Raw genomic sequence first — 56,699 nt, forward strand, 5'->3', positions numbered from 1 at the left:
CGATTTCCTCGGTGCTTTCCAGGTTTCCGCTTTCGCGTTTCCCTTTCCGGCGAGTCCGACTCTATCAGATCCTTTCGGGCCTGATTCCCAGTCAGTGGGACTTGTCTTCCCGGCTGTTGGGCCGTTCCGACGTCTCAAACCTTAGCCGATCCTCTCGGCGATTCCCAATCGGGCCGCTGAGCTCCATCGAGCCTCATTCGAATTGAATTCGGGCACGCCGAAATCACCCCGGATGGGAGATCGTTCTGATGGTTTGATTTGCCGCTGCTGCGGCGGAGGTGCTGCCGCAGAACCGTTACGGCCCCGTGGCAACCCGAAGAACTCTACGGATCGGGGAGGGGGATGTCAAGCATCCCCTGTCTCGCCCTGTCAAGATCTTTAGTCGAGGTCGCTGAGGCGTCCGCCGGCGTCCGGCTGAGCGTGCTCCACCCGGCGCAGGAGACGGGTGAGGACGTCGCCGAGACTCGCGCGTTCCTCCCGGGAGAGGTCCTGAAGGAGGTCCTCCTCGAAGACGGTGGCCAGACGCATGGCCTCCAGCCACTTCTCGCGGCCCTCGTTCGTCAGTCCCACGATCACGCGGACCCGGTTGGACTCGTCGCGCTCCCTGGTGACCAGACCCTCCGCCACCATCCGGTCGATCCGGTGGGTCATCGCGGCCGGCGTCAGGCCCAGCCGCTTCGCCAGGTCGCTCGGGCCCAGGCGGTACGGGGCACCGGAGAGCACCAGCGCCTTGAGGACCTCCCACTCGGCGTTGCTCATGCCGAGCGTCGCGGTCTGGCGTCCGTACGCGACGTTCATACGGCGGTTCAGTCGCCCGAGGGCCGCGACGATCTTCTCGACCTGGGGGTCCAGGTCTCTGAACTCGCGCTGGTAGGCGGCGATCTGCTCATCGAGCGTCGGCTCGCCGACGGCGGTGGTGTCACCCATGGACGCAGTGTCCCACGCGACCGCTTGGTGTCGAAGTACTTCGAGGTGTATTGTTCAAATCTCAATTTTAGCTTCGAAGTCTTCATGTCTAACCCCTTCGGTTTGCGTAGGACTTCTCGATCAAGGCAGGTGAAAGTGACCAGGGCGATGGGCGCGGAGATGCGCCGGATCCATGTGGGCAACGCACTCAGCGCGTTCGGGCTCGGCTTCACCGTCCCCTACCTGTACGTCTATGTGGCGCAGGTACGGGGACTGGGGGCCATGACGGCGGGTCTCGTACTCGCCGTCTTCGCCGTGGCGGCGCTGATCGTGCTGCCGTTCGCCGGGCGGGCCATCGTCCGGCGCGGCCCGCTGCCGGTGCTGCTCGTCGCCCTGGTCACAGCGGCTGTCGGCGCGCTGGGCCTCGGGCTCGCCGCCAACGCGACCGCCGTACTCCTGGCCTCTGCGGCGCTGGGGGCCGGGCAGGCCGTGATGCAGCCGGCGCTCGCGACGATGATCGTGGACCTGTCGTCGGCGGAGACCCGGTCTCGGGCGTTCGCCACCCAGTTCTTTCTGCAGAATCTGGGGCTCGGCGTCGGGGGGCTCATCGGTGGGCATCTCGTGGACGCGAGCCGGGTCGGCTCGTTCACTCTTCTGTTCGCCATCGAGGCGGCGATGTTCCTGCTGCTCGCCGTGATCATGGCGACGGTGCGGATGCCTCGTTCGCCGAGGATCGACGGTGCTCCGGCTCAGGCCAGGGGCAGCTGGAAGCAGCTGCTCGAGAACCGGGCGATGGTGCAACTGCTGGTGCTGGGCTTCGTTCTTTTCTTCGCCTGTTACGGGCAGTTCGAGTCCGGGCTGAGTGCGTACGGGGTCGAGGCGGCCGGGATTTCGACGTCCGCGCTCGGTTCGGCGCTGGCGGCGAACACCGCGGTGATCGTGGTCGCGCAGTTCGCGGTGCTCAGGTTCGTCGAGCGGCAGAAGCGGTCCCGGGTGATCGCGGCCGTGGGGATTCTGTGGGCCGTGGCGTGGGGCGTGGCCGGGTATGCGGGGCTCGGGCACGGCAGCCAGGCCATGGCGACCGCCGCGTTCGTGTCGACGTACGCGCTGTTCGGGCTCGGGGAGGCGATGCTGTCGCCGACCGTCGCGCCACTGGTTGCCGATCTGGCGCCGGCCGGGCTGGCAGGGCAGTACAACTCGGCGTTCGCCCTGGTGAAGCAGCTCGCGCTGGCGGTTGGTCCGGCGGTGGGCGGGCCGCTCGGGGCCTCGCTGCACGGGCCGTACATCGTGATGTTCCTGCTGTTCTCGCTGGGGATCAGCGTCCTCGCCGTACGGCTGGGACGGCAGCTGACCCCCGTACAGAATCAGCCGTATCTGATGCGGCGGAGTCGGGTGGTCGCGCAGGGTGGGGCTCCGGTGGAGTCCGCGGTGCCTACTACGTAGTAGTAGGCACGGGCGGCGGCCTCTGCTTGTCAGCGGGTGGCTGTGGCCAGGGTCGAGGTGAAGGGGAGGGTGGCCGAGCCGTCGGGGTTCGTGTGGGGGGACAGTGCCTCGCGGATCGTTTCTGCGGCCTCGGTGAAACGGGTCGGGCCGCCCGCCTCCTCGATCGACTGGCCCCACGGGACGGCCGCCAGGTGGCCCGTGACGAAGTCCGCGATGTCCGGGAAGGCGATCGCGAAGGTCACCTCGCGGGTCGTGACGTCGTGGAAGCCGGCGCTCGTCAGGGCGGTGGTCAGGCGTTCGGCGGGGCAGGAGAGGGACGTGGCGAAGCGTGCCTGTGCCTCCGGGTCGCCGTGTTCGGTGACCGCCTTGAGCTGGGCGGCGAAGTACGGGGTGCGGTCCGCGGGCGGGGTCCAGGACGTGACGGCGAGACGGCCGCCCGTACGGGTGACGCGGGCCGCTTCGGTGAATGCGGCTTCCAGGTCGGGGAAGAACTGGACGCCCTGTTGGCACAGGACCACGTCGAACGAGTCGTCCGGGTACGGGAGTTTGTCGGCCGGGGCTTGGGTGAACTCGATGTCCGGGTACATCCGGGGTGCGTTGCGCGCGGCGGTTCTGAGCATGTCCTCCAGGAGGTCGGCGGCGGCCACGTGGCCGGTGGGGCCGACCTGGGCGGCGGCCGCGCGGGCGACGAAGCCGGTGCCGCAGGCCAGGTCGAGGACCTGGGCGCCCGGGAAGAGGTCGGCGGCCTCGACGACCTCGGTGACGAAGGGCGCCATCATCAGGGCGCTGTAGCGCTCGTAGTGCTCCGTGGCGGTGTGGGTGGCGTTGTCTTTGAGGGGGAAACCTGTGAGATCTGCCATGCAGGAGCTACTAGCAGGCGGTTGAGGGTTCGCCTAGGGGACGCGCGGCTGGGGTTCCGTCATTTGGCGCCCGGCAGTACGAACTCGCACCACACCGCCTTTCCGCCGCCCGGGGTCCGGCGGGCGCCCCAGCTTGTGGCGACCGTCGCGACGATGGCGATGCCCCGGCCCGATTCGTCACCGGGTTCCGCTGTGCGGCGCAGGGGGAGGTGGTCGTCGCCGTCCGTCACCTCGACGATGAGGCGGCGGTCGGTGCGGCGCAGGCGCAGGCGCATCGGGGGTGTGCCGTGCTGGAGGGAGTTCGCGACGAGTTCGCTGGCCGCCAGGACGCCGACGTCGTGCAGTTCGGTGGGGAAGCGCCAGCTCGTCAGGACGCCGGAGGCGAACGCACGCGCGCGTGGGGCCGCTTCGATGCCGCCGAGGAGTTCCAGGGCGGCGTTGCGGAACAGGTCGCTGTCGGGGCCGGTGCGGGCCGGGTGCTGGAGGACCAGGACCGCCACGTCGTCGTCGTGGTCCGCGGTGACGCCGGCCGAGCGGACCAGACGGTCGCAGACGACCTGGGGGCTGCCCGTGGCGCCGGAGAGGGCCCGCTCCAGGGAGGCGATGCCCTCGTCCAGGTCCTCGTTGCGGCGTTCCACCAGGCCGTCGGTGTAGAGGACCGCTGTGGAGCCCGGGGTCAGCGGGATCGAGCCCGAGGCGTGCATCCAGTCGCCCGTGCCCAGGGGTGGGCCGGTGGGTTCGTCGGCCCGTTGAACGACCCCGCTCTCGTCGCGGACGAGGATCGGGAGGTGGCCCGCGGAGGCGTACACCAGTTTGCCCTCGTTGGGGTCGTGGACGGCGTACACGCAGGTGGCGATCTGGTTGGCGTCGATCTCCGCGGCGAGGCCGTCGAGGAGTTGGAGGACCTCGTGCGGGGGGAGGTCGAGGCGGGCGTACGCGCGGACCGCCGTACGGAGCTGGCCCATGACCGCTGCCGCGCGCACTCCTCGGCCCATGACATCGCCGATGACGAGCGCTGTGCGGCCTCCGCCGAGGGTGATGACGTCGTACCAGTCGCCGCCCACCGCCGCTTCCGTGCCGCCGGGGTGGTAGACGGCGGCCACGCGGAGGTCGTCCGGTTCCTCGAGTTCCTGGGGGAGCAGGGAGCGCTGGAGGGTGACCGCGGTCTCGCGCTGGCTGCGTTCGCTGGCGCGCAGGCGTTCGGCGGCCTCGGCGTGGTCGGTGACGTCGGCGGCGAAGATGAGGACCCCGCCACTCCCTTCGGGAGTGGCCGTCACCTCGATCGGGGTGCAGGTGATGGTGTACGAGCGCCCGCTGTGTGCCTTGCGGGACTTGACCGTGCGGGGCTTGGAGCTGCGCAGGACCTGGTCCAGGAGTGGCAGCAGGCCCAGTTCGTCGAGTTCGGGGGCCGCGTCGCGCGCGGGGGCGCCCTCGGGGCGTACGCCGAAGGCCGCCGTGTAGGCGTCGTTGACGTACGCGATGCGGTGGTCGGCGCCGTGGACGAGGGCGACCAGGGCCGGGATGCGGTCGAGGACCTCGCGGGTGGGCAGGTCGTCGACCGCGGGGGCGCAAAACGTCCCGTCGGTGAGCTGCTCGGCGCGGGCGGCCGGGACGGAGCCGGGGCCCGAGCCGGAGCTCTCGCCGAGCCGGTCCGGCAGCCGGTCCGGAGTGATCGGGTGATCGGTCCGCGCTGCGGCGCGGCGCTGCGTTCCGGGAAGTCGGGCGCTCCAGCGCGTGAAGTTCACGAATCCTTGCCTCGTGTTTGTCGGCACAGGCCGGCAGCGGGTCGGCCGGAGGTACGGGGGGTGTCCCCCGGGAGATAGAGCACTTACGGAAAGCCTCGTGGGTAGAGAAGGTAGCTGGAGAAGGGATGTGCGGCGAGGACGTGGAACCAGTCTGGCAGGGTGGCCGAGCGGGCCGACATCCTTCAGACGTCGGCCGCGTCGGCGGAGTTCCTGAATCGGGTCAGGACGACCCCTTCGGGTCCTGGTTCGGTTTCTGGTTCGGGTTCTGAGAAGGCTTTCCACCGGCCGCGAGTTCGAACTCCGCACGGGGGTGTTCGAGTGATCCCAGGGAAACGATCTCCCTCTTGAAGAGGCCCGACAGGGTCCACTCCGCGAGCACCCGGGCCTTGCGGTTGAAGGTGGGCACCCGGCTCAGGTGGTAGACGCGGTGCATGAACCAGGCGGGGTAGCCCTTCAGCTTGCGCCCGTAGACGTGTGCGACGCCCTTGTGGAGTCCCAGGGAGGCTACTGAACCGACGTATTTGTGGGAGTACGTTTCGAGCGGTTCGCCCCGCAGGGAGTGGGCGACGTTGTCGCCGAGGACCTTGGCCTGGCGGACCGCGTGCTGGGCGTTGGGGGCCGTCTCCTTGCCGGGTTCCGCGGCCGTGACGTCGGGGACGGCCGCGGCGTCTCCCGCCGCCCACGCGTGCGTGGTGCCCTCGATCCGCAGCTCGGCGGTGCACTTGAGGCGTCCGCGCTCGTTCAGCGGAAGGTCGGTCGCGGCGAGCAGGGGGTGGGGTTTGACGCCGGCGGTCCACACGACCGTACGGGTGGGGAAGCGGGCGCCGTCGCTGAGGACGGCGACGCGGTCCGCGCAGGAGTCGAGGCGGGTCTCCAGGCGTACGTCGATGTTGCGGCGGCGCAGCTGCGTGACCGTGTACTTGCCCATCTCCTCGCCGACCTCGGGCAGGATGCGGCCCGAGGCTTCGACGAGGATCCACTTCATGTCCTCGGCCTTGACGTTGTGGTAGTACCGCGCGGCGTAGCGGGCCATGTCCTCGAGCTCGCCGAGTGCCTCGACGCCCGCGTAGCCGCCGCCCACGAAGACGAAGGTCAGGGCGGCGTCTCGGATCGCGGGATCGCGGGTGGAGGAGGCGATGTCCATCTGTTCGATGACGTGGTTGCGCAGGCCGATGGCCTCTTCGACCGTCTTGAAACCGATGGCGTGTTCGGCGAGGCCGGGGATCGGCAGGGTGCGGGAGACCGAGCCGGGGGCCAGGACGAGTTCGTCGTACGTCAGTTGCTGGGCGCCCGTTCCCTCTTCCGTGGTGGCGAGGGTGGTGACGGTCGCGGTGCGTTTGGCGTGGTCGATCGCCATGACCTCGCCGACGACGATCCGGCACTTGTCGAGGACCCGGCGCAGCGGTACGACGACATGGCGGGGTGAGATGGAGCCCGCGGCCGCCTCCGGGAGGAACGGTTGATAGGTCATGTACGGGTCCGGAGTGACGACTGTGATGTCGACCTGGCCCCGTTTCAGCTCCTGCTGGAGCTTCCGCTGGAGGCGCAGGGCCGTGTACATCCCGACGTAACCGCCGCCGACAACGAGAATGCGCGCACGTTCCTTCACCATCCCATGACGCACCCAGCGCTCGCGTTTGTCCACAGGCCCGACAATTTGTGTGACCGGCGGGCGGTGGGCCGCAACGTTGCCCGAATCGTCGCCGCTCGGGGCAGGACCGCAGGTCAGCGGGTGTGAGACGGGTAACAGGAGGGGGTGCATCCGGGACGTAACCGACACCTACTCCGATCGGGCGGCCCCCCGTGCGGAACGCGCCCCTTCTGAATTGACCCTCGCTCAACTATGTTCGTAGGCCGACGGGGTGTAGGGGGATGCGCTCTTTCGGGTCCGCTCCGCGACGGGTGGGCCCGTGGCTCAGTGCTGGTTCCGTACGCTCCGGCTGCCAATGGCGGGGAGTCTCCGGGGGGAGACGTCATTACCGGGGGAACATTATGCACATTCAGGATTCTCGTTGGTCATCCGCGTCAGCCATCGCACCAGGCGGACCGGTCGGAGCGGCGGCGGGCAACGGACGCGGTGACTCATCGCGTACGGCGCCGCTGCGGGTGGACGCACAGCGCAATCTGGAACACGTACTGCGCGCGGCACGTGAGGTCTTCGGCGAGCTGGGGTACGGCGCGCCGATGGAGGACGTGGCACGGCGTGCGCGGGTGGGTGTCGGCACGGTGTACCGGCGCTTCCCGAGCAAGGACGTGCTGGTCCGGCGGATAGCCGAGGAGGAGACCTCCCGGCTGACCGACCAGGCCCGTGCGGCGCTCGGGCAGGAGGACGAGCCGTGGTCGGCGCTGTCGCGCTTCCTGCGGACGTCGGTGGCCTCGGGCGCCGGGCGGCTGCTGCCGCCGCAGATACTGCGGGTCGGCGTCAGCGACGACGACGCTTCCGACGGCTCGGGCGACATCGGGCTCGACGAGGCGCGGGTGCCGCAGCAGCGGACGCAGCCGGCGGGTGCCGGTTTCACCACCGGGGAGCTGCGGCTGGTGTCCGACGACGCCACGGCGGCCGCGGTGGCGGACAACCCGGGTGCGGCGGCGCTGCTCGACGTGGTGGGCCGGCTCGTGGAGCGGGCGCGCGAGGCGGGTGCGCTGCGGCCGGACGTGTCGGTGTCGGACGTACTGCTGGTGATCGCGACGGCGGCACCCTCGCTGCCGGACGCCGCTCAGCAGGCGGCGGCCTCTTCGCGGCTGCTGGACATCCTGCTGGAGGGACTGCGGTCGCGACCCGTCTGACGTTCCCCGTTCGGGTGAACGCTGGTACCTCGTTGCGGGAAGCCCCACGGACGAGTGGTTGGTTCGTTCGGGGCTCCCTGAACAAAAGCCGATATGGCACTCTGACCCGGTGTTCGGGACTCGATGTGCTGGCAGCTGTGCAGGCGGCAGGGGCTTTCCGCGATGAGCGTTGACGGGCGGGACGAGTCACTCGGTGACGCCGACGCGGAGGCCGGCCGCGGGCCGGCCTCGCCGCAGGTGCCGAACCAGGGCGGACCGGGCGGCTCACAGGGCGGCGTTCATGGAGGCGTCCAGTATCTGGGCGGCTCGCTGGACGGTTCGGAGTACCGGGAGTACCTCGGCGACCCGATGGAGAGCACCGTCCCGGCACAGCGTGAGGGCGGTGTGCTGCCGCCGCCCATTGAGCTGCCGCCGTCCGACACCGACCTGATCGGGCGGATGCGCTCGGGCGACGACACGGCGTACGAGGAGCTGTATCGGCGCCACGCCGACGCCGTACGCAGGTACGCGCGCACGTGCTGCCGTGACGGCCACACCGCCGACGACCTCACCGCCGAGGTCTTCGCCCGCATGCTCCAGGCGGTACGCGGCGGCTCCGGCCCGGAGTACGCCGTACGCGCCTATCTGCTCACCACCGTCCGCCGGGTCGCCGCGAACTGGACGACGTCGGCGAAGCGTGAGCAACTGGTCGACGACTTCGCGGTGTTCGCGACGCAGGCCGCGCGCGGCTCGGAAATGTCCGCGCTGTCCGCCGACAACGGCACCCTGGACCTCGGCGCCGACGTACGCGCGATGCACGAGGCCGAGCGGTCCATGGCCATGCAGGCGTTCCGGTCGCTGCCCGAGCGGTGGCAGGCCGTGCTGTGGCACACCGAGGTCGAGGACGAGTCGCCGAGCGAGGTCGCCACCCTGTTCGGGCTCGACGCCAACGGCACGCGCGTGCTCGCCAGCCGGGCCCGGGAAGGGCTCAAGCAGGCCTATCTCCAGGCCCATGTCAGCGCGACGCTCGTCACCGACGAGGAGTGCTCCCGGTACGCCGACCGGCTCGGCGCGTACGCGCGCGGGGGGCTGCGCACCCGGGCCGAACGGGGGCTGCGCAAGCACCTGGAGGAGTGCGCCAAGTGCCGGCTGGCCGCAGGCCAGATCAAGGAAGTGGCGAGCGGTATCCCCGCCGTCGTACCGATCGCGGTCATCGGCTGGTTCGGCGCCGCCGGGTACGCCAAGGTGGCCGCGCTGGTCGCCGGGGGCGCCGGAGCGGGTGCGGTGGGTGTCGGCGGGGCAGCGGCGAGCGGTTCGTCGTCGTCCGGCGGGGGTGGTGGTGGCGCGGCGGTCTCGGAGGGGCTGGGGGCGCCGGTGAAGGCGGGGATCGCGGCGGGGGTTGTCGCCGTGGGGATCGCGGCGGTGGTGTTCGCTCTGGCGGGCGACGAGGTTCCGAAGGAGTCGGTTGCGCGGCCGTCGGGGCCGCCGTCCGCGCCCGCGGGTCGGCCGGAGGCGCCTACGCCTACGCCGCGGCCGACTCCGCCCGAGCAGGGGCCCGAAGCGGCGCCTCCTGCGGTGGTGCCGGCTCTGGCGACCAAGCCGGGTTCCAGTCCCAGGGCCTCCCCAAGGTCGACTCCGGCTCCCTCCCCGGCGCCGACCTTGGCGCCCGCTCCGAAGGTGTCCCCGAGCTCAACGCCGACCCCGTCTCCGCCTCCGCCGCCGGCGCCCGTCCCCAGTCCCACACCGACTCCGCCGCCTCCACCGCCGCCGCCCGCCCCTGCCGACTTTCAGTGGACCGAGCTGCGGTACGGCGTTCTCGGGGACGGCACCGAGCCTGAGATGCGGCTTGGCGAGAGCAGTTGGGTGTGGCAGCGGTGGTGGGTGTCTGTCGCGGACAAGCAGTACGAGCACGGGGTGACCGTTCACGGGGAGTCGTCGGTCACCATCGATCTCAACCGTGTGTGTGTCGTACGACGCGCTGGTGGGTGTTGACGACAGGGTGGTCAGGGTGCCGTGCCCGTTCATGTCGACCTGACCGGGCGGCGGACTGTTCGTCTGGTCGTGGAACCTCACTCGGGGTTCGATTCGGTGGCGCACGCGGACTGGGCGGAGTCCAGGTTCATGTGCCGGTGAGGGGGGTTACTTGGGTGTTTTCGCCCCCGCCGCCCCTACCCGTCCCATCCCTGGGGGCTGCGCCCCCAGACCCCCCTTTCGGCCCTGAAGGGGCCTCGTCCTCAAACGCCGGACAGGCTGGGGGTGTCGGCCGGCGCTCCAAAGGCAGACGGGCTGAAGGGGCCGGCCGGGGTCTCAGCCTCGCGGAGCGCCCGCGCCCGCTCCCAGGGCGCCCCTCTGTGGGGTGATTCCCGCCGGTACTGCTCGTTGGCGGGCCGGGGTGCCTGTCCAGCAGGTGCCTCTGCGGGAGAGTAGGCGGCGTAGCCAGACCTCCAGGGAGACCAGGTCCGCCAGGCCGTCCAGGGGGAGTGGTTCGCCTTCCGCCGCCGCTCTGATCGCCTTGCGGACGACTCGGGCCTCGACCAGGCCCGCCTCCGCCAGCAGTGGGGTGTCGAACAGGGTCATCAGGGACTGCGCCGACACCCGCAGGCCGGTCCGGGACGCCGCGTCCGCCGACGCCTGGGACGGGGTGCCCCAGCCGGGGGGCAGGTCCGCGACGCCGGCGCCTTCCAGGACCGTACGGAGGATGGACGCCCGGGCGCCGGGCTGGACGCGCAGGGCTTCCGGGAGGGCCCTGCACGCGCGGACGACCTGGTTGTCCAGGAACGGTGTGTGGAGGCGCTGGAAGCGGATCTCGGCGGCCTGTTCCAGGACGCGTACGTCCGCCGCCTGGCGGGCCAGCGCCGCACGCGCGCGGAAGTCGCCGGGGCGTTGGCCGGGGCCCACGCCGGCGCCCGCGCGGTCCGTCGCCCAGTTGAGGCGAACCGATACTTCAGCGAGCGCCTCGCCTGTCAGCCAGCGTGCCGCCGGGCCGGGTCTCGCCCAGGTGAGCGCGGCCAGCGAGGCCCCCACCGCGCCGCCGGGCTCGTCGAACCTGCGCTGCATCAGGCGGTCGGACAGGTGCTCTATACCGGCGCGGTAGGGCGTACGGGCGAGCTTGCGGGCGGCGCCGTACACGCGCGCGGGGACCATCACCGAGCCGTCGGCCTTCGCGAGGGCCGCCACCGGGCGGACCAGGTGCCGTCGCTTGCGGTCCATCAGGAGGTCGGCGAGGCGGGCCGGGTGTGCGTCCAGCACCTGCCGGGCGCCGTAGCCGGTGAAGTGGTCCGCGCTGCCCGAGGCCAGGCGGGCGCGGTGCCGTGCCGCCGTCACCAGGGACGGGCCCGGCTCGTCGGTCAGCGGGCCCTCCAGGTCGGCGTACGGCAGGACGTCCTCGCCGCCCGGTACCACCACGTGGTGCAGGCGCGGGTTGGCCGCCAGGGCGCCCGCCCGTTCGAGTTCCGCCTCGCGCCCGCCCACCACCAGGTCGTTGAACGTCACCGCCACGAGCCGCTCCCCCGCGCCCGTGCCGTGGCCCAGAACCGTCCCCGGCATGCCTGGCAGACCGGCCGCCAGGAGTGCGAGCGTCCCGGAGGCAGGGCCGCCGGACAGGTCTGCCCCTATCCCCGGTACGGGCATTCCGCGCGCCGCCCGTCGTTCCGCTGGGCCCATCCCGGGCACCGGGCCGGGGTCCATGTTGGCGTCGGGTACGTGGCGAGGGGCGGACAGCCGGGCGCGTACCGCCTCGACGAGCGCGTCCCGTACGCCGTCCACCGCGCTGTCGGGGTCCACGGAGGCCGCCGCGACCGCGAGGGAGGCGACCGGTTCGTACCCGGCGATCTCGCGCGCCCCGGCGCGCAGGATCAGCGCGTGCCCGGGCGGAATGCGCCGTACGCCGTCGTAGGGCGTCGAGTCGTGCAGCGCGGCCGGTACGTCGGGGGCCGCGAGAAGAGCGGCGAGGTGGCCGAAGTCGAGGTTGGCCTCGATGAGGTCGGCGAGCGGGAGGGCCGCCGTCGCGTAGGCCGTGCCGCCCGACCACGGGGTGTAGAACACCGGGCGCGCGCCCGCCAGATCGCCGCAGACCATGAGCCGGCGGCCCACCTGGACGATCGCCGTGTAGCTGCCCGGCCAGGCCGTCAGATGGCGAAGGGCTCCTCCGCGGGCGGCGAACAGGGCGACCCGCAGCTGTTCGTCGGTGGCTCCGCAGGTGCCCAGGACCGCTATGCGCGTCTGTTCGTCGGCCCGTACGACGCGGACCTCGTCGGGTCGCCAGTCGCCGACCGCCCAGAGGGGATCGGGGTCTCCCCAGATGAGCTGGGAACCGACCGGGTGGACCGTCTCGCCCTCATGGCCGGTCGCCCCCGCCGCATAACCGGCCCCGGTCGCGTAACCGCCCCCGGCACCGTTCCCGTTGCCGATTCCGACATCGTCGGACGCGTAACTGCCAAGCCCTGTCCTGTACTTGGCGGCCACAGCTGCGGTGCTGCTCCATCCCACCAACCACCGCATCGACGCCTCCACAGGCTGTGGACAACCAGTGCACCGTACGAACTCGGCACCATGCTGCCATGAAGGACGCGTCCAGGAGGGACGGCGGAGCCGCTCGCGCTCCCCGAAATGCGCCCCTGCGAACTCCTGTGCACCCCCTGGAACATGCCCAGGCGGTGTCGAAGGCACGCGCGGATCAAGGGTGTTGGATCGGAGAAGGGGCCACCCGACGAGCCCATCAGGGAGTTCACGCCAAGACCGCGACCTGAATGCGCCCCCGTTACGCTCCCCAAAGACGCCCCGTGCGCCCTCAATTTCCATGGTCGGAGCGGTAATCGCCCCGGAAGAACGGGGTCTGTTTTCGGCCAAGTTGGCGAAGCACGGGCAGCCTTGCGCACGCTCCGTACAGGCTCTGCGGAGCGCAGCGCCGACGCACAGTCCGGGAGGCGGAGCTCGCCTCCCGGACCGGTCCGCCGCCCGCGGGGATGTAGGCGGCGGTGTCCCCCAGCCCACTGGATCCAGTACAGCGGGCCGACCCACGCAGGATCCATGGAAGCGCTCCCGCCATGGCCGGAGAAGAGCGCACGGCCGGGCGCACGGCCACACAGCGGGGGCACGCCGCGACGGTGCGTACATCCCCAGAACTTCCGTACGGACCACAATCCCGCCATCCGGAACAATGCCCCTTAACGCTTGGGATGCGGCGAACTACGCTGGGTTTACGAATGCCGCATGGTTATGCCAGCGCGGCAGCCGTCTGTGTCGAGGGGTGGCGCATGTCCAGGGAGCAACGCGGGCCGAACGAGAAACTCGGCACCGTTCTCGCCCTCGCGGGAATCAGCAACGCAGGACTCGCGCGTCGCGTCAACGACCTCGGCGCCCAACGCGGGTTGACCCTTCGCTACGACAAGACGTCGGTGGCGCGCTGGGTCTCGAAGGGCATGGTGCCGCAGGGCGCCGCGCCGCATCTCATCGCGGCCGCCATCGGCCAGAAGCTCGGCCGCCCGGTGCCGCTCCACGAGATCGGTCTGGCGGACGCGGATCCCGCACCCGAAGTGGGCCTGGCCTTCCCCCGGGACGTCGGACAGGCCGTCCGCTCGGCCACCGACCTCTACCGTCTCGACCTCGCGGGCCGCCGCGCCGGCTCCGGCGGCATCTGGCAGTCGCTCGCCGGATCGTTCGCAGTGAGCGCATACGCAACGCCCGCCTCACGATGGCTGATAACCCCGGCCGACAGCTCGGTGGCACGTGACGCGAGCCCCGCCGAGGGCTCCGGGGCACCGTTGAAAGTCGGCCACAGCGATGTGCAGAAGCTGCGGGAGGCCGCGGAGGACGCCAGGCGCTGGGACTCCAAGTACGGCGGCGGCGACTGGCGTTCGTCCATGGTGCCCGAGTGCTTAAGGGTGGAGGCGGCGCCGCTCCTGCTGGGTTCGTACTCGGACGAGGTGGGACGCGCGCTGTTCGGGGCGTCCGCCGAACTCACCCGCCTCGCCGGGTGGATGGCCTTCGACACGGGCCAACAGGAGGCCGCGCAGCGGTACTACATCCAGGCGCTGCGCCTCGCGCGCGCGGCGGCCGATGTGCCGCTGGGGGGATACGTACTGGCGTCGATGTCCCTGCAGGCCACCTACCGGGGCTTCGGTGACGAGGGCGTCGACCTCGCCCAGGCGGCCCTGGAGCGCAACAGGGGCCTGGCGACGGCCCGCACGATGAGTTTCTTCCGGCTGGTCGAGGCGCGGGCCCACGCGCGCGCGAACGACGCGCACGCGGCCGGCGCGGCGCTGCGCTCCTCGGAGAGCTGGCTCGAGCGGGCCCGCGACGGCGACGGCGACCCCTCCTGGCTCGGCTTCTACGGGTACGACCGCTTCGCCGCCGACGCCGCCGAGTGCTACCGCGACCTGAAGGCACCGCGCCAGGTCCGTCGTTTCACGGAGCAGGCGCTGTCGAAGCCGACGGAGGAGTTCGTGCGTTCGCACGGACTGCGACTCGTCGTCTCGGCGGTCGCCGAGCTCGAGTCGGGCAACCTCGACGCGGCATGCGAGCAGGGCGTACGGGCGGTGGAGGTCGCAGGGCGCATCTCCTCGGCGCGCACCACCGAGTACGTGAAGGATCTTCTGCACCGGCTGGAGCCGTACGGGGACGAGCCGCGGGTGGTAGAGCTGCGCGAGCGTGCCCGGCCGCTGCTGATGACTCCGGCGTGAGCGACGAAGAGTAGGGGAAGTACCGCGTCCGAAGCGTGTTCGAAGCGTGCCCGCTTCCTGCGTTTGAAGTGACTGTCAGTGGCGCAGTGCACTATGAAAGCAGGAGGTGGGGCGCGGTGGAGCTGTCGCGTGGGTTCGCTTACGACTGTGACGTGCTGGTGATCGGTGGGGGGATCGTCGGCCTGTCGACGGCGTACGCGATCACGCGTGCCGCACCGGGCACGCGCGTGACCGTGCTGGAGAAGGAGCCGGGTCCGGCCCGCCACCAGACGGGCCGCAACAGCGGGGTGATCCACAGCGGGATCTACTACCGGCCCGGCTCGCTCAAGGCGCGCTACGCGGTGCGGGGCGCCGCCGAGATGGTCAAGTTCTGCGCGGAGTACGACATCCCGCACGCCGTCACCGGCAAGCTGATCGTCGCCACGGAGCGGGAGGAGCTGCCCCGGCTGCACGCCCTGGTGCAGAGAGGGCGGGAGAACGGCATTCCCGTGCGGGAGCTCGGCCCCGCCCAGATCGAGGAGTACGAGCCGGAGGTGCGGGGCCTCGCCGGCATACACGTGGGGACGACGGGGATCTGCGACTACGTGGCGGTCGCCCGGCAGCTCGCCGAGTCCTCCGGGGCGGAGATCCGGTACGGGGCCGAGGTCGTCCGGATCGACCGGCGCCCGGAGCTCGGGGTGGCCGTGCGGACGGCGGGACCGGGGGGCGGCGAGGTCGTCCGGGGGCGGGTGCTGGTCAACTGCGCCGGGCTGTACTGCGACGAGGTGGCACGGCTGACCGGCGACGATCCCGGGATGCGGATCGTGCCGTTCCGGGGCGAGTACTTCACGCTGGCTCGGCCCGAGCTGGTGCGGGGGCTGGTGTATCCGGTGCCGGATCCGGCGTTCCCGTTCCTCGGGGTGCATCTCACCCGGGGGATCGACGGGAGTGTCCACATCGGGCCCAATGCCGTGCCGGCGCTGGCCCGCGAGGGGTACGGGTGGGGGACCGTGCGGATGCGGGAGCTGGGGGCGACGGTGGCGTGGCCCGGGTCGTGGCGGATCGCGGCGCGGCACTGGCGCTACGGGGGTGGGGAGCTGCGGCGGTCGGTGTCCAAGCGGGCGTTCGCGCGGGCGGTGCGGAGGTTGCTGCCCGTGGTGGCCGAGGGGGATCTGGTGCCGGCGGCGGCGGGGGTGCGGGCGCAGGCGGTGCTGCGGGACGGGACGCTGGTGGACGACTTCCTGATTCGGGAGGGGGCGCGGGCGGTGCATGTACTGAATGCGCCGTCGCCGGCGGCGACGGCTTCGTTGCCGATCGGGCGGGAGGTGGCTCGGCGGGCGTTGGCTGTGCTGGGTGGGTGAGCGGAGCGTTTCTCGCCCCCGCCGCCCCTACCCGTCCCATCCTGAACCTGGGGGCTGCGCCCCCAGACCCCCCTACGGCCCTGAACGGGCCTTGTCCTCAATCGCCGGACGGGCTGGGAATGCGGGCCTGAGCTGGATAGAGGCAGGCGGTAAAATCGGCGGCATCATGTCTGACTTCCCCGACTCCCCCGCCCCCGTCCGGGCCACGCGTGCCCCCCGGTTTCCCGGTGGGCCGCAGGCCGATCCCGCCGGGTCGCATTTCGAGCGGCGGATCCGGAGCTTTCAGCCCCGGCGCAGCCGGGTCACCACCGGGCAGGGTGACGCCTTGCGGCGGCTGTGGCCCACGTGGGGGCTCGACATCGACGGGCACGCCCTCAGCCTCGGCGAGCTGTTCGGGGACGATCAGCCCGTCGTACTCGAGATCGGGTTCGGGATGGGGGAGGCCACCGCGAGGATGGCCGCCGACGATCCCCGTACGAACGTTCTCGCCGCCGACGTGCACACCCCGGGCCAGGGCAACCTGCTCAACCTCGCCGACCAGTACGGGCTGACCAACCTCCGTGTCGCCAACGGTGACGCCATCATCCTGCTCCGCGAGATGCTCGCCCCCGACTCGCTCGACGGTCTGCGCGTGTACTTCCCGGACCCCTGGCCCAAGAAGCGGCACCACAAGCGACGGCTGATCCAGGCCGAGTTCCTCGACCTCGTCGCCGGTCGGCTGCGCCCCGGCGCGCTCGTGCACTGCGCGACCGACTGGGAGCCGTACGCCGAGCAGATGCTCGAGGTGCTCGAGGCGCACCCGGAGTTCGAGAACGCCCAGGCCGGGGGCGGTTACGCGCCACGTCCGGAGTTCCGGCCGCTGACCCGTTTCGAGGGCCAGGGACTGGAGAAGGGACATGTCGTGAACGACCTGCTCTTCCGCCGCGTAGAGCACTCGTAGGGCCTTCGTGGAGCACTCGTAGAAGAGCACTGGTTAGGGTCGATGCCGTGGCCATCTTTCCGCCGTACCCGACGCAGCCCAGCAGCCCCACTGACGGCCTCGTCGGCGGGGCGCTGCGGCACGCTCACTGGTGGCAGCGGAGCTGGGTGCGTTACGGCGCCCTCATCAGCCTGCTCGCGCTCTCCGGGCTCGTCATCCTCGCCCTGGTCCGCGAACAGACCGGCACCGAGGGGTTCCTGGTCGGGCTCGGGCTCGCCGTACTGCCCGTGCCGTTGCTCGTCGCCGCGTTCCGGTGGCTGGACCGGGTCGAGCCGGGGCCCTGGCGCAACCTGCTCTTCGCGTTCGCCTGGGGCGCCTGCGCGGCGGCCCTGATAGCGATCGTCGCCAACAGCTTCGCGACGCGATGGATAGCGACCGCCACGGCCGACCCGTCCGGCGCGGACACCCTCGGGGCGACCGTCATAGCGCCCATAGTCGAGGAGTCGGCGAAGGCAGCCGCCGTCCTGCTCATCTATCTCTTCCGGCGGCGTGACTTCACCGGGATCGTCGACGGTGTCGTGATCGCCGGAATCACCGCCACCGGCTTCGCCTTCACCGAGAACATCCTCTACCTCGGCACCGCGTTCGGCACCGACCAGCTCACCGGGGACACCGGTATCGCCTCGGTCACCGCGGCGACCTTCTTCGTGCGCGTCGTGATGTCGCCGTTCGCGCACCCCCTGTTCACGGTCCTCACCGGCATCGGTTTCGGGATCTCCGCGCGGTCGGGGGAGCGCCGGCGCGTCCGCCGGGTGCTGCTGCCGCTGACCGGGCTGTTGCTCGCGATGAGCATGCACGCCCTGTGGAACGGCTCGTCGACGTTCGGGGAGTTCGGGTTCATCGCGGTGTACGCCGCGTTCATGCTGCCCGCGTTCGGCCTGCTGACCTGGCTGGTCATCTGGACCCGCCAGCGCGAACTGCGTACCGTGCGCGCCGAGTTGCCGGCGTACGCGCTGGCCGGCTGGCTGACCCCGGGCGAGCCGTACGCCCTCGGCTCGATGCGCGCCCGCCGCCTGGCCCGCGAGTACGCCCGCCATCACCTGGGCAGACCGGCGGGGCGCGCGGTGGCGCAGTACGAGGCGTACGCCACCTCGCTCGCGTTCCTGCGTCACCGGGGGCGCCTCGGCCGCGCGGGCGCCGACTTCGTCGTACGGGAGCAGGAGCTGCTGGGCGAGCTGTGGCAGCGCAGGGCGGTGGCCCGCCCGGCCCTGGACCACGCGGCGCGCGCCATCGCACCGGCGCCGGTGCACGTACCGCCGCAGGCCGCCTGGCCGGCGTACGGCCAACAACCGTACGCACAGCAGCAGCCGTACGGGCCCCAGGGGTACGGGCAGCAGCCGTACGGGCCGGCGAGTCCGTACCCGGCCTACAACCCGTACCGCTCCTAGCCCGTCACAGCGTCAGGCACAGGCCCTGGCTACGCCGAAGCCGCCGTCAGGGTCGCGAGTTCCGCCTCCGTCAGTTCCAGTTCCGCGACCGCGAGCAGCGGCGGGAGCTGGTCGGCCGTGCGGGCGGACGCGATCGGGGCCGCCACCGTGGGCTGGGCGGCGAGCCAGGCCAGGGCGACCGTGGCGACCTCCGCGCCGTGTGCCTCGGCGACGGAGTCCAGCGCGGCCAGGACCTTCCTGCCGCGCTCCGACTCCAGGTGCTGGGCGGCGCCCTGGGCGCGCCGGCTGTCGACCGTCGTACCGGCGCGGTACTTGCCCGTGAGGAAGCCGGAGGCCAGCGCGTAGTAGGGGACGGCGGCGAGGCCCGTACGGGAGGCGATGTCGAGTCGCGGGCCCTCGTAGGTGTCGCGCGAGACCAGGTTGTAGTGGGGCTGGATGGCCACGTACTTGGCCAGGCCCTCACGGTCGGAGAAGTCGAGGGAGGCCTGGAGCCGCTCGGGCGAGATGTTGGAGACGGCGATGTGCCGCACCTTGCCCGCGGTCACCAGTTCGTCGAGGGCGCCGATGATCTCCTCGACGGGCACCTCGGGTTGGTCGAAGTGCGTGAAGTACAGGTCGATGTGGTCGGTGTCGAGGCGGCGCAGGGAGGCGTCGGCGGCGGCCTTGATGTTGGTGCCCGAGAGACCGGGGAAGTCGGGGTGCTGGCTGACCTTCGTGGCGACCACGATGTCCTCGCGGTTGCCGCGCTTATTCAGCCACTTGCCGATGAGGGTCTCGGACTCGCCGCCCTTGTTGCCGTCGGCCCACGCCGAGTAGACGTCGGCGGTGTCCAGGAAGTTGCCGCCGGCCGCCGCGTAGGCGTCGAGCACCTCGAAGGAGCCCGCCTCGTCGGCGGTCCAGCCGAAGACGTTGCCGCCGAGGGCGAGCGGGAAGACCTCTAGGTCCGATGATCCGAGCTTGCGAAGAACAGTCATGCTCATCGTCAACGCCCGCGGCGGAGACCGTGATTCCGATCCGTTCACGAAGGTCGTGTGAACAGTCGTGTGAACAACGGAACGCCGGTAGTCCTGACGTCGGGTGGCGAACGTCAGGACTACCGGCGGAAAACCGGGGAACGCGTCCCTTACGGGTTGAGGCCCATGCTGCGCAGCCAGGCCATCGGGTCGATGCCCGCGCTGTCCGTGCTGCTGGTGTGCACCTCCAGGTGGAGGTGGGCCCCGGTGACGTTGCCGGTGGCACCGACGCGGCCGATGACGTCACCCGTGGCGACCTTCTGGCCGACGGTGACGTTGATCGAGGACTGGTGGGCGTACCACAGCTCGGTGCCGTCATCGAGGGTGAGGATGGTGCGGTAGCCGTACGAGCCGCTCCAGCCCGCCTCGGTGATCGTGCCGCTGTGGATGGCCTTGAGCGGCGTGCCGGTGGGCGCGGCGAAGTCGAGGCCGGTGTGGTAGCCGGAGGACCACAGCGCGCCGGCCTGGCCGAACGTCGAGGTGATCGTGTACGAGGAGGTCGGCAGCGTGTACTGCTTGGCGAGCTCGGCGAGGCGCGCGGCCTCCCGCTTCGCCTCGGCGGCTTCCGCGGCCGCCTTCTTCGCGGCGGCGGCCTTCTCGGCGGCCTCGCGCTTCACCTTGGCCGCCTCGGCGGCGGCCTTCTTCGCGGCGGCGTCCTCGGCTGCCTGCTGGACCTTGGCCTCGGCCTGGTCCTTCTGCTGCTCGGCCTGGAGGATGATGCGGGCCCGCAGGGCCTCGCCGGCGTCGCTGGTGCCCTGCTCGGTCTCCTCGGTGGTCACGCCGACGCTGCTGAGCGCGGTGGCGGAGCCCTGGGGCTCGTCGTCCGAGTCGTCGTTCGTGAAGGGCGAGCCGACGGAGGGCAGGTCGGGGATCGAGATGGAGACCGGCGGCTTGCCGGTCTGCGCGGTGGCCATGCCGGCCCCGCCGACAGCGGCTATGACGCCGACGCCGAGAACGGTGGAGCTGCGGGCGAGCCCTCCGCGCTGCTTGCCGACGCGGTGCCGGCCGCGAACAGGTCGGGTGGAGTCCGCGGTGGGATTCCACTCCTCCCAGGGGCCCTCGTCGATACGGCGACCGCCGAAGCCGAAGGTCGGGATCTTGCCGTCCTCGGTCTCGGTGCTGCGCTGGCTCGGCATGAACGGGGCCTCTGGGGCAGCCGGGTTTGACGCCACGTGGGCGTGCTCCTTTCCTTCCTTCTCGCCTACCGGGTTAGCTGACGGGTTCGGAGCAGGAAGGTCTCCTACGCGCGTATACCTGCCGTGTTGCCACGGAGGCGGACGAGCGATTCACCCCAAGTTGGTGGTTCCCCGGTTCCCTTGCGGGATTCGGCGCGTGCGCACGGAGCCGTCTCTTGTGACGGCTGGGACAACCGCGCTGCGTTATCGAACGTTAATAGACCCGGACGTCTGATTCCAAGCTGTTCCGGTTGATCGTTAACCCTTTTCTCGAGGACTTTCCGGGTCACCACCGGTGAAAATCGGGCGAGTTGACCCGGCCGATGTGACCAGTCAGTAGGCCGTCGCCCGCGCGCGGGGTGACCTGCCGGGACGAGCCGGGAGCGGTCGGGCCGGAAAACGACTCAGGGCCGGAAACCAGAAGAACTGGTTTCCGGCCCTGGGCCTTCAGTAGCGGGGACAGGATTTGAACCTGCGACCTCTGGGTTATGAGCCCAGCGAGCTACCGAGCTGCTCCACCCCGCGTCGGTGAACACAACTATACGCCATCCGCGGGACGCCGATCACCACGTTTGTCGTCAGCCCGGCAGATGGGCGTTGGGAGCCTTGGCCCGCTCCTCGTACTCGGGCAGTACGACGACGTCGACGCCCTTCCCCGTGAGCAGCCCGGTCCCGTCCGCCGCGACCACGAAGGTGTCCGGTTCACGCCAGGCGGTCACCACCCGGCGTACGCCCGCCTCGAGGATCAGCCGGGCGCAGGGCGCGGGCCGGGAGGCCCTGCGCGCGCAGGGTTCGAGGCTGCTGTAGACGGTGGCCGTCCGAAGGCGGGCGTCGGCCGGGTCGAGCTTCGCGAGGGCCGCCTCCTCCGCGTGCACGACCGGGTCGCCGCCCTCGCGGGAGTGGCCGCGCGCCAGTTCCGTACCGTCGGCGGCGACCACGACCGCCCCCACGCTGAACGCCGTGTCCGACGGCGGACACCGCTCCGCCAGTTCGCACGCCAGTGCCAGCCAGTGCCGGTCGGCGGCGGAGGCGACCGGGCCGGCGCCGGGAGCGGTGGGCTCGTACCGCATGAGGACGACGTCCTCGATCCGGCGCGTCTCGGTCAGCCGGAGTCGGCCGCCCTGGTAGGCGCCAGGGCCGAAGAGGCGGGGGGCGTCGGGGTCGCCGACGAAGAGGGGCGCGAGGACGAGCTGGAGTTCATCGGCGAGGCCCTGCTGGAGGAGCTGGGTGTGGATGGTGCCGCCACCCTCGACCATCAGGCGCCGCACACCTCGTACGTCGTGCAGGTGTTCGAGCAAGGCCCGCCAGTCGAGCGGGCCGGGGCCCAGGGCGACGATGTCGACGTCGGCACCGAGGTTCGCGCGCCGGGCCTGTTCGGTGCCCTTGTCCGTCGTGTAGACGACTTTCTCGCCGCCCGTGTGCCAGAAGTTGGCGGCCGGGTCCAGTTCGCCCGATCCGCTCACCGTCACCTTGAGCGGGTACGCGGGCTTTCCGGCCGCCAGCCGCGCGGCCCGCCGCTCGGGCGAGTTGACCAGGAGGCGCGGGTTGTCGGCGCGGATGGTGCCGGCGCCGATGAGGATCGCGTCGCTGGACGCCCGTACCTCGTCGACCCGGTCGAAGTCGGCGGGGCTGGAGAGCAGCAGCCGTTCGGGGCCGGTGTCGTCCAGGTGGCCGTCGAGGGAGACGGCGGCGGACAACAGGACGTGGGGGAAGGGCATGGGGGCACTCTCTTCCGGTTTTTCCGGCTCTTCCGACTCTCGTGGCCGGCTCTCGCGGCGGCCCTTCCGGCGCTTGCAGGACCGCAGCTTGGTTCAAGTTTTAAACAAACCTACACTGGTCGCATGACGACCCGCTGGCTCACCCCCGAGGAGCAGCGCGCGTGGCGCGCGTACATCTCGGCCTCCCTGCTCCTGGAGGACGTGCTCGACCGGCAGCTTCAGCAGGACGCCGGGATGCCGCACCTCTACTACTCGATCCTGGCCTACCTCTCCGAGACGCCCGAGCGGCGGCTGCGGATGACCGATCTCGCCGCGCAGCTGAAGATCACGCGCAGTCGTCTGACGTACGCGGTGGCACGGCTGGAGAAGGACGGGCACGTACGCCGCGAGGCCTGCAAGTGGGACAAGCGGGGTACCGTCGCCGTCCTGACCGACGAGGGGATGGCGGTGCTGGAGCGAACGGCTCCGGGGCATGTCGCCACGGTCCGCGCGGCCCTGTTCGACCATCTGACGCCGGAGCAGGTGGGCCAGCTGGAGGAGATCGGCACGCGGATCGGTCAGGCGCTCCAGGGTGACGGGGCGGAGGCGGTACCGGAGGGTCTGCCGTGGCTGCGCCGGTCCTCCTCGTCATGCGGGTCCGACGGCTCGGGCGGCTCGGGCGGGTCCGACGACTCGGGCGGCTCTTGCGACTCGCGCGCATGAGCCGCGCCACAAACCCGTTGCTTTAACTTTGAAACATGGGGTAGGGTCACCACTCGAGTGAAGATCTGCTTCAAATCTGAAGCAAGCAGTGCCCGCCGCAGGGCGGAACCCGAAGCAGATCCGAGGATCGATCGTCGAGACCAACGGGAGACCCGCATGCCCGACTTCCCCGCCGCCACCCAGCGCTCCCGTGTCCGTGTGCCGCTGCGCTTCCACGACGGCTACAGCGTCGACACCGAACTGGTCACCTTCCACGGTCTGACCGACGGCCAGGAGCACGTGGCGGTGGTCATCGGAGACCCGGCTCCGGGCACCACCCCGCTGGTCCGTCTGCACTCCGAGTGCCTCACGGGCGACGTCTTCGGCTCGGCCCGCTGCGACTGCGGCCCGCAGCTGCGCGAGGCCGTCGAACGCATCGCCGAGCGCGGCGGCGTCCTGCTCTACCTCCGCCAGGAGGGCCGGGGCATCGGCCTCTACAACAAGCTCGACGCGTACGCCCTCCAGGACGAGGGCCTCGACACCTACGCCGCGAACGCCGCCCTGGGCCTCCCGGAGGACGCCCGCGACTACACGGCGGCGGCCCAGATGCTCCAGGCCCTGGGCATCGACTCGCTGGACCTCCTCTCCAACAACCCGGACAAGGCGAACCAGCTGCGGGGCCTGGGCATGGACGTCCACGACCGCGTCCCGACCGGTGTGTTCTCGACCCCGGCGAACGTCCGCTACCTGCGCGCGAAGGTGCTGCAGACCCACCACACCCTGCCGCTGGGCGAGCTGGGCGGCGTCGGCGGGCTCGGCGGCCTCACGGAGCTGAGCGTCGGCTGAACCATCCGGCGGGGCGTCGCTCACGCACACGGCACGAGCGAGCCCACAGGCCGAAGCCCCCTCCATGGAGGGGGCTTCCTCGTCTCGGTTCCGAGTACCGGTTCCGAGTACCGGTTTCGAGTACCGGTTCTGAGTACCGGTTCGACGGTTGGACCGCTGCCCAACCGGTTACTCGTGCGCAATGCAACGGAACCTGAGACGGCATGTGCGCCATGCCGAACAAGACGAGTACGACGAGCACAACGGTTACGGCGAGCACGACGGCCGCAGGGGGTACGGCGAACCCAGCGGACGCGGCGCGCACGGAACGGCCGACGACGAGTCGGCCAAAACCGCGCGGGCGCCCGTGGTCGGCCCGGACGAGCAGGTCGAGCGGCGGGCGCCCGACACCCCGACCGACCTGCCCAGGTCCTCCTGGTGGGCGGTGCTGAAGGGGACCGTCAAGGAGTTCAAGCGGGACGAGCTGGTCGACCGGGCCGCCGCCCTGACCTACTACGGAATCCTGGCCCTCTTCCCGGCGCTGCTGGTGCTGGTCTCCCTCCTCGGGATCATGGGGAAGTCGACGTCGCAGCGGGTGCTGGACAACATCCAGGACCTGGCCCCGGGCGCGGTGCAGGACGTCCTGCGCAACGCGGTGACGCAGATGCAGGGCACCGCCGGCATCGGCTCGGTCATGGCGATCGTGGGGCTGGTGCTCGCGGTGTGGTCCGCCTCCGGCTATGTCGCCGCGTTCATCAGGAGCGCCAACCGTGTGTACGACATCCCGGAGGGCCGCCCGGTGTGGAAGGTGCTGCCCGTCCGCGTCGGCATGACGGTGGTCCTGATGATCCTGGCCGTGGCCAGCGCGGTGATCGTCGTGTTCACCGGCGGGCTGGCCCGTCAGGTCGGCGGCGTGCTGGGCATCGGCGACACGGCACTCACGGTGTGGTCGATCGCGAAGTGGCCGGTACTGGTGGTCCTGGTCACGATCATGATCGCGCTCCTGTACTGGGCGTCCCCGAACGCGAAGGTCCGCGGCTTCCGGTGGATCACGCCGGGCAGTTTCCTGGCGCTGGTGATCTGGATGATCGCGTCGGGCGGGTTCGCGGTGTACCTGGCGAACTTCGCCTCGTACAACAAGACGTACGGCACCTTCGCCGGCGTGATCATCTTTCTGGTGTGGCTGTGGATCACGAATCTGGCGATCCTGCTCGGCCTCGAGTGCGATGCGGAACTGGCCCGACAGCGGGCCGTCGCGGGCGGCCATCCGATCCGCGAGGAGCCCTACGTACAGCCGCGGGACACCCGGAAGTGGGACGCGGAGGACCGTCGCCGCCTCGAATCCTGAACCGGCGGAGCGGTGTGCCGCCGACGGGGTGACGCGGGCCTGCGTGGGTACTCGCACAGCCGACAGGCCCGGCCGATCCGACTGACGCGACTGATCCGACCCAATGCGATCAATCCGATCAATCCGATCAATCCGACTGATGACACTGATGACAAGGACAGGTGAGCACCCATGACAGCTACAACGGGCTCCCACCGCACAGGCAGCGAAACGCAGGAGCCGGTGGGCGAGCTGGTCCAGCGTGCCTCGCAGCAGTTGTCACAGCTGGTCCGCGACGAGATGCGGCTGGCCCAGGCGGAGATGACCGAGAAGGGCAAACGGTTCGGCAAGGGCGGCGGTCTGTTCGGCGGCGCCGGCCTGGGGGGTGTGCTCACCCTGCAGGCACTGGTGGCCACCGTGATCGCCGCGCTGTCGCTCGCCCTGGACGTGTGGGCGGCGGCGCTGATCGTCACCGGCGTCCTGGCCGCCGTCACCGCGCTGATGGCGGCGCTCGGAAAAAAGCAGTTCAGCAAGGGAGCACCGCCGAAGCCCGAACGAACGATGGACAGCGTCAAGGCCGATGTAGCCGCGATCAAGGAGGGTGCACACCGATGACCGAGAACACGGCGCAGCCGGGCGACGACGCGACACCGTCCCCCGAGGAACTGCGTATGCGGGTCGAGGCGACCCGGGAGGAACTCGGCGAGACCGTCGAGGCGCTCGCGGCGAAGGCCGACGTCAAGGCACGGGCCCAGGAGAAGACGGCCGACGTCAAGGCGCGCGCCCACGAGAAGACGGCCGACGTCAAGGCGCGCGCCCACGAGAAGACGGCCGACGTCAAGGCGCGCGCCCACGAGAAGACGGCCGACGTCAAGGCACGGGCCCACGAGAAGACGGCCGACGTCAAGGCACGGGCCCACGAGAAGACGGCCGACGTCAAGCAGCAGGTCACCGAAAGGACCGCGCACGCCGGGACCCAGCTGCGGGACAAGGCCACGCACGCGGCCCACGCCGTACAGGACAGGGCCACGCACGCCGCTCACGCCGTACAGGACCAGGCCACACACGCGGCGCATGCCGTACAGGACAAGACCCCCGAGCCGGTGCGTGCCAAGGCCGTGGCGGCCGGCGAGCAGGTGCGCGGCACCGCCGTGCACGTCGCGGAGCTGGCCCGGGACAAGGCCCCGGAGCCCGTACGTGAGAAGGCGGGCCAGGGCATGCGGGCGGCGCGCGCCAACCGCGCCCCGCTGCTCGCCGTGGGCGCGCTCGTCGCGGCGCTGCTGCTGGTCCGCCGGGCGAGGAGGCACCGATGAAAGCTTCGAAGATCGCCTACAAGCCGGTCGGGATGGCCGTGGGGGCCCTCGGTGGCGTCCTGTCCGGCGCGATTTTCAAGCAGGCCTGGAAACGGATCGCGCACGAGGAGGACGCCCCTGACGCCACGGACGAGTTCCGCAGTTGGCGCGAGGTGCTGACGGCAGCCCTCGTACAGGGCGCGATCTTCGCCGTCGTCAAGGCGGCCGTGGACCGCGGCGGCGCCACCGCCGTCCGGCGCGTGACGGGCACCTGGCCGGGCTGAGCCGCGCCGCGCAGCCTGTCGGAAAAACAACCGGGAAAACGACTGGGAAAACGACTGGGCCGCGCGGTGTGACGCCGCGCGGCCCAGGACGTTCAAGCGATTCGAGCGATGATCAGGCGGTGTTGATGTTCTCCGCCTGCGGGCCCTTCTGGCCCTGGACGACGTCGAACGTCACGCTCTGGCCCTCCTGGAGCTCACGGAAGCCCGAGGAGTTGATCGCGGAGTAGTGCGCGAAGACGTCCGGGCCGCCGCCGTCCTGGGCGATGAAGCCGAAGCCCTTCTCCGCGTTGAACCACTTCACAGTTCCAGTTGCCACAGTCTTGCCTTCCAGTCGATGAGACGCCTGCTCCCCCATGGGGCAGACGGAGGTGATCGCCCTGGTCCCTGCGGCACAGCACAGCAAAGCGCCCACACCAAGGGCGTGGGCAAGGGGAAATCCGAACCACGACAGCTCACACAGACGCTACCCGTCCGCACCCGCTATCACCACTGAAAACTCCGCTCAGTATTCCGGCCATTCTCGTGGGTGATGGCCCGTCGCCGACGGGCCCGCTCACTTCAGGAGGCGTTCGACGGCTTGGACACCCCGTTTGCGCGGCGGTATTCGGCGTTGATGCGCTGCGCTTCCTCGAGCTGGTCCTCGAGGATGATGATCCGGCAGGCGGCCTCGATCGGGGTCCCCCGGTCCACGAGTTCACGCGCGCGTGCCGCGATACGCAGCTGGTAGCGCGAGTAGCGGCGGTGCCCGCCCTCGGAGCGCAGCGGTGTGATCAGGCGCGCTTCGCCGAGGGCCCGGAGGAAGCCGGGAGTGGTGCCGAGCATCTCGGCGGCCCGGCCCATCGTGAAGGCGGGGTAGTCGTCGTCGTCGAGACGGCCCAGCGACTCGTCTGCTGTCATCTCACCTCTCTGTGGAACGCGTCGAGGGGCCTTGGTGCCGTACGGCACCAAGGCCCCGAAGGAACAGCAAACACCATCTGCCGGTACTACTGCTGCACCGGCCTTCGTTTTCCGCACGGCCGTCCGACAGGCGGACGGGGATGCGGGGATCGCGGATTTATGACCGGAGACCACCTGCCTATCGATGTCCTGCGGTACCCGGGGTCGACTTCCTCCCGGGCGATCCTGATGGCGCTCGACTCCTCCGTTCTTTCCTCTGGAGCAACAACTCGTTTCGAAAATTCGTCGAACAGGAACTGCGGGGTACTGCACCGCGTCAACCGCGGTCCTGCTTCGGCGGCCCCTGATCACCGCAGGCCACCCGGTCCGGTCGTCAGTCCCGTCACCGTCTTGCGACTACCTGGCTCCGGGCACTCCACAACCGCACCGTCACGCGTGTACTACTGCCCGCCAGTTCATGTCTGCCGGGCTTCATCAGATCTCGACTACGAGAGAAACAATAACGACCCGGCTCTCCAATGTCTACCGTGACAAGCACAGATTTTACGGTGCCGGGTGATGAGGTATCTGCCGGAGGCGGCCTGCGGGAGTCCGGGGCCGTCTGCGGCGCGCGTCCTGGCCGGTGCATAGAATCCGGTCCCATGTCGAAGCCTGACGAGCTGATCGTTGCCGTCGCCGCCCTTGTGGAGTCCGGGCGGAGCAACCAGATGTCCCTGACCGTGGTCACCAACGGGGCCGTCATCACCGGAAGACTGGCTCCCGAAGCCGTGTGGAGGCAGAGAGTGTCGGAGGTGCTGACGGACTCCGCCCGACTGGGCGAGTTCTCCGCCGTGTTCGAAGCCCCGGCCAAGGCGGAAGGGCCGCCCACACACCTGCACTTCCATGTCGCCCGCATCCTGCAGGGCACGGTCGGCATCCCGGAGACGGGCGGGATGTACCGCATCGCGATCGAGGACGTCAGCGCCTGGACCGTGGGCGACTTCAGTTACTCCGACCACTGAGCGCACTGAGGGCCCGACCGGCATGTGCCGGTCGGGCCCTCAGTGATGTCTCGCCCCGTCTGTGGAGTACTGCGGGTGCGCGGAGGTGCTAGGCCGCCGTGCTGCCCGCGCCGGGCTGTCGGTTCGGCGTGCGGGGCGCTGCCGAAGCGGGGCGGCGGCGGCCTCGGGAGGTGGCGCCGCCGCGCCTGGAGGTGCCGCCGCGCTTCTTGGGGCGCTCGGTCACCGGTGCGGTGATGACGACCGGGATCCCCGAGGGCGCCTGAGCTCCGGTGATGGCGTGCAGGGCTTCCTCGCCCACGCGGACCCGGGTGGTCTGCGGGACGATGCCGGCCGCCGCCATGAGCCGGGTCATGTCGCGGCGCTGGTTCGGGGTGACCAGGGTGACGACCCGGCCGGACTCACCGGCGCGGGCGGTCCTGCCGCCGCGGTGGAGGTAGTCCTTGTGGTCGGTCGGCGGGTCGACGTTGACGACGAGGTCGAGGTTGTCGACATGGATGCCACGCGCGGCCACATTGGTCGCCACCAGCACGTTGACGTGCCCGCTCTTGAACTGCGTCAGGGTGCGGGTGCGCTGCGGCTGGGACTTCCCGCCGTGCAGGGCGGCGGCCCGTACCCCGCTGTTCAGGAGGTGCTCGGTGAGCCGGTCGACGGCGTGCTTGGTGTCGAGGAACATGATCACGCGGCCGTCACGGGCGGCGATCTCGGTGGTGGCCGAGTGCTTGTCGGCACCGTGGACGTGCAGCACGTGGTGCTCCATCGTGGTGACCGCGCCGGCCGACGGGTCGACGGAGTGCACGACCGGGTCGCTGAGATAGCGGCGCACGAGCAGGTCGACGTTGCGGTCGAGCGTCGCGGAGAACAGCATGCGCTGGCCGTCCGCGCGTACCTGGTCGAGCAGGGCGGTGACCTGGGGCATGAAGCCCATGTCGGCCATCTGGTCGGCCTCGTCGAGGACGGTGACGGAGACCTGGTCGAGCCGGCAGTCGCCGCGGTCGATGAGGTCCTTGAGGCGTCCCGGGGTCGCCACGACGATCTCGGCACCACCCCGCAGCGCGCTCGCCTGCCTGCCGATCGGCATCCCGCCGACCACCGTGGCCAGCCGCAGCCGTACGGCGCGTGCGTACGGGGTGAGCGCGTCGGTGACCTGCTGCGCCAACTCCCGCGTGGGTACGAGGACCAGCCCCAGCGGCTGCCTGGGCTCGGCGCGCTTTCCTGCCGTACGGGCCAGCAGCGCCAGCCCGAAGGCGAGGGTCTTGCCGGAGCCGGTGCGCCCACGGCCCAGTACGTCCCGGCCGGCGAGGGAATTCGGCAAAGTCGCGGCCTGGATCGGGAAGGGCACGGTCACGCCCTGGGCGCTGAGCGCGGCCAGGAGTTCCTTGGACATCTCGAGTTCGGCGAAGCCCTCCACGGCGGGAAGGGCGGGGGTGATCGTCTCGGGAAGGGCGAACTCCCCCTGGACGGCGGCGGATCGACGACCCGAGCCGCCGTGACCGCCGGAGCGGCTCGGCCCACCGGACCGACCCGAGGCCGACGAGCCGAACCGGCCCCGGCCGCCCCTTCCGGTTCCGGCCCCGGAGGCGGCACCACCATTGCGGGTGCGGGTGGAGCGGTCGTTCGTACGTACGCGGTTCATGCGGAACCTTTCCTCGATGCGGTGCGGCTCACGTCGAGGAATTTCCGCAGCAAACAGGCGGCGCGGAGAATTGCAAGAATGGGCCGATGAAATACGAAAGCGAAGCCGACCCGCAGTGATGTGAATTCACGCGGGCGCTGTCACGGCAACCGGCAACGCGATGCGGCCGCGAGTTCTCCGTGACGATGTGACAATACGGGAGTGAAAAAACACATGCAGCTGGGGCCCGTACCCCGAGGGATGCGGGCCCCAGCTGAAGAGTACGCGTCAGCGTCAGGCAACAACGATGTTCTCGGCCGTCGGGCCCTTCTGGCCCTGCGCGATGTCGAAGGTCACCTTCTGGCCCTCGAGCAGCTCACGGAAGCCCTGGGCGGCGATGTTCGAGTAGTGGGCGAACACGTCCGGGCCGCCACCGTCCTGCTCGATGAAGCCGAAGCCCTTTTCCGCGTTGAACCACTTCACGGTGCCAGCAGCCATGTCATTTCTCCTTCAGGGGGCAGTGCATACGCAATCCGCACTGTACGGACTCCGCGTCGCTGCGATGATCACCCCGCCGGAAAAGACCGGAAATCCAAATTTCGGGAACCACACCTGCAACTCTGATCGACAGTAGCACACCGCAACGCCATAGGCGGGGTGACTAATCCCGCACTATTCATTGCGGCAAATAACCTGCCCGCACGTTCCGCCAATATCTCAGCTCACGGCCACAGATAATCGACCACGCTCCGACCGACTACGACCGGGAACCGACCAGTCCCCTCTCGCCCCGGCGACAACCGCCCGGTCCCAGGAGACGAGACCGACGAAAACGCCGCAGCACCCGACCCGACGTCGTCGACGTCTCCCCGGACTTCCGTGACCGCATGGCCCGGATCCCGGCGCCACCCGGATGGCGCCGCGGTCGCCGGAGTCGGACGCGCAGGCGGCCATCCGGCCGGCGCAGTCCTCTCGTAAGTAGAGAGGTATAGGAGTATCTTCTGGTACCAGAGAGGGTGTGAGCATGAGGATCACTGAGGAAGCCCGCAGTCGGACACCCCGGACGACAGCACCGTTGAAAGTCGATGCAGCCATAGACGAGCTGATCGCCGACGGCGCCCACTTTCTGGGGATGACGAAGAAGGACCTGGTCGCGGAGGCCGTTCGGACCTACTTGGAGATCCGTCGCGAGGAAGTTCGGGCCAGCATGCTGGAGAAGATGCGCAAGCTTGACGGATCCGTGGAATCGAGCGTCTCTCTGCTCACCGGACTCTCGCCGGAGCGGATCAAGGAACTCGGCGGAGCAGGCGAGGGCGACTGATCCGTGCGGCCTGCTCGACCTACCCTCCGCGCACTCCGCGAGGACCTGAAACTACCGCTTCCATCAGCCCGGGAACCGCTGGATGAGCTGGATCATCCGATCCTGGCGAAGGCCAGGGAACACTTCGCCGACGACGAGGCCGGCCATGAGCGAATCCGCTCGGTCGATGATGAGGTGCTCTTCAAAGTCAAGGTCCAACGCTGGCGCGGAGCGGTCTGGACCGACGAAGATCTGCCCTGGCTCATCGCCGCGGGGCAACGCGAGGACGGGTCACCAGACGATTTCTACTCAGCCCTGGAGACGACGGCAAGGGCTGCACGAGCCCGCTACAACGCCGACAGCCGTCAGCCCCTGAGCACCAGGACGTACGTCGGGCATCTTCTCCCTGACCAGAACGACCGTGACGCTACCAACTCGAAGCAGGTGCCCGACTTGTCCGCCATCTCGCTGCGGCTGTTCGGGGGCTCGCTCGTGGATCACTGCAGGACGGGCATGAACACGCCGTCGACTTTCCCACCTTCCGCCTCGGCATCCTCGTACGCGCCGACGACGGCCATGAGACCTATGCTGCGGTGCGCGTCACCGGCTCCGTACCTGACGATCTCATCGCGGTCATCCTGCGCCATGTCCCCGGCTGCGATCCCACCGGCTGGTACCCCGAGTACGCCCTACCCAGCCGCCCTCTTCTTCCCGCCGAGCAAGCCTGGTCGACCCTCATGGACCCGAAGGCCGCAGCTGAACTCCTGAACGAGGAATGAGTTGGGGCCCCACCCCACGCCGTCCCAGGGCCAATGACTACCGGAACAGGGAACCCGCTCGTGTCTGATTACGACGACTCGTCCCGGACAGTGACTGTCCCCACCTGCGACCACGGTCCTGTCACCGTCTGGGAACCTGACTGGTGTACCGGAAGCGAGACAGAGCATCAGCCCGGCGGCTACCGCGTCGACATCATGCACGCGAGCCCTGATCACGAATTCACGACCTCAACCAGCCGTGGCACAGCGGTGGTTCTGCGTACTTGCTTCGAACAGCGCCCCTTCACCGAGCACCCACCCGGCCACGTCCCCTTCGTCAACGTCGAGATGGATGGCGACTGGTATCCACACGGGTCCCACGACCTGCGCCGGCTCTCGGACACACTCACGGCACACGCAGATCAGCTCCGGGCACTTGCCGACCGCCTCGACGGTCTCACCAACGCCTTCGATGCCGCACAGAGGAGTGCCTGTGGCGGCGACACGTGAAACAACGAGATGGCTGAACAAGTCACGCTGTTTGTCGGCACACCCGCTCACACAGTCGCACTCCACACAGTGTGGCCCCGGCCAGGAGAACCCGCCGGGGCCACAAAACTGCTGCTCAGAGCCACAGAGCGGCCCTGACCTCGGTAGACCCTGTGGGACTCGAACCCACAACCAATGGATTAAAAGTCCACTGCTCTGCCAATTGAGCTAAGGGTCCCCGCGATGTTGCTCCCCCGAGCATAGCCGGACCCGGCCGTGTCTCCGATCGGGTATCGGGGACACGGCCGGGTCGTTGTCAGAGCTGGGCGCCAAGCGGGCGGTGAAATAGCCGTCTTCGCTACGGATCAACCGGTTCGGGAGCCCCCTTTCGAGCCGCTTCCCGCGCCCGGGTGCGCTCGTGGTCCGGGTTCAGGAACCAGTGCCGCGCCGAAGCCACCCACCACAGCGCCGCGAACCCCAGCACCACGAGTACGGCGATCGGGGCGTAGTTGAAGGTCTCCCACGTGACCGGCGCGACCTGGGGCAGCATGAACAGCACCGTGATCACGGCCACCCACACCACCGACACCACGCCGATCACCCGCGACCACCGGCCCAGGTGCCACGGCCCCCGCTGGAACGCCTCGCCCTTGCGCAGCCGCAGCAGCGTCGGGATGACGTACGCGATGTAGAGGCCGATCACGGCGATCGACGTCACGGCCGCGTACGCCGTCACGTTGATCAGGTAGGGGAGGCCGAGGACCAGTGCGCCGAAAGCCGCCAGCCAGACCGCCGCGACCGGGGTACGGGTGCGGGGGCTGACTGTGTGCCAGAGGTGGGAGTAGGGGATGGCGCCGTCACGCGAGAAGGCGTAGATCATGCGGGAGTTGGCCGTGACGGACGCCATGCCGCAGAACAGCTGGGCACCGATCACCACCAGCAGGAGCAGCTTTCCGGCCGTCGCGCCGAGCGCGTCGAGCAGGATCTGGGCGGGCGGTACGTCGGTCGGGGAGTTCAGGGCGCCGTCGTACGACTGGATGGCGAAGGTGAAGCCGAGGAGCAGGACGAAGCCGGCTATCCACGAGGTCCAGATGGACTGGACGATGCCCTTGGGGCCCGCCGTGGAGGCGTCCCGGGTTTCTTCGGTCATGTGTGCGGAGGCGTCGTAGCCGGTGAAGGTGTACTGGGCCATCAGCAGCCCGAGGGCGACCACGTAGACGCCGCTCCCCCAGCCCGTGTTGTTCACGAACTCCGTGAACACGAAGGACGCCGACTGGTGCTTGTCCGGTACGAACGTCAGCGCGCCGACGATGACGGCCACGCCCACCACGTGCCACCACACGCTGACGCTGTTCAGCAGCCCCACGATGCGTACGCCGAAGGTGTTGAGGAGGCCGTGCAGGACGAGGATCCCGGCGAAGAGCAGGATCGTACGGCCCGGGGTGACCTCGAAGTCGAACTGGAGGTTCAGATAGGCCCCGAGGAAGGAGGCCGCCCCGAAGTCGATGCCGGCGGTCACCGCGACCTGCCCGAGCACGTTGAACCACCCCGTGAACCAGGCCCACGCGGCGGCGGTACGAGGGGGAGCGAGCTGGGCCGCCCAGAAGTACAGGCCGGCGGAGGTCGGATAGGCCGAACAGATCTCGGCCATCGACAGCCCGACGAAGAGGGTCATGAGCCCTACGGCGACCCAGCCCCACGTGATCACGGCCGGGCCGCCGGTGTTCATGCCGAACAGGTAGAGGGTCAGACAGCCCGACAGGACCGAGATGATCGTGAAGGACACGGCGTAGTTGGAGAACGCCGACATACGGCGGGCGAGGACCTGGGTGTAACCGAGCTGGGCAAGCCGTTCCTCGTCCGTCAGCCCAGTCGTCATGGCGTCATCTGTCATGCCCCCAGCAATTCCCTCGCCGGGGGTATGACATGCGTCACAGGGCGACCGAAAATAGTCCGTGTATGGCCTGAACCAACCTCTAGTACAGCCCCTTGTACCCCTGCCAGCCGCTGCCGATCTTGACCCGCGGCGCGAACGACCCGTTCCCGAGGCCCGGATTGCGGAACAGGTTCCCGGCCGTGTCACGCACGACCAGGTCGTTTCGTCCGTCGCCGGTGATGTCACCGACGCCGACGACCGCGTTGTAGGTGGCACCCCACTGGGAAAGGATCTTCACCCGGGCCTTCAGCGTCCCGTCGCCGGCGCCGTCGTACCGCCACAGCGACCCCGCCGTGTCCCGGGCGAGTACGTCGCCGAAGCCGTCGCCGGTCAGATCGCCCGCACCCACGATCCTCGTGTAGCCATTCCAGGCCGAGCCGACTTTCACGCCCGCCCTGAATTTGCCCGCCCCGTTGTTGGCGAAGAGGTACATGTCCCCGGTGGACGCCTTGCGCGCCAGCAGGTCGGTGCGGCCGTCACCGGTCAGGTCGCCGGGTGCGGTGAGCACGTTGTAGGCGTTCCAACCTGTGCCGAGGGAGGCGTGGTTGCTCCCGGGCCCGTACGACCAGCCACCGCAGTTGCCCGCGTACCGGCGCAGTTCCCCGTTCGGCATCCGCACCAGCAGTTCGGCGCACCGGTCGGCGCCCATGTCGCCGAACGGGATCACGGTGGTGCCGGCGGGCCAGCCGGAGGCGGAGTACCTGAAGTCGAGGGTGCCCCTGCCCCTGGTGTAATGCACGGTCAGGGCGCCGGAGGAGTTGAGCGTGACCAGTTCGCCATAGCTGTAGCCGCCCAGGTCGTGGTGCCCGGTCCGGGCACCCGCCAGCCCGAGCGCGCCGCTCTGCGTGTACGTCCCCGTGCCCTCGGTCGCCTTCGCGGTCAGCGCCCAGGTGTAGGCCCCGTTGTACGCGTACGTGCCCGTGTCCGTCTTTCCGTCCCAGGTGGCCGCCACCTCAGTGCCCGTCCCGGTGAGGGTGCGCACGACACGACCGCGGGCGTCCTTCAGCGCCAATGTCCACGCGGTCGGCTTGCTGAGCTGCCAGGTGCTGGCCCAGATATCGTTCTTCGCGTTCGCGTCGTCGTCGTCGACGTCCGACTCGATCACCGCGAGCGGCTGCGACGGCACCCCGCTCTGCACGACGTGCACGACCTTGCCCGCGTCCACATACGCGATGTCGCCGCCGAACTTGTCCACGGACCAGGTCAGCCGCCGCTGGTCGGCGGTGTTCCCGGCCGGCAGGTCGGCGATCTCTCGCGGGGCAGCGGCCGTACCGGCGTGGAAGTCGGTCAGCAGCAGCTTCCCGGCCGTCCGGTCGTGCCGCACGAGGTATCCGTCGCCGACGAGCGCGGGGCCCGACGGCACGGTGATCTTCCGCTTGGCCACCCGGTCGTACGCACCCGCCGCACCTGTTGGCCCGCAGTTCCAGTAGATCCAACGGCTCACCACCTGGAGCTCCTTGACCGTGCAGGGCGCGCCCGTCGCGATCGTCTCCACGGTCCGCTTCCGCTCCAGGTCGTACGCGGTGACCGTGCCGGCACCGGACCCGGGCGTCCACAGCCGCTGGCCCCAGACGGAGGCGGCAGTGATGGAGCGGGTGAGCCGGACGTTCTGCGACCGCAGCTCCTGTGTGGCGTCGACGTACTGCTTGCCGGTCGACGTCGCGTTGTAGATGTAGTAGCGCCCGGTGTAGTCGATGAAACGGCCTCCGGTGACAGCGGGTTCGTCGGCCCCGTTAAGGCTGTTCTCGCTCAGCCAGAGCTGCGCTGATTCCTTACCCCCGTCCACGGAGAAGTAGCCGACATCGCCGTTCCCCGCTCCCCGCAGCGGCACACACCAACCGGCGTCGCACGCGACCTCCTTCACATGCCGGCCGCCCGCCAAGGTACCGGCGAAGCCCCGGTAGTCGCGCTCGCCTGCCTTGCTGCCGTCTGCCGATATCTGACGGTTGGTGACGTACGGGGAGCCGTTGGGCGCTTTCTCCACCGTGCTGAGTACACCGCCCGTGTAGTCGAACCCCAGGACCCCGCCGGTCTGCAACGGCATCGGCGAGTCCGCCGCCCCCGCGGGAGCCGCCACGGCGACGGCAGCGACGAACGCGGTCAGAGCCGCGCCTCCGCGCCGTCCGATCGCGCGACGGCGTACCAATTTACGACCCTTCACATGGCCCCCCAGCCCCTCGACCCGCGACAGCGGGTGAGTATGAGATGTACATGCCCTTTGCAGGACAACGGGAGCCTACCAACGGGCAGTTGGAAGACCCGGGAAGGCTTCCGGAACGACGAAGGGCCCGTACGACCGAAGTCGTACGGGCCCTTCAGAGATCAGTCAGAGATCAGTCGGCGATCAGACTGCGATCAACCGGCCGGCGATCAGCCGTTGCGCTTCCAGCGCGGCTTCTCGTCGCGGCGGCCGTAGGACGAGCCCGAGCCGGAGCCCGAACCCGTGCCGCGGTGGTCGTCGCGGCGGCCGTACGGGCGGTCGTGGCTGCCGGAGCGGAAGCCGCCGCCGGTGGGGCGGTCGCCCTGGCGGTCGCGGTTGAAGGGGCGGTCGCTGCCACGGTGGCCGGTGGACGGGCGGTCGTCGCGACGGAAGCCGCCACCGGTGGGACGGTCGCCGTCACGACGGTCGTCGCGGCGGAAGCCACCCGAGGGGCGCTCGTCACGACGGTCGAACGAACGGCCACCACGGTCGCCGCCACGGTCGTTGTCGCGGTTGAAGCCGCCCGAGGGACGGTCGTCACGGCGGAAACCGCCACCGGTGGAGCGGTCGCCGTCACGACGGTCGTCGCGGCGGAAGCCACCCGAGGGGCGCTCGTCACGACGGTCGAACGAACGGCCACCACGGTCGTTGTCACGGTTGAAGCCGCCCGACGGGCGGTCGTCGCGGCGGAAGCCGCCACGCTCGCCACCGTCACGACGGTCGTCCCGGCGGAAACCACCCGAGGGGCGCTCGTCACGACGGTCGAACGAACGGCCACCACGGTCGTTGTCACGGTTGAAGCCACCAGACGGGCGCTCGCGGCGCTCGTAGTTGCCCCGCTCGTCACGGCGCTGGCGCTCCTCGCGAACCGGCGCCTCCGCGACGACCGGCTCCTCGGCGGCGACCTCCGCGACGACGGCGGCGGCAGCGGCCTCGGCCACGGCGGCCACAGCGGCCTCCGGGTCCTCGCCGCGCTCGCGCGCCGCACGCGCGGTCAACCGGTCGGCGTCCTCACGCAGTTCGGAGGCCCGGCGCGTGGCGCGCTCGAGTTCCTTGGTGAGCTGCGCGACCTCACGCTCGGCCTGCTGGGCCGCGTTGCCCGCGGACTCCGCCTGGACCTCGGTCATCGAACGGGCGCCGGTGATCTCGGCGACCTCGGGCTCGAAGGCCGCGCCGCCCTGGATGATGTGGCGCGAGGCGTCGACGCCCGCGTCCTCCATCAGGCGGAAGATCTGGCGGCGCTGGTGCGGCAGGGAGAGGGACACGACCGTGCCGGAGCGGCCCGCGCGAGCGGTACGGCCGGAGCGGTGCAGGTAGTCCTTGTGGTCGCCGGCCGGGTCCACGTTGAGGACCAGGTCGATGCCGTCGACATGGATGCCGCGCGCGGCGACGTCGGTGGCGACCAGGGCGTTGACGTAGCCCTTCTTGAAGTCCTCGAGCACACGGGTACGCGCGCCCTGCGTCATACCGCCGTGCAGCGCGTCGGCCTTCACACCGGAGTCGCAGAGCTGCTCGGCGATACGGTCGGCGCCCAGCTGCGTGCGGACGAAGATGATCGTGCGGCCCTTGCGGGAGGCGATCGCGGCGGTGACCGGCGCCTTGTCCTTGGGCTTCACGATGAGGATGTGGTGGGACATCGTCGTGACGTTGCCCTGGGCGCTGTCGACCTCGTGCGTGACCGGGTTGCTCAGGTAGCGCTTGACCAGCGTGGAGATCTCGTTCTCCATGGTGGCCGAGAACAGCATGCGCTGGCCGCCGCCCGGGATCTGGTCGAGCAGCTCGGTGACCTCGGGCAGGAAGCCCAGGTCGGACATCTGGTCGGCCTCGTCGAGGACGGCGACCTCGACGTTGGCCAGCGAGCAGGCGCCGCGGTTGATGATGTCGCGCAGGCGGCCCGGGGTGGCGACGAGGACGTCGACGCCGCGCTCGAGGGCGTAGATCTGGTTGCCCATCGACGTACCGCCGCAGACGACCTTCATCTTCAGGCCGAGGACGTCGCCGTACGGCTGGAGGGCGTCCGCGACCTGCATCGCGAGCTCACGGGTCGGCGTGAGGATGATGCCGCGGGGCTTCTTCTTCTCGGTGTGACCCTCGGACAGCTTGGTCAGCAGCGGCAGACCGAAGGAGAGGGTCTTGCCGGAGCCGGTGCGGCCCCGGCCGAGGATGTCCTTGCCGGCCAGGGCGTCCGGGATGGTCGCGGCCTGGATCGGGAAGGGGCTGGTCACACCGTTCTGCGTGAGCTTGCGGACGACGCCCTCGGGGAGACCGAGGTCACCGAAGGAGAGCTGCGGCTCGCCGGCCTCGAGGTCGGTGTCAGCGGCGTCGGTGTCGGTGTCGGCCGTCTCGATGAGGTCGATGACCTCGTCGTTCTCGGGCACGACGATGTGATCAGTACTGGAAATGGACATGCGAATGCGAAACCTTCCGGAGTCTCGTCGGCACGCGCCCGTCAACTCCGTGATTTCGCAATTCGACCGCCTCAATGCGGTCAGCCACGGCTGGGGAGAGTACGCGCCACACGCGGCGCGCATCTTTTAAGGCGCCAGGCAATGGGATCAAACGATCTACTACCATACGCACCCCCCTCCCCCTTAGGCAAATCGATACCGTCCCCGCAGGTCAGGCAAGGTCAGACAGGGTCAGGCGGGTGATCCGGCCTCCGGCGCCGGCTCCCGCGTCACCAGCTGCGGCTGGGCCTGCGGCTGCACCGAGGACGACGGTTCCGCGGCCGGGGACGACGGCGGGGGCGGCGGAGGCGGAGGGGTCGGCGACTCCACCGGCGGTGTCGGCTCCGGTTCGGCGGTCTTCGTCGGCGTCGGAGGCGCGTGCGTCGGCGTCGGTACGCCGGGATCGACCGGCCCCGGACTGCTCCCGCCGCCCGGTTTGGCGGGCGCCGGCACCGGCGCGCTCTGCCCGGCGGACGGGGAGGCGCCCGGCGTGGCGGGCGCCCCGCTGGCCCCCTTGACGCTCCCCTTGTCCTTCCCGTGCCCCCGCTTGCCGTCGCCCTCGGACCCGCCGACCCGCCCGGTACCGCCCCCGCCGGTCACCGCGGGCCCCCCGTCGGGTGCCTTGCCGCCCTTCTGGCCCGCGGAGTGGGAGGGCTTGACCCTGGCGCCGTCGTTGTTGTCGCCCACGCTCATACAGCCGGCGGCAGCGGCGACCGCCACGACCGTGGCGGCCAGACGGACAGGTACATGCAAGGGGCGCACGGGCAGCCACCTCCGGTGGGGAGTCGAGGAGTCAACGTGCTCAACTCCCGTCGCACACAAGAAGACACGCGCCCCTCAACACCCTCCACACGCCCGCCCCCGGCCCCACGGGCCCGCCGAAGCCCGGCCCTCGGCCCCACCGGACCCCACACCCCCGACTCCTCCAGGCCTCACGGGCCCAAGCTCACCGCCCCTCTCAGCCCCGGCCCCATGGGCCCCACGCCCCCCACGCCCCCGACCCACCGGGCCACCGGGCCACCGGGCCACCGGGCCACCGGGCCCGAGGCTCACCGGGCCCGAGGCTCACCGGCCTCCATGCCTCCGGCCCCATGGACCCCACGCCCTCCGGTGCCACGGCCCCACCAGCCCACTCAGCCACCGGGCCACCGGGCCCTGAGCCCGAGGCTCACCGGCCCCCCGCCCTCCGGCGCCACGGCCCCACCGGGCCACCGGGCCACCGGGCCACCGGGCCACCGGGCCACCGGGCCACCGGGCCACCGGGCCCGAGGCTCGCCGGGCCCCCAGGCCACCAGGCCCGAGCTCACAGGCCCCCACGGCCCCCGGCCCAAAGGCCCGGCGCAACGGCCCCACCAGCACACCAGGCCCTGGGCCCCTGGGCCCCTGGGCCCACGGCCTCCGATCCCACGGGCCCCACGCCCCACGCCCCACGCCCCACGGTGCCCCGGCCCCACCGGGCCCGAGGCTCCCCGACCCTGACGACCCCCGCTCCCACGGGCCCCACGACCTCCGGCGCCACGGCCCCACCAGCCCACCAGCCCACCGGGCACCGGGCACCGGGCACCGGGCACCGGGCACCGGGCACCGGGCACCGGGCACCGGGCACCGGGCACCGAGGCTCCCCGCCCCCCACGACCCCCGCCCCCACGCCCCCGGCGTCCCCTCAGCCGTACCCCAGTGCGTGCAACCGCTCGTCGTCGATTCCGAAGTGGTGGGCGATCTCGTGCACGACGGTCACCTCCGTTTCCGCGACCACGTCCTCCCGGTTGTCGCACATCCGCAGGGTCGGGCCCCGGTAGATGGTGATCCGGTCGGGCAGCACCCCCGCGTACCACTCCCCGCGATCGGTCAGCGGCGTCCCCTCGTACAGCCCGAGCAGTTCGGGATCGTCCTTCGGGGGCTCGTCCTCGACGAACACCGCGACGTTGTCCATCAGCCGCGTCAGCTCCGGCGGAATCCGGTCGAGGGCCTCGGCCACCAGTTCCTCGAACTCCTCGCGCGTCATCTCCAGCACACGCCCATTGTCCGGTACGGGCCGCCAGTACGGGGGTGACGGACCCGAGCTCTCCGGAAAGCCGCACCCACAGCCACCCCGCTTAGCCGCGCCGCGCACTGGGCATACGGGACCAATGGCACGCGTACCCGCCGACTCCCCGCCCCCCGACAACCCCCGCACCACCCGCCGCCCGCTCCCCGGCCCTCTGTCCGCGTTCGACGGGCTCACCGGACGTTTCCGCGCCCGGCGCGCACACCCCGCCGCCGAGCTGGTCCATCCGCCGCACCCCTGGACCCGCGCGCTCGGCCTGGTCGCGGTGGTCCTGCTGGGGGCCTGGCTGGGTCTGCTGATCGTGGGCAACGTACGCGCGCCGGTCGGCCCGATGAACACCACGATGACCCTGAGGCCGTCCCTGACCGGCGGCACGAAGATCAATGTCTCTCCGCTGGGCGCCCTGGAACTCAGCAGCCACACCGCCCCCGTCCGCCTCGACGTCAACGTCGACCAGCTGGACCCGGTGCGTGCGCAGGCCCTCGTCGACCACCCCGAACGCCTCTCCGGCCTCCAGGACGAGGTGGCCAAGGACGTCGGACACGGCACGCTCGACCTGGCCGTACGTTCCTGCGTGGCCGTCGTGTCCGGCGCCACCGCCCTCGGCCTCGCGGTCTACCGCCGCCCCCGCCGCGCCCTCGCGGCCGGCGGCCTCGCCCTGACCCTCCTGATCGCGTCGGGAGGGACGGCGTACGCGACCTGGAACCCCAAGTCGGTCCTGGAGCCGAAGTTCTCCGGGCTCCTGTCCTCGGCGCCCTCGCTGGTCGGCAACGCGCGCAACATCGTCACCGAATTCGACGTCTACCAGAAGGAGTTGGCCCGCCTGGTGACCAACGTGACGAAGCTGTACGACGTCACGTCCACGCTCCCGGTCTACCAGCCCGACCCGGCAACGATCCGCGTCCTGCACGTCTCGGACATCCATCTCAACCCGGCGAGCTGGAAGATCATCGCGTCGCTGGTGGAGCAGTACGACATCGACGTCATCGCGGACACCGGCGACACCATGGACCACGGCACGGCCGCCGAGAACGGCTTCCTGGACCCGATCAAGGACCTCGGCGCCCCGTACGTCTGGGTGCGCGGCAACCACGACTCGCGGCTCACCCAGCGCTATCTCCAGCGCATGAAGAACGTGCGGGTCCTGGACGACGGCCAGTCGGTGAACGTCGGCGGGCTGCGCTTCGCCGGCATCGGCGACCCGGCGTTCACTCCGGACCGCTCGGCGGGCGAGAAGGACGGCGGCCGGGACCAGCAACTGGCGGGCGACCGGCTGGCGTCGGCCATCCGCGACCAGCGGACCCTGGGCACCCCGGTCGACATCGCGATGGCCCACGAGCCGGACGCGGCGCGGCGCACGGACGGCGTGGTGCCGCTCGTCCTGGCCGGACATCTCCACCACGCGGAGATGGAGGTCATGCCGAAGGGCACCCGGCTGCGCATCGAGGGTTCGACGGGCGGCAGCGGACTGCGCGCCCTGGAGAAGAAGAACCCGGACCAGATCGAGGCGTCCGTCCTCTACCTGGACCGCGACACCCGTCGCCTCCAGGCCTGGGACGAGATCAAACTCGGCGGCCTCGGGCTGACCACGGCGGAGGTGAGCCGCCATCTGCCGAAGGAGAACCAGCCGGGCGCGACACCGGTTCCCTCACCTTCGCCGTCCTCCCCCACGAGCCCGCGGACGAGCCCGAACCCGAGCCCGTAAACCGTTTTGGCGAAGCTCCCCGGCATCACCTATGCTTCTCACGTCCTCGCCCCCATCGTCTAGCGGCCCAGGACGCTGCCCTTTCAAGGCGGTAGCACGGGTTCGAATCCCGTTGGGGGCACAGAGAAGTTCAAGCCGGACATGTTCGGGTAAATACGGTTGGCGGCATCCCCCTTCAGGGATGGCCGCCATTTCGTGCGTTACGGGTGTTGCGGGCCCCGTCAGGCAGTCGGCTCGTCCGGTACGGGGTGGTCCGGGCGCCCGCTGCCGGAGTTCGGCGCGCCCCGCCGACCCGTGCCGGCCTCGTCCGTGTCGGGGACCTCCGGGTCGGGCCGCTCGGGCGCCCGGGTGTCGTCCGCCGGATTGTCCTCGACCTCCCAGGGGTCCTCCTCGGCGCCGGCCTGCTGGTCGGGCAGGTCCCTCGGAACGGGCTTCTGCCAGGACTCCGGGTGCTGTGCTTCCTCGCCGTCGTCGCCGGGGGTGTTGTTGCGGTAGTCGTTCACGGTTCTGTCCGTTCGTCTCTCGTCGGCGGGAGCGGTCGCACTCCGGGTACCCGGGCGGGCGCGCGCTAAGACCCGCCGTCCAGCAGCCGAAGCACCGCCGCCTCGATCTCGCCCTGGGTTGCGGGGTGCCCGAAGGACGCCTCGGCGCCCAGCCGGTCGAGGACGGGGGCGATGGTCCGGCCCTGTTCGAAGAGCTCGACCGTCCGGGGGTTGATGTAGGACGCCCTGCACACCGCGGGCGTGTTGCCCAGGTACTCGCTCACCTCACGCACCGCACGGGTCACCGCGCGCTTCCGGGCCGTCCTGGACCCCCGGGAGACCTGTACGGACACGGCGAGGGCGACGGAGGCGAGCACGGTGGCGTGCCAGGTCCTGAAGTCCTTCGCCGTGAGGTCGGTGCCCGGACACTCGCGCAGGCAGGTGTTCAGATCGTCCGCGTGCACCTCGTGCCAGTCCTGCCCCTGCCGGTAGACGAAGAGCCGGGGGCCGCCGCCGCTGCGGCGCATGAGCGAGCACAGGGCCCGGTAGGCCGGGCCGTCGACCAGGGTCCGGGACTGCTCCTTGGCGCTCTTCGCGGGAAAGGTGAGGCGGACCTCCCCACGCCGACACGACGCGTGCTCCTTGAGGAGGGTGGTCAGTCCGTACGAGTCGTTGTCGCGCCGGTAGGACTTGTTGCCGATCCGGAAGAAGCCGAGGTCGAGCAGCCGTGCCGCGCAGGCCGGCACGCGCTCCCGCGTCAGTCCGGGCGCGGCGAGGTCCTCGGCCACCCGGGAGCGCAGTTCGGGGAGGGTTCTCGCGGCCGCCAGGACGTGGTCGTGCTTGGCCGCTTCCTCCTGTTCGCGGAACCTCTGGTGGTACAGGTACTGGCGGCGTCCCGCGCTGTCCGTGCCCATGGCCTGGATGTGCCCGTTGGGCCAGGGGCAGATCCACACGTCCTGCCAGGCGGGCGGCACGACCAGTTCCCGCAGTCGCCGTATCTCCGCCGCGTTCGTGACGGGCCGTCCGGCGGCGTCCCGGTAGCGGAAGCCTCCACCGCAGCGGGTCCTGGTGATCCCGGGGCCTTCGGAGTCACTTCTCCGCAGCCGCGCCGAACGCCCGTTCATGGCGCCCGGGTTCCCCGATCACGCCGTACGAGTCACTGGTCGTCTTCGGGGCTTCTCGCGTGCGGGGCCGTCGACTGGAGCTCACGTCGAGCCCCGTCCGTATGTTCGCCGTGCTCGACGTCGTGCCGGGCGAGGAGGGACAGCAGCTGCGCCACGCTCAGACCGTCGTCGGCGGGGTGACGCAGGATGGTCCCGTCCTCGATGCGGTACGCGTTGGAGCGACCCTGACGGGTGTGGGTGAGATAACCGGCCCCCTCCAGATCGGAAACGATCTTCTGGACGGCACGCTCGGTGAGCCGGCAGCGGGCGGCGATGTCACGGATGCGGATGGTGGGGTTCTCCGCGATCGCGGCCAGCACACGGGAGTGGTTGGTGAGGAACGTCCAACCGGTATGTGACTCGGGTACTTCGCGCATGACGCCAGCATAGGCCCTACTATTCACGTATTCAAAAGGGTGAATCAAATTTCGTGTATCCCTTGACGTATGAGACCGTCGGACCGACGCTTGAAGGGCCACGAACTGCCCGATGACTACGGAGTGCGCAATGTCAGACCGCGCAGTTACCACGCAGCTCACGGTGGCGGACGAAGTCCCCCTCGCACCGCTCGCCCCTCCCGAGAGCGCTGCCGAGGCCCCCCTGATCGGGATCGAGACCCGCCCCGAGGGCTATGCGACGCTCGTCGTGGTGACCGGCGCGATCGACCTCGTCACAGAGCAGGCACTGCACAACGGCCTGCGCCAGGCCCTCGCCCGTTCGGAGCGCGGCATCGAACTCGATCTGAGCGGCGTCGACTTCTGCGACTGCTCAGGGCTCAACGTCCTGCTGCGCGTGCGCAGACGCGCCCTCGACGAAGGCAAGATCATCACCATTCGGTCGGCGGGCAGCGCGGTGCTACGGCTCTTCGCGATCACCGGCACCCTGCCCCTGTTCGCCGGCCCGCCCGAGCCGGGCGAGGCCGAGGCGACTTCCGGCCGGACCCCGGACACGCCCTCTGCAACGGCCACAGCGGCTGTCGCGGCCCTGGGTCTCGGGGCGGCGGCCTCCCCGCTCAGCGAAACCGACGAGGACCTGCGGATCGAGGTGATCCAGCTCCGCCGGGCCATGCAGACGCGGCCCGTCATCGACCTCGCCCGAGGTGTCCTCATGGCGTCCTTCGGACTGAGCGCGGAGGACGCCTGGAAGGTGCTCGTGGCGGTGTCCCAGAACACCAACACCAAGCTGCACGGCGTGGCCGACACCCTCGTCAACGCGGTCACGGGCGACGCACTCCCCGAGGCGTTCCGCCGGCAGATCGCCGAGGCGATCGCCGGCCTCCGGCCGGCACGGGATGCGCCGACCCCACACAGCGGAGAGTCGTAGGGACGGCGTCGGCGCCGCCCCTGCGACTCTCCTCACGACTGCGTCCGTTCAGTCAGTCCTCGCCCAAGACGATGTTGCTCTCCTGGTCGGGGCTGTCCGTTTGACGCGTTCCGACACCTGGGAGTTGCCGGGGGCCGGGCGGTACGACCAGGTTGTCGCCGCTCGACACGGCCTCGTGCGTCGGCCGGACATCACTACTGGTGCCGGTTTCCATGAGGGTGGGCACCTCCTCGGTCCTACGGGGTGTGCCTACCGAGTACCCGGAACACGCTGCCCAAACGGCCCACCGCAGCCGCCCCCCGCCTCAGTCGCCCCTGCGCATGGTCCCCCAGGAACGCTCCTGTTCGGCGACCGCCGCCCGCGCCTCCTCGATGACGGCCTCGTCGATCCAGCCGACGGGCTCCACATCACGGACCAACGGCTCGTTGTCCGGGCCGTGCCCTTCGACCCGCCCGCGAAGGACCCACGGCCGCACACCCGCGCCCTTCTCGTGGTGCAGATGGGAGTAGTCGTACAGCCGCCGGGCCACCCACAGGTCGATCGGCCGGTCCTCCCACCAGTCCTCGACGTCGAGCGGATTCGCGGACAGCCCCGGCATCCGTACGCCGGTGAGTTCGTCGGTGCTGCGGGCGACCTTCCGGTCCGCGTCGGGGCCGTTCGACCAGCGCACATAGAGGTGGGGCACCCGCTCCACCAGGGTTCCCAGATCATGGAGGGAGCGCAGGACCGGCAACTCTTCTCGTACGTTCATGAGTGGCCCCGTTCAACGAACGGCTCAGGCGCGGCCGTCCCGCCTGTCCGAACGCATGGCCTTCTCGGCTCGCTCCTGGGCCTTGCCCCTGATCCTCTTGGCCTCGCCCCGAGCCTGTTCCAGCTTGCCTTCGAGCTCCTGCTCGTGATCGCTCGTCGCCCTGCCGGCCATTTCCTTGGCCTTGCCCTTGATCTTGTCGCTGCGACCCTTGTCGACCATGGCTCCTCGACTCCTCCTGGGGGTGGGGGCGTGCCTCAGGCCTTGGGCGTCGCGATCCGCAGAGACGTCGGCCCGACGGGCGCCGCTTCGTCCCGCTTTTGCGCGATGTCCGCCCACCACGCTCCGCCGTCCTCGACGCACCGCAGCAGCACTCCTTCGCGGATGGCCCACGGGCAGATCGTGAGCGTCTTGATCCCCGTGAGCTTCATCGCCGTGTGCCCCACCACCGCTCCGGCCAAACTCTGCAGCGCCCGGGGCGCTGAGACGCCCGGCAGCATCGCCCGCTCGGCCGCCGGCAGCGCGGCGAGCCGGGGTACGCAGCCGCGCAGATCCCCCCGGGTCAGCTGCCTCGGCACGAACACGCCCTGCCGACCGGGCGGGGCACCGCAGAGCCGGGCGAGCTGCTGGAAGGTCCGCGAGGTCGCCACCGCCACCTGGGGCCCCTCCCACCTGAGCCGGGCCGCCACATCCCGCATCTGGTGACGCACCCGGCGGCGCAGCGCCCGCAGGTCCTCCTCGGACGGCGGGTCCTCCCCGTCGAGGAACTCCCGGGTCAGCCGGCCCGCGCCGAGCGGCAGCGACGCCGCGAAGTCGGGCAGCCTGCCACGCCCGAAGGCCACCTCCAGCGAGCCCCCGCCGATGTCGAACAGCGCGATGGACCCGACGCGCCAGCCCATCCACCGCCGGGCCCCGAGAAACGTGAGCTCGGCCTCGACCTCCCCCGGCAGCGTGCACAGCCGTACGCCGGTCTCGGTCCGCACGCTCCGCAGTACGTCGAGCCGGTTCGGCGCGGAACGCACCACCGCCGTCGCGAAGGCCAGCGGTCCTCCCGCTCCCCACCGCTGGGCGGTCTCGGCGGCCAGCGCGACCGCCTTCACGAGCTGCCGCACCGACTCCTCGGGAATCACTCCCCCGGACTCCACCTGTTCGGACAGCCGCAGCTTCCACTTCTCCGTGTGCACCGGCAGGGGGACTCCGTTCCCGGTGTCCGCGACCATCAGTCGAACCGTGTTCGAACCCACATCCAGCACACTCATCCGCATGGGGGCCGCAGTACCCATGACCGCCCGCTCCATGTCTCCAATCGGCTCCGACGCCGACACCAGGATCGACTTCAGGACTGCCCGGAAAACGGATCACATGCCCCTCGACCTGCGCTGTCGCGTGGGCGGAGCATCCCCCGTGGTCTGATACGCTTTTCCAGCGACATCGGCCCGCCCGCCAGTTCAAACCGGTCACCCAGAAACATCAGATCGGCAAGAGCGAGCGGCGGGAAATCCCGTTGGGAGCATGCGAGACGGTGTGCGAGACTTACGTCGCACACAACAGCAAGGTCCTGTGGAGCAGTTTGGAGTGCTCGCCACCCTGTCAAGGTGGAGGCCGCGGGTTCAAATCCCGTCAGGACCGCTGAGGTTACATGTTTCACGTGAAACCTCGTGGCTGGGTAGCTCAGTTGGTACGAGCGATCGCCTGAAAAGCGATAGGTCGCCGGTTCGACCCCGGCCCCAGCCACAACCCAAAGGCCCCGTCCAGTCGGACGGGGCCTTTGTCGTGCCCACGCTTGGCACGCGTTCCGGGCGGCGCTACGTTCTGGCTGGTCGGCGGAACGTACGCAGTGGGGCGGGGACGATGGCTCAGGGTGAGGCAAGTGCAAGCGCCAGGCAGGATCATGACGGGCTGGAGAGGAGCCGCGCCCTGTACGGGCTCCTGGCCGTCGTCACCAGCAACGTCGCGATAGCCGGCGTGGCGATCTTCGGCGTGTGGCGGCTGCACGGCGACTCCGCCGTGATCGTCGGCATCCTGACCGCCGCGTTCACCGCGGTCAGCACGATGACGACCGCTTATCTGAGCATCAAGGCGGTGTCCAACACGGCGAAGTCGATCGCCCTCGGCGACACCAGCGCCCGCACGATGCCCCCGGTGGCGCCGACGCCCCCGGTGCCCGCCCGGTCCGCCGACTGAGACGGACCAAAAGGGTTCGCCAGTCATTTGGCCGAGGTGAGATCCTGGATCGCGTATGTCTACGCAACCCGCCTCCGCCCCCGGCCCCGGTGACCGCGCGCCCGGCGCTCCCGCCCTCGGCGATCTCGCCCCCCGCCTGACCGAGCTGTCCCTGCGCGACGCGCACCGGCTCGGGCGCAGGCTCGAAGGTGCGCGCAGGATCCGCAAGCCGGAAGCCCGCAGCGCCGTCCTCGCCGAGATCGAGGCGGAGGTCGCGAAGGCCGAACTGCGGATGGCCGAGCGGCGCAGCCGTGTGCCCTCGGTCAGCTATCCCGAACAGCTCCCGGTCAGTCAGAAGAAGGACGAGATCGCGGACGCCATCCGCGATCACCAGGTCGTCATCGTCGCCGGTGAGACCGGCTCCGGGAAGACCACGCAGATCCCGAAGATCTGCGTGGAACTCGGGCGGGGCGTACGCGGCATGATCGGGCACACACAGCCCCGTCGTATCGCCGCCCGTACGGTCGCGGAGCGGATCGCCGACGAGCTGGACACGCCCCTTGGTGAAGCCGTCGGCTGGAAGGTCCGCTTCACCGACCAGGTGAACCAGGACGCGACGGTCATCAAGCTGATGACCGACGGCATCCTGCTCGCCGAGATCCAGACCGACCGCGAGCTGCGCGCCTACGACACGATCATCATCGACGAGGCCCACGAGCGGTCCCTCAACATCGACTTCCTGCTCGGCTACCTCGCCCAGCTCCTCCCCAAGCGCCCGGACCTGAAGGTCGTCATCACCTCGGCGACCATCGACCCCGAGCGCTTCTCCCGGCACTTCGGCGACGCGCCCATCGTCGAGGTCTCCGGCCGTACCTACCCGGTCGAGGTCCGCTACCGCCCGCTCCTCGAGGAGGACAGCGAGGATTCCGACCGCGACCAGATCACCGCGATCTGCGACGCCGTCGAGGAACTCCAGGGCGAGGGCAAGGGCGACATCCTCGTCTTTCTCTCCGGGGAGCGCGAGATCCGCGACACGGCGGACGCCCTCAACAAGAAGAACTACCGGTTCACGGAAGTACTGCCCCTGTACGCCCGCCTGTCGCACGCCGAGCAGCATCGCGTGTTCCAACAGCACACCGGGCGCAGGATCGTTCTGGCGACCAACGTCGCCGAGACCTCGCTCACCGTGCCCGGCATCAAGTACGTCATCGACCCGGGCTTCGCCCGTATCTCCCGCTACAGCCATCGCACCAAGGTCCAGCGGCTGCCCATCGAGGCGATCTCCCAGGCCAGCGCCAACCAGCGCAAGGGCCGTTGCGGCCGTACGTCGGACGGTATCTGCATCCGCCTCTACAGCGAGGACGACTTCGAGGCCCGTACGGAGTTCACGGATGCCGAGATCCTCCGGACGAACCTCGCCTCCGTCATCCTCCAGATGACCGCCGCCGGACTGGGCGACATCGAGAAGTTCCCCTTCATCGACCCGCCGGACCACCGCAACATCCGTGACGGCGTCCAGCTCCTCCAGGAGCTCAACGCGCTCGACCCCACCGAGAAGGACCCGCGCAAACGGCTCACGGACACCGGCCGCAAGCTCGCGCAGCTGCCCGTCGACCCCCGCCTTGCCCGGATGGTCCTGGAGGCCGACAAGAACGGCTGTGTCCGCGAGGTCATGGTGATCGCCGCCGCGCTCTCCATCCAGGACCCGCGCGAACGCCCCGCCGAGAAGCAGACGCAGGCCGACCAGCAGCACGCCCGTTTCAAGGACGAGACGTCCGACTTCCTCGCCCTGCTCAACCTCTGGCGGTACATCCGTGAGCAGCAGAAGGAGCGGGGCTCGTCGTCGTTCAGACGGATGTGCAAGCAGGAGTACCTGAACTTCCTGCGCATCCGCGAGTGGCAGGACATCTACACCCAACTCCGTACCGTGGCCCGCCAGATGGGCATCCACACCAACGAGGACGACGCCCCGGAGCAGAGCGTCCACGTCTCCCTCCTGGCCGGTCTCCTCTCCCACATCGGGATGAAGGACGTACCGACGAAGGCCACCGGAGCCTCCACGACGACCGGCGACAGCGCCCGCAACCCCGCAGGCAAGAACGAGTACGTCGGGGCCCGCAACGCCAAGTTCGCGATCTTCCCCGGCTCCGCCCTCTTCAAGAAGCCCCCGCGCTTCGTGATGTCGGCCGAACTCGTTGAGACGTCCCGTCTGTGGGCCCGCGTCAACGCGCGCATCGAACCCGAGTGGGTCGAGCCCCTCGCCGAGCACCTCCTGAAGCGGACGTACAGCGAGCCGCACTGGGAGAAGGACCAGGCGGCCGTGATGGCGTACGAGAAGGTGACGCTGTACGGCGTACCGATCGTCGCCCAGCGGAAGGTGAACTACGGGCGGATCGACGCGGAGGCGTCCCGTGAGCTGTTCATCCGCAACGCGCTGGTCGAGGGTGACTGGCGGACGCACCACAAGTTCTTCGCCGACAACCGGCGACTCCTCACCGAGGTCGAGGAGTTGGAGCACCGGGCCCGCCGTCGGGACATCCTGGTGGACGACGAGACGCTGTTCGACTTCTACGACGAGCGTGTCCCCGAACACGTGGTCTCCGGCGCCCACTTCGACTCGTGGTGGAAGCACAAGCGGCACGAGCAGCCCGAGTTCCTCGACTTCGAGCGGGCGATGCTCATCAACGAGCGGGCCGGTGACGTCAGCAAGGACGACTATCCGGACTCCTGGCACCAGGGGCGGCTCAAGTTCCGGGTGACGTACCAGTTCGAGCCGGGCGCGGACGCCGACGGGGTCACCGTCCACATCCCGCTCCAGGTGCTGAACCAGGTCACCGACGACGGCTTCGACTGGCAGATCCCGGGCCTGCGCGAGGAGTTGGTGACCGAGCTGATCCGCTCCCTGCCCAAGCCGATCCGCCGCAACTACGTGCCGGCACCCAACTTCGCCCAGCGTTTCCTGGCCGCCACCCCCGCACCCCTCCAGGAACCCCTGACCGCCGCCATGGCCCGCGAGCTGAAGCGCATGGTCGGAGTCCCCTTCACCGCCGACGACTTCGACTGGGACCGGATCCCCGACCATCTCCGGGTCACCTTCCGGATCGTCGACGAGCGGCGCCGCAAGCTGGCCGAGGACAAGGACCTCGAGGTACTGCGCCTGCGGCTCAAGCCCAAGGCCCGCCAGGCCATCTCCCAGGCCGCCGCGGCCACCGCGGAGCGCGCCGGCGGGGAGTCCCTGGAGCGCACGGGGCTGACGGACTGGTCGATCGGCACCCTGGCACCGCTCTTCGAGACACGCAGAGCCGGTCAGCCGGTGAAGGCGTACCCGGCGCTGGTCGACAACGGCGACACCGTCTCCGTACGCCTCTTCGACACGGAGGCCGAGCAGCAGCAGGCGATGTGGAAGGGCAGCCGACGGCTCATTCTGCGCAACATCCCGGTCAATCCTGCGAAGTTCGCTTCCGAGAAGTTGACGAATGTTCAGAAGCTCGCGCTGTCGGCGAATCCGCACGGTTCGATCCAGGCCCTGTTCGACGACTGCGCGATGGCGGCGGCCGACAAGCTGATCGCCGATTTCGGCGGCCCGGCATGGGACGAGGAGTCGCACCGGAAGCTGTACGACAAGGTCCGCGCGGAGATCGTCGACACGACGGTCCGTACGGTCAACCAGGTGCAGCAGGTGCTGGCCGCCTGGCAGGCCTGTGAGCGCCGTCTGAAGGGCGTACGCAGCGCCGTGCTCCTCCCGAACCTGACGGACGTACGGACGCAGCTGGACGCCCTCGTACGGCCCGGGTTCGTGACGGCGACCGGTCTGCGCCGGCTGCCCGACCTGATGCGCTACCTCGTGGCCGTGGACCGGCGTCTGCAGCAGATGCCGACCAACGTCCAGCGGGACACCACCCGCATGGAGAAGGTGCACGAGATGCAGGACGAGTACGCGTGGCTCCTGGAGCAGCTGCCCAAGGGGCGCCCGGTGCCCTCGGCGGTCACGGACATCCGCTGGATGATCGAGGAGCTGCGGGTCAGCTACTTCGCGCACGCGCTGGGCACGGCGTACCCGGTGTCGGACAAGCGGATCGTGAAGGCGATCGACGCCCAGGTCCCGTAACGGCTGGTGCACGGTGGGTGAGTTCGACCCCGGGCTCACCCTCCTGTACAGTCTCTTTTCGCAGCACAGCGCAACATCAAGTGCCGCGAAACCTGGTCCTGTGGAGCAGTTTGGAGTGCTCGCCACCCTGTCAAGGTGGAGGCCGCGGGTTCAAATCCCGTCAGGACCGCAACAGGGAAAGAGGCCCGCATCCGGCAACGGACGCGGGCCTTACTCGTGCCGCAACCCCACCATCAACCCGGTCGCCGGCCTGTCAAGGTGGAGGCCGCGCCCGCGGCCGAGCCGCAATCGGATGCAGCAAATCCCGTCAGGACCGCAGTGAAGTACGAGAGGGCCCGAGTCGTGAGACTCGGGCCCTCTCGCGTTGTCGCCGTATTGACGGCGCCGTCCGCCACCGGTACCCAGGGAGCAGGGCCTCGATGCCCTGTCCCCCTTCCGGAGGTGGCGTATGGCGGCGACCGCGCGACGATATGAGACGCGTGCTCTGCTCCGGGCACATCTGTCGGCCGCCAGCGGGTACCCGCATCTCACGCGGCACTGCGCGATCTGCCACCGGTTACAGAGGCTCGCGATGGAGCGCTGCGTCGAGGGCGAGTCGGCAGCCGACGACGGGCCCGACGAGACACCGAGTGCCAACGGCGGTTCCCTTTAGCACCCGTGCCACACCGTCAACAAGGCGCGCGACATGTGACCGGTGTCACTGCATGAGTTTTCAAAATGAGGGTTCTTACCGGTCTCCTACAACCGGTCAATTTTATATGTGCAATTGCACCAGCTCCGGACGGCTTCCGACACGTCCTCCTCAGACTCCAACAAGCCCGCTCACAGCACCCCGTGCCACCCCACCCGCGGGCACAAAAAAGATCGCGCTGGACCCGGCGGAGTCCAGCGCGATCTGAAACGACGCACCCTTGAAGCTGTAGAACTGATGGAACTGCGTTGGGCGTGGGGCCTGTTGGGGCAGGACCCGCGTCGCTCGGAGCGGTGTCTTACTGGTGGTGCTGGCCTTGCGGATGGTGCTGGTACTGCTGGTGTTGCCAGTCGGACGGCTCGGCCGATAGTTGGGGGACCTGCCGGTTCGTCCGACTATTCAGTGGTCAGGCCTCGCTGCGCTGCTGCGGAATACCCGCAAGCAGGGCGCGGACCTCGGCCTCGCGGTAACGGCGGTGTCCGCCGAGCGTCCGGATGGACGTGAGCTTGCCGGCCTTCGCCCACCGCGTCACCGTCTTGGGGTCAACACGGAACATGGTGGCGACCTCAGCCGGGGTCAGCAGCGGCTCGGCATCAGGGGTGCGAGCGGTCATGAGCGGCCTCCTCGGGAGAACCGAACCTTCTCGGTTCATTCCTCTAAATTCTGCACCTTGACCCGCGTTGCCCGAAATGGCGGATGCGGGTCGAGTCGGTTATAGGACGAACGGCTTGTCCTCGGCACTACAACTACACCATCTGTCCAACCGCGTAGGCCAAACCGATGGAATTGCCCTCCCAGGCGTCCATCGGCGACGGAAGCCAATGGACCATGCCATAGCGGACAGTCACGCCACTGTGACGATCAGTCACAGTGGCGATCAGGAGTCACGAGACCCCCCATAGCGTGCAATGCTGAGATTCCACCCATAGTTGGGCAGATAGAGCCTCCCCCGGACTCCTTGTCCTATTTTGGCACGAGGAGGGGCAAGGGACGCAAGCCACCTGTACGTGCGGTCCGTCACGCTTGACACAAACGCCCGGATCGGGACCTACGTCCCACGGCAGCCCCAAGAGCGTCCCACAGAAATGGAACTCACGTTCCAGGGTGCCCTTCTTTGACGAATGGTCAGTTGGCGGACCGTCGGTCCCGCACCGCCCGCCACCGCTCCACGAGCCGCCCGTACGCCTCCCCGGCCGCCTCGCCGTCCCCCTCGCGCAGCGCGTCGATGCCCGCCGCCACGTCCGCCGCCGAGTGGTCCCCCGCCAGATCGTCGGCCGGCAGCACATGCACCAGCCCGCCGTAGTCCAGCTCGACCAGCGAGCGCGGATGGAACTCCTCCAGCCAGCGCCCGACGTCCAGCAGCCCGTCGATGAGCGGCCCCTCGTCGAGGCTGTCGCGCAGGGTCCGCAGCCCGCGCGCCACGCGCCTCCGCGCCTGCACCATGGGCGTCCGGTACCGCAGCACGGGCGCCCCGCCCCCGTCGGCCCCCGAGCCCTTGTCGTACTCGCGCTCCTCGTCGGACACGAGGACGAACCAGTTCAGCGGGACCTGCCAGGTCGCCGTGCGGATCCAGGGGCGGGCGTCCGGGTTGCGGGTCAGCCACCGCTCGTAGTCCTGGGCCGCCTGATGGCGTACGAGGGGCGGCAGGACCGCGTCCAGGACCGGCAGGGGCAGTTCCTCCGCCAGCCCGCCCAGCGCCTGCCAGCCGCGCAGCCGGGTGCGCCAGGGGCAGACGCACAGAACGCCCTCGACCTCGGTCACGAACGCGTCGGCGCTCTCCTGCACGGGCACCGCGACCGGCGGGGTGGGCAGCAAGTCGGCAAGGGAGCGGCGCAGTTCGTCCTGGTACGAGGGCCGGTCGGACCGTCGGGCGTAGCGCGCCCAGTGGCTGCGCTCGGGCTCGGGGAAGGCAGCCAACGGCTCGTAGACGCGCAAGTAGGACGCGTACGGCACGATCACCGAGGACACCTTGGGCACCTTGGGCACGCCTGCTCCCTCCCCCCTGGACGACCTGGAAAACCCGTGAGAACAGCACACAGCAGCACGGGAAAATTATGCAAACCGTCGTTCGTTTCCATGGCACCGGTGGGTGATCCTTGGCACTGCGGGGACGGTTGGCATACGCGGGCCGGGGAGGAGCTTTACCCTCATGCCCACGGAGGCCCGCCACCCGTACGGGCCCCCGGCCCCACCCGCCGCTACTTCCCTGGAGTCACCACAGTGACCGACGTAACCGGCGCGCCTGCTGATGTACTGCACACCCTGTTCCACTCGGAGCAGGGGGGTCATGAGCAAGTCGTGCTCTGCCAGGACCGGGCCACCGGCCTCAAGGCCGTGATCGCCATCCACTCCACCGCACTGGGCCCCGCCCTCGGCGGTACGCGCTTCTACCCCTACGCGAACGAGGCGGAGGCCGTCGCCGACGCGCTGAACCTCGCGCGCGGGATGTCGTACAAGAACGCCATGGCCGGTCTGGACCACGGCGGCGGCAAGGCCGTGATCATCGGCGATCCGGACATCGTCAAGAGCGAGGAGCTGCTCCTCGCGTACGGCCGGTTCGTGGCCTCGCTCGGCGGGCGGTACGTCACCGCGTGCGACGTCGGTACGTATGTGGCCGACATGGACGTGGTCGCGCGCGAGTGCCGCTGGACGACCGGGCGGTCTCCGGAGAACGGCGGGGCCGGTGACTCGTCCGTGCTGACCGCCTTCGGCGTCTACCAGGGGATGCGGGCCTCCGCACAGCATCTGTGGGGCGACCCGTCGCTGCGCGCCAGGCGGATCGGCGTCGCGGGTGTCGGCAAGGTCGGGCACCACCTCGTGGACCACCTGGTGGCGGAGGGCGCCGAGGTCTTCGTCACCGATGTGCGCGAGGACGCCGTACGGCGGATCACCGAGCGGCACCGGAACGTCATGGCCGTCGCGGACACGGACGAGCTGATCCGCGTCGACGGGCTCGACGTCTACGCCCCCTGTGCGCTCGGCGGGGCCCTCAACGACGAGACCGTGCCCGTACTGACCGCCGAGGTGGTGTGCGGGGCGGCCAACAACCAGCTCTCGCACCCCGGCGTCGAGAAGGACATCGCGGACCGCGGGATCCTCTACGCGCCCGACTACGTCGTGAACGCCGGTGGCGTGATCCAGGTGGCCGACGAGCTGCACGGTTTCGACTTCGAGCGGTGCAAGGCGAAGGCGGCGAAGATCTACGAC

The 56,699-nt window shown here is 70.0% G+C and carries 48 protein-coding genes, 6 tRNA genes, 1 pseudogene and 1 riboswitch (1 of these 56 running past the window's edge); of the genes and pseudogenes, 27 read left to right on the forward strand and 28 right to left on the reverse strand.

Annotated elements, in window-relative coordinates; translation table 11 throughout:
• Window positions 1-378: 378 nt before the first annotated feature.
• The gene (locus tag PV396_RS39450) at window positions 379-927 is read right to left on the reverse strand and encodes a MarR family transcriptional regulator (RefSeq protein WP_319213155.1); all 549 of its coding nucleotides are present in this window, start codon (window positions 925-927) and stop codon (window positions 379-381) included.
• A gap of 147 nt (window positions 928-1,074) precedes the next feature.
• On the opposite strand from PV396_RS39450, the gene PV396_RS39455 reads away from it, so the two are divergent.
• Window positions 1,075-2,349: an MFS transporter gene (locus tag PV396_RS39455; RefSeq protein WP_319213240.1), complete on the forward strand. Its 1,275-nt coding sequence runs from the start codon at window positions 1,075-1,077 to the stop codon at window positions 2,347-2,349.
• Window positions 2,350-2,378: 29 nt separating this feature from the next.
• Here the strand turns inward: PV396_RS39455 and PV396_RS39460 are convergent, their stop codons facing one another.
• The 3 genes from PV396_RS39460 to PV396_RS39470 form a co-directional block, all read right to left on the reverse strand.
• Window positions 2,379-3,209, reverse strand: coding sequence for a class I SAM-dependent methyltransferase (locus tag PV396_RS39460; protein ID WP_319213156.1), 831 nt, complete (start codon window positions 3,207-3,209; stop codon window positions 2,379-2,381).
• A 59-nt stretch (window positions 3,210-3,268) separates the two neighbouring features.
• Complete coding sequence (locus PV396_RS39465) at window positions 3,269-4,954, reverse strand: SpoIIE family protein phosphatase (RefSeq protein WP_319213157.1); 1,686 nt, start codon at window positions 4,952-4,954, stop codon at window positions 3,269-3,271.
• Between the two features lie 220 nt (window positions 4,955-5,174).
• On the reverse strand, window positions 5,175-6,566 hold the full coding sequence (locus PV396_RS39470) for an NAD(P)/FAD-dependent oxidoreductase (RefSeq protein ID WP_319213241.1): 1,392 nt from the start codon (window positions 6,564-6,566) through the stop codon (window positions 5,175-5,177).
• Between the two features lie 380 nt (window positions 6,567-6,946).
• Here PV396_RS39470 and PV396_RS39475 point away from each other — a divergent pair, with 380 nt between their 5' ends.
• Window positions 6,947-7,741 carry a TetR/AcrR family transcriptional regulator gene (locus PV396_RS39475; RefSeq protein ID WP_319213158.1) on the forward strand — a complete coding sequence of 265 codons (795 nt, stop codon included), beginning with the start codon at window positions 6,947-6,949 and terminating at the stop codon, window positions 7,739-7,741.
• A gap of 162 nt (window positions 7,742-7,903) precedes the next feature.
• A pseudogene (locus PV396_RS39480) lies at window positions 7,904-9,853 on the forward strand (sigma-70 family RNA polymerase sigma factor).
• A gap of 174 nt (window positions 9,854-10,027) precedes the next feature.
• On the opposite strand, the gene PV396_RS39485 reads toward PV396_RS39480, so the two are convergent.
• Complete coding sequence (locus tag PV396_RS39485; RefSeq protein WP_319213159.1) at window positions 10,028-12,220, reverse strand: asparagine synthase-related protein; 2,193 nt, start codon at window positions 12,218-12,220, stop codon at window positions 10,028-10,030.
• A 755-nt stretch (window positions 12,221-12,975) separates the two neighbouring features.
• On the opposite strand from PV396_RS39485, the gene PV396_RS39490 reads away from it, so the two are divergent.
• From PV396_RS39490 to PV396_RS39505, 4 genes are all read left to right on the forward strand, one after another.
• A complete protein-coding gene (locus PV396_RS39490; RefSeq protein ID WP_319213160.1) occupies window positions 12,976-14,400 on the forward strand; it encodes an MFS transporter in 1,425 nt (474 codons plus the stop codon).
• A 122-nt stretch (window positions 14,401-14,522) separates the two neighbouring features.
• Window positions 14,523-15,740, forward strand: a complete 1,218-nt coding sequence (lhgO, locus tag PV396_RS39495) for an L-2-hydroxyglutarate oxidase (RefSeq protein ID WP_319213242.1) — start codon at window positions 14,523-14,525, stop codon at window positions 15,738-15,740.
• A gap of 166 nt (window positions 15,741-15,906) precedes the next feature.
• Window positions 15,907-16,680, forward strand: a complete 774-nt coding sequence (gene trmB, locus PV396_RS39500; protein ID WP_319213161.1) for a tRNA (guanosine(46)-N7)-methyltransferase TrmB — start codon at window positions 15,907-15,909, stop codon at window positions 16,678-16,680.
• Window positions 16,681-16,727: 47 nt separating this feature from the next.
• A complete protein-coding gene (locus PV396_RS39505; protein WP_319213162.1) occupies window positions 16,728-18,107 on the forward strand; it encodes a PrsW family intramembrane metalloprotease in 1,380 nt (459 codons plus the stop codon).
• Between the two features lie 29 nt (window positions 18,108-18,136).
• On the opposite strand, the gene PV396_RS39510 is transcribed toward PV396_RS39505, so the two are convergent.
• From PV396_RS39510 to PV396_RS39525, 4 genes are all read right to left on the reverse strand, one after another.
• Window positions 18,137-19,081 (reverse strand): aldo/keto reductase, encoded by a 945-nt coding sequence (locus tag PV396_RS39510; protein WP_319213163.1) that lies wholly within the window; start codon window positions 19,079-19,081, stop codon window positions 18,137-18,139.
• A 149-nt stretch (window positions 19,082-19,230) separates the two neighbouring features.
• Window positions 19,231-20,292: a M23 family metallopeptidase gene (locus PV396_RS39515; RefSeq protein WP_319213164.1), complete on the reverse strand. Its 1,062-nt coding sequence runs from the start codon at window positions 20,290-20,292 to the stop codon at window positions 19,231-19,233.
• 11 nt (window positions 20,293-20,303) lie between these two features.
• Window positions 20,304-20,461, reverse strand: a riboswitch (cyclic di-AMP (ydaO/yuaA leader).
• A gap of 285 nt (window positions 20,462-20,746) precedes the next feature.
• Window positions 20,747-20,820 (reverse strand) — tRNA-Met (locus PV396_RS39520).
• Between the two features lie 53 nt (window positions 20,821-20,873).
• Window positions 20,874-22,013 (reverse strand): dihydrofolate reductase family protein, encoded by a 1,140-nt coding sequence (locus PV396_RS39525; RefSeq protein ID WP_319213165.1) that lies wholly within the window; start codon window positions 22,011-22,013, stop codon window positions 20,874-20,876.
• Between the two features lie 123 nt (window positions 22,014-22,136).
• On the opposite strand from PV396_RS39525, the gene PV396_RS39530 reads away from it, so the two are divergent.
• The 6 genes from PV396_RS39530 (at window position 22,137) to PV396_RS39555 (ending at window position 26,422) form a co-directional block, all read left to right on the forward strand.
• Window positions 22,137-22,715 carry a MarR family winged helix-turn-helix transcriptional regulator gene (locus tag PV396_RS39530; RefSeq protein WP_319213166.1) on the forward strand — a complete coding sequence of 193 codons (579 nt, stop codon included), beginning with the start codon at window positions 22,137-22,139 and terminating at the stop codon, window positions 22,713-22,715.
• Window positions 22,716-22,871: 156 nt separating this feature from the next.
• Window positions 22,872-23,540 carry a GTP cyclohydrolase II gene (locus PV396_RS39535; RefSeq protein ID WP_319213167.1) on the forward strand — a complete coding sequence of 223 codons (669 nt, stop codon included), beginning with the start codon at window positions 22,872-22,874 and terminating at the stop codon, window positions 23,538-23,540.
• 181 nt (window positions 23,541-23,721) lie between these two features.
• The gene (locus PV396_RS39540; RefSeq protein ID WP_319213168.1) at window positions 23,722-24,867 is read left to right on the forward strand and encodes a YihY/virulence factor BrkB family protein; all 1,146 of its coding nucleotides are present in this window, start codon (window positions 23,722-23,724) and stop codon (window positions 24,865-24,867) included.
• 171 nt (window positions 24,868-25,038) lie between these two features.
• Complete coding sequence (locus PV396_RS39545) at window positions 25,039-25,461, forward strand: phage holin family protein (protein WP_319213169.1); 423 nt, start codon at window positions 25,039-25,041, stop codon at window positions 25,459-25,461.
• Window positions 25,458-26,159, forward strand: coding sequence for a DUF3618 domain-containing protein (locus PV396_RS39550; protein ID WP_319213170.1), 702 nt, complete (start codon window positions 25,458-25,460; stop codon window positions 26,157-26,159). The genes PV396_RS39545 and PV396_RS39550 overlap by 4 nt, the downstream gene beginning before the upstream one ends.
• Window positions 26,156-26,422, forward strand: a complete 267-nt coding sequence (locus PV396_RS39555) for a DUF4235 domain-containing protein (RefSeq protein WP_319213171.1) — start codon at window positions 26,156-26,158, stop codon at window positions 26,420-26,422. Before PV396_RS39550 ends, PV396_RS39555 begins: the two co-directional genes overlap by 4 nt.
• Before the next feature lie 112 nt (window positions 26,423-26,534).
• On the opposite strand, the gene PV396_RS39560 is transcribed toward PV396_RS39555, so the two are convergent.
• Entirely contained in the window at window positions 26,535-26,738 is a 204-nt protein-coding gene (locus tag PV396_RS39560; RefSeq protein ID WP_319213172.1) for a cold-shock protein, read from the reverse strand.
• Window positions 26,739-26,980: 242 nt separating this feature from the next.
• Window positions 26,981-27,319, reverse strand: coding sequence for a MerR family transcriptional regulator (locus PV396_RS39565; RefSeq protein ID WP_319213173.1), 339 nt, complete (start codon window positions 27,317-27,319; stop codon window positions 26,981-26,983).
• A gap of 641 nt (window positions 27,320-27,960) precedes the next feature.
• On the opposite strand from PV396_RS39565, the gene PV396_RS39570 reads away from it, so the two are divergent.
• Window positions 27,961-28,320, forward strand: coding sequence for a hypothetical protein (locus PV396_RS39570; RefSeq protein WP_319213174.1), 360 nt, complete (start codon window positions 27,961-27,963; stop codon window positions 28,318-28,320).
• Between the two features lie 88 nt (window positions 28,321-28,408).
• Here PV396_RS39570 and PV396_RS39575 read toward each other — a convergent pair whose 3' ends face one another.
• Window positions 28,409-29,953 (reverse strand): DEAD/DEAH box helicase, encoded by a 1,545-nt coding sequence (locus tag PV396_RS39575; protein WP_319213175.1) that lies wholly within the window; start codon window positions 29,951-29,953, stop codon window positions 28,409-28,411.
• A gap of 273 nt (window positions 29,954-30,226) precedes the next feature.
• Window positions 30,227-30,430, reverse strand: coding sequence for a cold-shock protein (locus tag PV396_RS39580; protein ID WP_123439992.1), 204 nt, complete (start codon window positions 30,428-30,430; stop codon window positions 30,227-30,229).
• A 526-nt stretch (window positions 30,431-30,956) separates the two neighbouring features.
• On the opposite strand from PV396_RS39580, the gene PV396_RS39585 reads away from it, so the two are divergent.
• The 3 genes from PV396_RS39585 (at window position 30,957) to PV396_RS39595 (ending at window position 32,500) form a co-directional block, all read left to right on the forward strand.
• Window positions 30,957-31,253, forward strand: a complete 297-nt coding sequence (locus tag PV396_RS39585; RefSeq protein WP_319213176.1) for a hypothetical protein — start codon at window positions 30,957-30,959, stop codon at window positions 31,251-31,253.
• Window positions 31,254-31,825: 572 nt separating this feature from the next.
• Window positions 31,826-32,011, forward strand: coding sequence for a hypothetical protein (locus PV396_RS39590; RefSeq protein ID WP_319213177.1), 186 nt, complete (start codon window positions 31,826-31,828; stop codon window positions 32,009-32,011).
• Window positions 32,012-32,071: 60 nt separating this feature from the next.
• Window positions 32,072-32,500: a DUF6907 domain-containing protein gene (locus tag PV396_RS39595; RefSeq protein ID WP_319213178.1), complete on the forward strand. Its 429-nt coding sequence runs from the start codon at window positions 32,072-32,074 to the stop codon at window positions 32,498-32,500.
• A 144-nt stretch (window positions 32,501-32,644) separates the two neighbouring features.
• Here the strand turns inward: PV396_RS39595 and PV396_RS39600 are convergent.
• The 6 genes from PV396_RS39600 to PV396_RS39625 form a co-directional block, all read right to left on the reverse strand.
• Window positions 32,645-32,717: transfer RNA gene (locus PV396_RS39600), tRNA-Lys, on the reverse strand.
• A gap of 120 nt (window positions 32,718-32,837) precedes the next feature.
• Entirely contained in the window at window positions 32,838-34,373 is a 1,536-nt protein-coding gene (locus PV396_RS39605; RefSeq protein ID WP_319213179.1) for an amino acid permease, read from the reverse strand.
• Between the two features lie 82 nt (window positions 34,374-34,455).
• On the reverse strand, window positions 34,456-36,561 hold the full coding sequence (locus PV396_RS39610) for an FG-GAP-like repeat-containing protein (protein ID WP_319213180.1): 2,106 nt from the start codon (window positions 36,559-36,561) through the stop codon (window positions 34,456-34,458).
• 224 nt (window positions 36,562-36,785) lie between these two features.
• On the reverse strand, window positions 36,786-39,023 hold the full coding sequence (locus PV396_RS39615; RefSeq protein ID WP_319213181.1) for a DEAD/DEAH box helicase: 2,238 nt from the start codon (window positions 39,021-39,023) through the stop codon (window positions 36,786-36,788).
• 231 nt (window positions 39,024-39,254) lie between these two features.
• On the reverse strand, window positions 39,255-39,824 hold the full coding sequence (locus PV396_RS39620; protein WP_319213182.1) for a hypothetical protein: 570 nt from the start codon (window positions 39,822-39,824) through the stop codon (window positions 39,255-39,257).
• A gap of 901 nt (window positions 39,825-40,725) precedes the next feature.
• Window positions 40,726-41,076: a metallopeptidase family protein gene (locus PV396_RS39625; protein WP_319213183.1), complete on the reverse strand. Its 351-nt coding sequence runs from the start codon at window positions 41,074-41,076 to the stop codon at window positions 40,726-40,728.
• 115 nt (window positions 41,077-41,191) lie between these two features.
• Between PV396_RS39625 and PV396_RS39630 the strand changes: the two genes are divergently transcribed.
• Window positions 41,192-42,814 carry a metallophosphoesterase gene (locus tag PV396_RS39630; protein ID WP_319213184.1) on the forward strand — a complete coding sequence of 541 codons (1,623 nt, stop codon included), beginning with the start codon at window positions 41,192-41,194 and terminating at the stop codon, window positions 42,812-42,814.
• Window positions 42,815-42,862: 48 nt separating this feature from the next.
• A tRNA-Glu gene (locus PV396_RS39635) sits at window positions 42,863-42,935 on the forward strand.
• Between the two features lie 100 nt (window positions 42,936-43,035).
• On the opposite strand, the gene PV396_RS39640 is transcribed toward PV396_RS39635, so the two are convergent.
• The 3 genes from PV396_RS39640 to PV396_RS39650 form a co-directional block, all read right to left on the reverse strand.
• Window positions 43,036-43,317, reverse strand: coding sequence for a hypothetical protein (locus tag PV396_RS39640; RefSeq protein WP_416071563.1), 282 nt, complete (start codon window positions 43,315-43,317; stop codon window positions 43,036-43,038).
• A 65-nt stretch (window positions 43,318-43,382) separates the two neighbouring features.
• Window positions 43,383-44,420, reverse strand: coding sequence for a DNA topoisomerase IB (locus tag PV396_RS39645; protein ID WP_319213185.1), 1,038 nt, complete (start codon window positions 44,418-44,420; stop codon window positions 43,383-43,385).
• Between the two features lie 32 nt (window positions 44,421-44,452).
• Window positions 44,453-44,836: a helix-turn-helix domain-containing protein gene (locus tag PV396_RS39650; RefSeq protein WP_319213186.1), complete on the reverse strand. Its 384-nt coding sequence runs from the start codon at window positions 44,834-44,836 to the stop codon at window positions 44,453-44,455.
• A 130-nt stretch (window positions 44,837-44,966) separates the two neighbouring features.
• Here PV396_RS39650 and PV396_RS39655 point away from each other — a divergent pair, with 130 nt between their 5' ends.
• Complete coding sequence (locus PV396_RS39655) at window positions 44,967-45,782, forward strand: ANTAR domain-containing protein (RefSeq protein WP_319213187.1); 816 nt, start codon at window positions 44,967-44,969, stop codon at window positions 45,780-45,782.
• A 52-nt stretch (window positions 45,783-45,834) separates the two neighbouring features.
• Here the strand turns inward: PV396_RS39655 and PV396_RS39660 are convergent, their stop codons facing one another.
• The 4 genes from PV396_RS39660 to PV396_RS39675 all read right to left on the reverse strand — a co-directional run bounded on the left by PV396_RS39660 (window position 45,835) and on the right by PV396_RS39675 (window position 47,795).
• Window positions 45,835-45,996 carry a hypothetical protein gene (locus PV396_RS39660; protein ID WP_319213188.1) on the reverse strand — a complete coding sequence of 54 codons (162 nt, stop codon included), beginning with the start codon at window positions 45,994-45,996 and terminating at the stop codon, window positions 45,835-45,837.
• Window positions 45,997-46,086: 90 nt separating this feature from the next.
• On the reverse strand, window positions 46,087-46,533 hold the full coding sequence (locus PV396_RS39665) for a DUF6098 family protein (protein ID WP_319213189.1): 447 nt from the start codon (window positions 46,531-46,533) through the stop codon (window positions 46,087-46,089).
• A 24-nt stretch (window positions 46,534-46,557) separates the two neighbouring features.
• Entirely contained in the window at window positions 46,558-46,752 is a 195-nt protein-coding gene (locus PV396_RS39670) for a CsbD family protein (RefSeq protein WP_319213190.1), read from the reverse strand.
• Between the two features lie 35 nt (window positions 46,753-46,787).
• Entirely contained in the window at window positions 46,788-47,795 is a 1,008-nt protein-coding gene (locus PV396_RS39675) for a Ppx/GppA family phosphatase (RefSeq protein WP_319213244.1), read from the reverse strand.
• A gap of 289 nt (window positions 47,796-48,084) precedes the next feature.
• Between PV396_RS39675 and PV396_RS39680 the strand changes: the two genes are divergently transcribed.
• The 6 genes from PV396_RS39680 to PV396_RS39705 all read left to right on the forward strand — a co-directional run bounded on the left by PV396_RS39680 (window position 48,085) and on the right by PV396_RS39705 (window position 53,453).
• A tRNA-Asp gene (locus PV396_RS39680) sits at window positions 48,085-48,159 on the forward strand.
• 31 nt (window positions 48,160-48,190) lie between these two features.
• Window positions 48,191-48,264, forward strand: a tRNA-Phe gene (locus PV396_RS39685).
• Between the two features lie 117 nt (window positions 48,265-48,381).
• Entirely contained in the window at window positions 48,382-48,714 is a 333-nt protein-coding gene (locus PV396_RS39690; RefSeq protein WP_319213191.1) for a hypothetical protein, read from the forward strand.
• 55 nt (window positions 48,715-48,769) lie between these two features.
• Window positions 48,770-52,801, forward strand: a complete 4,032-nt coding sequence (hrpA, locus tag PV396_RS39695) for an ATP-dependent RNA helicase HrpA (protein ID WP_319213192.1) — start codon at window positions 48,770-48,772, stop codon at window positions 52,799-52,801.
• Window positions 52,802-52,895: 94 nt separating this feature from the next.
• Window positions 52,896-52,970 (forward strand) — tRNA-Asp (locus tag PV396_RS39700).
• 279 nt (window positions 52,971-53,249) lie between these two features.
• A complete protein-coding gene (locus PV396_RS39705; protein WP_319213193.1) occupies window positions 53,250-53,453 on the forward strand; it encodes a DUF6274 family protein in 204 nt (67 codons plus the stop codon).
• Window positions 53,454-53,898: 445 nt separating this feature from the next.
• Here the strand turns inward: PV396_RS39705 and bldC are convergent, their stop codons facing one another.
• Window positions 53,899-54,105, reverse strand: a complete 207-nt coding sequence (gene bldC / locus PV396_RS39710; RefSeq protein ID WP_003949541.1) for a developmental transcriptional regulator BldC — start codon at window positions 54,103-54,105, stop codon at window positions 53,899-53,901.
• 512 nt (window positions 54,106-54,617) lie between these two features.
• Window positions 54,618-55,469: a hypothetical protein gene (locus PV396_RS39715; RefSeq protein WP_319213245.1), complete on the reverse strand. Its 852-nt coding sequence runs from the start codon at window positions 55,467-55,469 to the stop codon at window positions 54,618-54,620.
• A 243-nt stretch (window positions 55,470-55,712) separates the two neighbouring features.
• On the opposite strand from PV396_RS39715, the gene PV396_RS39720 reads away from it, so the two are divergent.
• Window positions 55,713-56,699: the 5' portion of a Leu/Phe/Val dehydrogenase gene (locus tag PV396_RS39720; RefSeq protein WP_319213194.1), read on the forward strand. Its footprint extends 108 nt past the window's final position; the window shows 987 of its 1,095 coding nt (coding positions 1-987); its start codon is at window positions 55,713-55,715; the stop codon falls past the right edge of the window.

The organism is Streptomyces sp. ME02-8801-2C (genome assembly GCF_033793965.1).
GTDB lineage: Bacteria > Actinomycetota > Actinomycetes > Streptomycetales > Streptomycetaceae > Streptomyces.

Coding starts and splice junctions, on each gene's coding strand:
- PV396_RS39605 (WP_319213179.1), bottom strand. CDS start 34,373: ATGACAGATGACGCCATGACGACTGGGCTGACGGACGAGGAACGGCTT.
- PV396_RS39630 (WP_319213184.1), top strand. CDS start 41,192: ATGGCACGCGTACCCGCCGACTCCCCGCCCCCCGACAACCCCCGCACC.
- PV396_RS39575 (WP_319213175.1), bottom strand. CDS start 29,953: ATGAACCGCGTACGTACGAACGACCGCTCCACCCGCACCCGCAATGGT.
- PV396_RS39645 (WP_319213185.1), bottom strand. CDS start 44,420: ATGAACGGGCGTTCGGCGCGGCTGCGGAGAAGTGACTCCGAAGGCCCC.
- PV396_RS39565 (WP_319213173.1), bottom strand. CDS start 27,319: ATGACAGCAGACGAGTCGCTGGGCCGTCTCGACGACGACGACTACCCC.
- PV396_RS39615 (WP_319213181.1), bottom strand. CDS start 39,023: ATGTCCATTTCCAGTACTGATCACATCGTCGTGCCCGAGAACGACGAG.
- PV396_RS39665 (WP_319213189.1), bottom strand. CDS start 46,533: ATGAACGTACGAGAAGAGTTGCCGGTCCTGCGCTCCCTCCATGATCTG.
- hrpA (WP_319213192.1), top strand. CDS start 48,770: ATGTCTACGCAACCCGCCTCCGCCCCCGGCCCCGGTGACCGCGCGCCC.
- PV396_RS39650 (WP_319213186.1), bottom strand. CDS start 44,836: ATGCGCGAAGTACCCGAGTCACATACCGGTTGGACGTTCCTCACCAAC.
- PV396_RS39540 (WP_319213168.1), top strand. CDS start 23,722: ATGCAACGGAACCTGAGACGGCATGTGCGCCATGCCGAACAAGACGAG.
- PV396_RS39530 (WP_319213166.1), top strand. CDS start 22,137: ATGACGACCCGCTGGCTCACCCCCGAGGAGCAGCGCGCGTGGCGCGCG.
- PV396_RS39545 (WP_319213169.1), top strand. CDS start 25,039: ATGACAGCTACAACGGGCTCCCACCGCACAGGCAGCGAAACGCAGGAG.
- PV396_RS39675 (WP_319213244.1), bottom strand. CDS start 47,795: ATGCGGATGAGTGTGCTGGATGTGGGTTCGAACACGGTTCGACTGATG.
- PV396_RS39585 (WP_319213176.1), top strand. CDS start 30,957: ATGAGGATCACTGAGGAAGCCCGCAGTCGGACACCCCGGACGACAGCA.
- PV396_RS39485 (WP_319213159.1), bottom strand. CDS start 12,220: ATGCGGTGGTTGGTGGGATGGAGCAGCACCGCAGCTGTGGCCGCCAAG.
- PV396_RS39555 (WP_319213171.1), top strand. CDS start 26,156: ATGAAAGCTTCGAAGATCGCCTACAAGCCGGTCGGGATGGCCGTGGGG.
- PV396_RS39460 (WP_319213156.1), bottom strand. CDS start 3,209: ATGGCAGATCTCACAGGTTTCCCCCTCAAAGACAACGCCACCCACACC.
- PV396_RS39570 (WP_319213174.1), top strand. CDS start 27,961: ATGTCGAAGCCTGACGAGCTGATCGTTGCCGTCGCCGCCCTTGTGGAG.
- PV396_RS39450 (WP_319213155.1), bottom strand. CDS start 927: ATGGGTGACACCACCGCCGTCGGCGAGCCGACGCTCGATGAGCAGATC.
- PV396_RS39490 (WP_319213160.1), top strand. CDS start 12,976: ATGTCCAGGGAGCAACGCGGGCCGAACGAGAAACTCGGCACCGTTCTC.
- PV396_RS39535 (WP_319213167.1), top strand. CDS start 22,872: ATGCCCGACTTCCCCGCCGCCACCCAGCGCTCCCGTGTCCGTGTGCCG.
- PV396_RS39690 (WP_319213191.1), top strand. CDS start 48,382: ATGGCTCAGGGTGAGGCAAGTGCAAGCGCCAGGCAGGATCATGACGGG.
- PV396_RS39470 (WP_319213241.1), bottom strand. CDS start 6,566: ATGGTGAAGGAACGTGCGCGCATTCTCGTTGTCGGCGGCGGTTACGTC.
- PV396_RS39660 (WP_319213188.1), bottom strand. CDS start 45,996: ATGGAAACCGGCACCAGTAGTGATGTCCGGCCGACGCACGAGGCCGTG.
- PV396_RS39475 (WP_319213158.1), top strand. CDS start 6,947: ATGCACATTCAGGATTCTCGTTGGTCATCCGCGTCAGCCATCGCACCA.
- PV396_RS39580 (WP_123439992.1), bottom strand. CDS start 30,430: ATGGCTGCTGGCACCGTGAAGTGGTTCAACGCGGAAAAGGGCTTCGGC.
- trmB (WP_319213161.1), top strand. CDS start 15,907: ATGTCTGACTTCCCCGACTCCCCCGCCCCCGTCCGGGCCACGCGTGCC.
- PV396_RS39655 (WP_319213187.1), top strand. CDS start 44,967: ATGTCAGACCGCGCAGTTACCACGCAGCTCACGGTGGCGGACGAAGTC.
- PV396_RS39705 (WP_319213193.1), top strand. CDS start 53,250: ATGGCGGCGACCGCGCGACGATATGAGACGCGTGCTCTGCTCCGGGCA.
- PV396_RS39525 (WP_319213165.1), bottom strand. CDS start 22,013: ATGCCCTTCCCCCACGTCCTGTTGTCCGCCGCCGTCTCCCTCGACGGC.
- PV396_RS39455 (WP_319213240.1), top strand. CDS start 1,075: ATGGGCGCGGAGATGCGCCGGATCCATGTGGGCAACGCACTCAGCGCG.
- PV396_RS39670 (WP_319213190.1), bottom strand. CDS start 46,752: ATGGTCGACAAGGGTCGCAGCGACAAGATCAAGGGCAAGGCCAAGGAA.
- PV396_RS39510 (WP_319213163.1), bottom strand. CDS start 19,081: ATGACTGTTCTTCGCAAGCTCGGATCATCGGACCTAGAGGTCTTCCCG.
- PV396_RS39550 (WP_319213170.1), top strand. CDS start 25,458: ATGACCGAGAACACGGCGCAGCCGGGCGACGACGCGACACCGTCCCCC.
- bldC (WP_003949541.1), bottom strand. CDS start 54,105: ATGACCGCTCGCACCCCTGATGCCGAGCCGCTGCTGACCCCGGCTGAG.